This is a genomic window from Vibrio sp. IB15 (genome assembly GCF_016406055.1).
GTDB lineage: Bacteria > Pseudomonadota > Gammaproteobacteria > Enterobacterales > Vibrionaceae > Vibrio > Vibrio chagasii.
The window spans coordinates 1-57671 of sequence record NZ_JAEFCE010000015.1 but is presented as its reverse complement, the minus strand read 5'-3'; the positions used below and the strand labels follow the sequence as shown (position 1 = coordinate 57671).

Here is a 57671-nt window from a genome sequence, read left to right as displayed (position 1 = left end):
ATTATTAGCAGACGTCAATCGTTACCTGACGGGCTCTCCATTGAAGCTAACCGTCGATGCGATGTCAGGTGATTTGCAAACCCTGCACAACCAAAACCTAGATAAAGTGAAGCAGCTCAAAGCGCTGTGGTGTGAGTCTGAAGCGGACTTTTTGGCTTTGATCTCAGGTTCAGATGTGAACAAACGCAGTTACACCAAGAAGTCTTTGCCGACATGGCTAGAGGCTGTGACGGCATGGGCGCAAAGTGACACCCATGATTATCAATATCCAGACAAGTTAGAAAAGTTCTCTCAAGCCACTTTAATCGAGAAAACACCGAAAGGCGCCGCGCCTCAGCACGCTGTTTTCGAAGCGATTGAGGATTTCTTAAATAACCCTGCCGACTTGAAAGCCCCGTTATTGGCGCATGCGATTACTCACTGTCGAACTATGCTCGCTAAGGTAAAACAGCAGAAGCAGTGGCTGTCGTTTGATGACCTGTTGACTCAGTTATCTGCGTCGATTGATGTCGATGAGCAGTCACTGCTAGTGGAAAGAATTCGCACTTTATACCCGGTAGCGATGATCGATGAATTCCAAGATACCGATCCACTGCAATACAGTATTTTTAGCCGAATCTATCTCGATACCCCGCAGTGCGGCTTGTTTATGATCGGTGACCCGAAACAGGCGATTTATGGCTTCCGTGGCGCAGATATCTTTACCTATATCAAGGCGAGAAACCAAGTTAGTGCTCACTACACCTTAGGCACTAACTGGCGTTCGAGTGCTGATATGGTGAGTGCAGTAAACCAAGTGTTTATGAACTCGGATAGCCCGTTTATCTACGACCAAGACATTCCATTTTTGCCTGTTGCAGCCAGTCCATCTGCCGATAAGCGCCAATGGGTAATGAATGGTGAAACTCAGCACGCACTCACCTTTTGGTTACAAGAGGCTGAAGACAAGCCGCTACCAAAGGGTGAATATCACAAGACAATGGCTGAGGCGACGGCGAGTCAAATTCAAACCATTCTGACCGCTTCTCAAAACCAGCAAGCCTATTTTGATAACGGCAAAAAACAACATGCCGTGAATGCGGGTGATATTGCTGTCTTGGTTCGAACCGGCAGTGAAGGTCGTCTGATCAAGAACGCGCTGTCTGAGCAAGGTATTGCAAGTGTGTATTTGTCTAACCGAGACAGTGTATTCACCAGCTTGGTTGCGCAAGATATTCAACGCTTGCTACAAGCGGTGCTGACACCTGAAAACGACCGTGCATTGCGCGCGAGTCTAGCCTCCGAGTTGTTTGCTCTCGATGCCGCATCATTGGATGAACTCAATAACGATGAAGTGGTGTGGGAAAACGTGGTTAATGAGTTTCGAGAGTATCGTAAGTTGTGGCTACAGCGTGGCGTGTTACCAATGCTGCGCAGCGTGATTAGCAAGCGACATCTCGCGGAACGCTTGCTGGAAGAAGAAAATGGTGAGCGCTCACTCACTGATTTGATGCACATAGGTGAATTGCTGCAGCAGGCAAGACAAGAGCTCGACAGCGACTACGGCTTGTTACGTTGGTTGGCAGAAGCGATTTCCGATGCTCAAAATGGTTTAGGCGGCAGCGAAGACGACATTCAGCGTCTTGAATCAGAGAGAAACTTGGTTCAAATCGTTACCATTCACAAGTCGAAAGGTTTGGAATATGACTTAGTATTCTTGCCATTTGTTGCGAGTTACCGAGAGGCGAGCGAAGGCAAATTCTACGACCATGATTCAGACACCACAGTACTGGATATCACAGGTAGTGACACTGCCTTAGCTCAAGCCGATAAAGAGCGACTAGCGGAAGACTTGCGTTTGATTTATGTAGCGCTGACTCGTGCGGTTTATGGCTGTTTCATTGGTATGGCGCCACTGCGTAAAGGGCGTTCAACTAAAGAGCCGACCGGCGTGCATTTAAGTGCGATGGGTTATTTGGTTCAAAACGGTCAAGAGCAAGGTATTGCCGAATTGCATCAGGCTCTTGCAGCCATTGAGAGTAAGAACTCAAGTGTCCTGCTAGCCGAAACACCAACCGCGTATGAGCAAGTGTTTGTACAAACAGAGCAAGTGAGTGAAGACTTACATGCTAATGAACTCAAGGCTTCAATCGACAGGGCTTGGCGTATCACCAGTTATTCAGGGCTTGTAAAGCAAGGCAGTCACGGTGCAAGTCATGACGCGACCATTGAGGTGTCTGGCTTTGATATTGACTCGGCTGATGAGCAGGATGAGTCTGAGTTGATTGAACCTGAACGCTCTATTTTTACGTTCCCTCGTGGTGCTCGCCCGGGTACTTTCTTACACACCTTGTTTGAGGAGGTTGAATTTACCGGGCCAGCAACCAGCGAACACAACACGCAAGTAATCACTCACTTATTAGAATCAGAGCAATACGAATTAGAGTGGCTACCTGTGCTTCAACAACTGGTTGATACGGTGCTGAACACCGCATTGGATGGCAAGAACTTAAAACTAAGCGAGAAAGATTCGACACAACGCTTAGTTGAGATGGAGTTCTTATTACCTATCGAAGTGTTGGCTGCACCTGAACTGAATCAAACCATTCAATATCATGATCCGTTATCGGCTAAAGCGGGCGACTTAGGTTTTCAAACCGTGCAAGGTATGCTGAAAGGCTTCATCGATTTGGTGTTCGAGCATCAAGGTAAATACTATGTACTCGACTGGAAATCGAATCATTTAGGTGATGATGTTGCCGTCTACCATGGTGAAGCATTGAAATCGGCGATGGCCGACCATCGCTATGATTTGCAATATCAGATCTATGCATTGGCGTTGCACCGTTTCTTACGTAGTCGTGTTGCCAATTACAGCTACGAGCAACATTTTGGCGGCGTGTACTACTTGTTCCTACGTGGAATGGATGGCCAATCTCAACAAGGTATTTTCTCAGCGAAACCAACACTGGCTTTACTTGATGAAATGGATCAATTGATTGACGGTAAAGTGATAGACAGACGTTCAGCACAATTGAATGACGATGAAACTGGACAGATGGGGCTTTTATAATGACAACAACGACCACTAATACCAGCATAGATACTGCGAACACAGCAAAGCCAGTTTCACTTATTCCTGAGCAACTCATGGATGTACTCAAGTTTCTTGCGGATAAGGGTTCTATTCGTCAGTTGGACTATCAATTTGCTCGTTTTATTGCTCAGCAAGCTACGAGTTACTCTCAAGAGATCGGCTTTCTTGCTGGGGTAGTGAGCCATGAATTAGGCAAAGGACACATTTGTACTCAGCTGATACATCAGCATACGACAGGCCACGAACAAACGGCAGATCTAGCTCAGTTACTTGGGTTGTACGGTGAAACGGCTCTGCAATTGAATCAAAAGTTGTCAGGTATTGATTGGTTGGCGGTACTTCAATCGTCCAATTTAGTTGGATCAACCAATGACTGTGTTAAGCCGCTGATGTTTGACGGGCAGCGTGTCTACTTACAGCGTTACTGGAACTACGAGGTGGTGCTGGCAGACACGTTAAACCGTTTAAGTAAGCCAGTAGAGTTTAATATTGAACAGAAAAAGGCGCTGACGGAAACACTCAATCAGCTCTTCGTACGTAGTTATCATTTTCTGTTTAATGCCTTAGCCAAGGCTGAAGCAAATCAACAAACGTCTCAGGTATTACGTCAACAGCTGGTGTGTGATCATCTTGATATTGTCGATGAGCAATCTCTGAATTGGGGGGCAATCGACCAAGCGATCGTCCAAGTGAAGCAGGTAACGGACTTAGATGTTCTAGATGGTTTAGTACCGCTATCAGCATGTTTGAACTGGCAAAAAGTGGCGGCAGCGGTGGCACTGAGTCGTCGTTTTGCGGTGATTTCTGGCGGACCGGGTACCGGTAAAACGACCACGGTAACCAAGTTATTGTCGGCGATGGTCGAGCAATCACTAAGCCAAGGTAAAACACCAACGATTAAGCTCGTTGCACCAACGGGTAAAGCGGCGGCGCGTTTAACTGAATCAATTGGTAAAGCGATTGAGCAACTGCCTTTAGCGCCTGAAGTAAAAGCTAACATACCAACGGAATCGAGCACTTTGCACCGATTACTTGGCGCTATTCCCAACCGTGCTGAGTTTAGACACAATCGACGTAATCCACTTCACCTGGATATCTTGGTGGTGGATGAAGCGTCGATGGTTGATCTGTCGATGATGTATAAGCTGGTGGATGCACTTCCTGCACACGCAAGGCTTATCTTATTGGGAGATAAAGACCAACTGGCTTCAGTTGAAGCAGGCGCAGTGTTAGGTGATATCTGCTCATTTAATTCAGCAGGCTATAGCAGTGCTCAAGGCAACTTGATTGCGGAGATGACAGGCTTTGATGCGATAGCCAATTCACAGCAGGTAAAAGCGGGAGTCGTTAATCCTCCTGCCATTGCAGACAGCCTATGTATGCTACAGAAGAGTTACCGTTTCGATGCGCGCTCTGGTATTGGTCAGTTGGCAAAAGCAATCAATAACGGCTCAGCGAGTCAAGTAGACCAAGTGTTTGCCAAAGGTTTTGGCGATATCGAAAATCATCCTTTATCGAGCGACAGCTATAACTTGATGCTGCGTACCTTGGTTAATGAGTATGGTGCGTATCTCAATCGAATGAATGTGCCATTGGAAGAGCTAGAAACTCAAGAAGCGAGAGCCAAATCGGTACTCGATTTGTTCAGCCAATGCCGACTACTGTGCTCTATTCGTGAAGGTGATTTTGGTGTTAATGGCCTCAACCACAGAATTGAAAGAGCGCTTGCCGCAAGGCGTTTAGTGAATCCACATAATGATGAATTGTGGTATCACGGGCGACCAGTGATGGTAACGCGTAACGATCATGGCTTGGGTTTATATAATGGTGATATTGGTATCTGCATGCTTGAGTCGGATTCAAGCCAACCTGACTCAACCCCTCGTTTGAAGGTCTATTTTGAATTACCTGATGGCAGTGTGAAAGCTGTACTACCAAGTCGAGTGCCTGAGCATGAAACGGCTTATGCGATGACAATTCATAAATCTCAAGGTAGTGAATTTGATTTGACCTTAATGATTCTGCCACCAGATTTCAGCCCAATCTTGACTCGAGAGCTTATCTACACGGGGATTACGCGTGCGAAGAAACGACTGATGATGTTCAGTGATACGAATGTATTGAAGCGTGGGATTAAAGTGAAAACAGAGCGAGTGAGTGGTTTAGGAAGTCGCTTAACCAACTAGAGATAATTGAGGCATATGTACAAAGCAACCATCCCTGGTTACTTTGAGCGTACTAGGAATCAGTGCCTAAAAACGCTCGAGTAAACGATATGTGGTTTATCTTGTATTTTGCTTGGCAATTCAAAATAAACTCTTTTAGATTTTCGCTCACAGGGAACACGCAGTGAACGTCTAGCCCTTCTAAGAATTGGTTATCAGCCATATCCCAAAAACTTTGCAGCGAGTTACAAACAATGGTTCTCATATCAATGTTGCTCTTTTTGCTGTTTATATCAACGACCAGAGCATCAATCGCCTGCTGATCGTTAACGGGTATAGCAATCCGTGCAGTAACCACTTCGATTCGCTCAAATGATTTGTGTCATAGGGCGGTTGAGGTGGTCATTCCAATAAAAACATTTGTTATTTTGTTAAAGCGACCAAATTCTAAACAATTTTGTTTGTGACTTAAAGTGCATACCTAATAAATCCCATATAGAAAACGATTAAATTTGCAATTATTTTTCTTTTGAAGTGAGATTCTAGTCCAAAACTTTATTTACACATTTAACGCTAAGATTTTTGAGTTACGTTGATAGTTGTATAGGCCCTGTTTTTCCATCGGTAGCTCATCAACTCCAATCTCGTAAAACCCTTGTTCACGGAACCAATGCAGGCTGTGTGTGGTTAAAACGAAAATTTGGTCGATATCACGAGACTTCGATTGATGACGCATATAATCCAGTAATATTTGCCCGCGGTTGCCATCACGATAATCAGGATGGATAGCCACACAAGCCATCTCCGCCATATGATCTTCCGGGTATGCGTAGAGGGCTGCGCAACCGATAATCAGGCCATCTTTTTCAATAATGGTAAATCGGTGGATCTCTTGCTCTAGCTGTTCTCTAGAGCGGCGTACTAAGATGCCTTGCTCTTCAAGTGGGCGAATAAGGTCAAAGATGCCGCCAATGTCGTCAATCTGAGCTTGTCTTACTTGCTCGGCACTCGCCATCACCACTTGGGTTCCAATACCATCGAAAGAGAACAGCTCTTGGATCAGGGCGCCATCCACTTTGTAGCTGATTAAGTGGCAACGAGGTACGCCTGCACGACAAGCGGAAATTGATCCTTTTAGGAAGCGCAGTGTTCCTGTACTCATGTCTTCGGCTGGATTTTGAGATTGAGTTAAGCGTTCTAGAATATGTTTAGCATCTTTAGGAAAGAGCTCGGCGAGCACATTGCCGTTTTGATCTGTTACCCCTTGCTCAGAGCAAAAGCCAATGAGCTTGTCGGCTTTTAAACAAATCGCTACTTGAGTTGCGACTTCTTCAGAGAGTAGGTTAAAGCTTTCGCCTGTAACGGAGCTCGCAATAGGGCCAAGCAACACGATAGAACCTTGGTCGAGTGTGTGATTAATCCCTTCGATATCGATTCGACGAATACGTCCGCTATGGCAATAGTCGGTACCATCATCTACACCCAGTGGCTGGGCTGTAATGAAGTTGCCACTCATCACGTTAAGTTGAGTGCCCGCCATTGGCGTGTTGTTTAAGCTCATTGAAAGGCGAGCGGTGATGGCAAGTTGAAGCTGTCCAGCAGCTTGCATAGCCACACCCAGAGCGTATTCATCGGTGACTCTAATGTTCTTATGATAGGGTGTGTGGCAATCTTGTTTCGCCAGTAGCTGGTTGATCTGTGGTCTTGCACCGTGAACGAGAACAATCTTTACTCCAAGGCTATGGAGCAGAGCGATGTCACTAATTATGTTACCAAAGTTCTTATCGGCAACGGCTTCGCCTCCCAACATTATGACCATGGTTTTGCCACGGTGTGCATTAACATAGGGGGTTGATTGTCTAAAGCCTTTTACTAGCGCTGTACTTCTTAGTTTCACAGAACAAGTCCAATTTGTTTATTTATTCGATAATTTAGCATTTAAATTCAAATTTAAACAACATCTTTTTGGAATAAAGCGCAAACAATTCTCATCTAGGCTTCATTATCTAAAGCGTCTCAGTGTAGAATGCGCACAGCATCTTCATGAGTAGTAACCGAATGCCGCAAGCTTCAGCACAAAAGAATAAAATCGATGAGATTACTAAAGGCCTCTACACTGAGGCTGAACAGCGCAATCAATCTCCATTGAAGCGCAAGATCATAGAGCGTTGCCTGATGGTGCTAGCTCTTGTCGGTTCGTTTGCTGTCGTATCGCTTTATGGTGATGTCATCACTCGTTTGCAGCAGGCTGCAACGCCAAATCATTTGCTGTATGGCACTTGGATTGAGCAAGATGTGGCTCATTATGCGACGGATGAGTTTGTGTTGAATGCCAATGGAGTGTCTGTCGCTGGATCTATTATCGCGACCAGTTTTGAATTTGACGGCAACTACTTCGAGTATAAAGCGGGAGATAAGACGTACCGCTTCCGAATGACCAATTCTGACAACACAGAAATGACGCTGGATTCAGAGAGTCATTACAATCCCGTCTTTCGTTTAAAAGGCCACACCGATAACTCCGTCCGATAGGTTATCTTCTTGTAAACTCTTACAAACTAAGATTGTGTTATCTGATCGTTTTTGTCATCCTCGATACATAGAATTTTTAGGATGACTCTTGTGATTAAAAAATGGCTTCCCCTTGTCGCTGCCTCTGTCTTATTTGGCTGTGCTCAACCTACCGATCTCGCTCAACAACATCTTGATGATGAATTTCCTCGCACCTTAAACAAGGTCGATCAGGTTGAATCCAATAAACCAAGAGACTACACCGCATTTGCTGAGCAGGCTGAAATGGTGGTGTCTAAATCTCCTTCGATGGCGAAAATCTACGAGCCGCTATACAAGCAACTTAATGAGTGGGCGATGCTAAGTGGTGACCCAAGTGAACTCGCAAACTTTGGTGTTCAAACAGCTCAACTTGGTGGTGGTGATAAGCAGGGCAATGTGCTTTTCACCGGTTATTTCTCTCCAGTAATGGAACTGCGCCATGAAGCGAATGAAGAGTACCGTTACCCGGTTTATGGCCTTCCTGAATGCGATAAAGAGTGTCCAACCCGTGAAGAGATCTACAATGGCGCATTAGAAGGTCAAGGACTTGAGCTTGGCTACGCTGCTAATCGTATCGACCCGTTTATGATGGAAGTACAAGGCAGCGGTTTCGTGCATTTTGGTGATGACGATACCTTGCAGTATTTTGCTTACGCAGGAAAAAACAACAAAGCTTACGTGAGCATTGGCCGTGTGTTGATCGAGCGAGACTTGGTTCCCCGTGAAAAGATGTCGTTGAAGGCGATCAAAGAGTGGGTGTTGGCGAATGACCCCGAAGTCGTTAAAGAGCTGTTAGAACAAAACCCATCTTTCGTTTTCTTTGAAGCAAGAGATGACCTATCGGTAATGGGCAGCGCAGGAATCCCTCTACTACCAATGGCTGCAGTCGCAGGTGATCGCTCTATCTTACCAATGGGAACGCCGATTCTTGCAGAAGTACCGCTGCTAAATGCCGATGGTACTTGGAGCGGAGCACACCAATTAAGACTGTTATTGGTTTTAGATACGGGCGGCGCGGTTAAGCAAAATCATTTGGATCTTTACCATGGTATGGGGCCACGCGCTGGTACTGAAGCGGGTCACTACAAACATTTTGGCCGAGTGTGGAAATTGGGCTTAGATGGCAGTGCGACTGAAGCACCATGGGCTTTACCGCCGGAAAAGGTCGAGTAAACGACAATAAAATAGGGCATTGAAAGCGAATCGCTAATCCCCTAGACTTTTTATTCAAGAGTGCGTATAAAACGCACTCTTTTCTTTTTCTCAGAAATAAATTGGCGGCAACAATGCGTGAATTGACCACTCCAGCTTCAGAAAACTATGACCAACGATTCGGTGGCACTCGTCGCCTGTATGGTAATAGTGAAGTCGACATACTTAGAGCGGCACATGTGTGTGTGATCGGTATTGGTGGCGTTGGTTCATGGGCGGTTGAAGCGCTTGCGCGTACTGGCGTGGGTGAGCTGACATTGATCGATATGGATGATGTGTGTGTTACGAACATCAACCGTCAGATTCACGCAATGTCGGGCACGGTGGGCAAGAGTAAAATAGAAGTGATGGCCGAGCGCGTTAAGCTGATTAATCCTGAGTGTAAAGTTAACCTGATTGACGATTTCATCGGTCCTGACAATCAGGCTGAATACCTGTCGAAAGAGTTTGATTTTGTGCTGGATGCTATCGATAGTATGAAGGCTAAGGCTTCGCTATTGGCGTATTGCCGCAGTAACAAAATCAAAGTGATCACCACTGGTGGCGCGGGTGGTCAAATCGACCCAACGCAAATCAAAGTAGCGGATCTGACTAAAACGATTCAAGATCCATTAGCGAAGAAACTGAAAGATACGCTGCGTCGTCATCATAACTTCCCTAAGAATCCTGCGCGTAAGTTTGGCATCGATTGTGTATTCTCGACTGAGCAGCTTAAATACCCACAAGCGGATGGTAGCGTATGCGCGGCGAAAGCCACAGCAGAAGGACCCAAACGTATGGATTGCGCGACCGGTTTTGGTGCTGCAACTGTAGTAACGGCGACTTTTGGCTTTGTTGCTGTTTCGCGTATTGTAGAAAAGATCATTCAAAAGCACAGTGAGTAACTCGCTACTGTATGCCTAATAAGAATTTATTGGATATTAAAATGATGTCATTCCCGAGCTCTCCATTTGGCAAAGAAATTACTAGTGATGATATTGTCGCAAAGATGCAGGCTTTCAACGGTTGGGAAGACCGTTACCGTCAAGTAATTCAATGGGGAAAGAAACTGCCAGTAATGCCTGATGAACTGAAAAGTGAGCAGGTTGTGGTATCTGGTTGTGAGAGCCAAGTGTGGTTAGTTTCGCAGAACATCGACGGTGTTTGGTACTTTTGTGCCGATTCAGACGCACGTATTGTACGCGGACTTATTGCGTTAGTAATGGCGGCATATGACGGTAAAACATCAGAGCAAGTTCAAGCGTTTGATATCGATGGTTATTTCGCAGAGATTGGCTTGATTACGCATTTGAGCCCTTCAAGAGGAAATGGACTTAAAGCGATTGTTGAGCAAATTAAGAGCCTCGCTAGCTCGTAATTGTCTCACACCTTTTCATCGTAGTGCTTGAAAGAGATTCCAGATACTTCGTTCCTCAGTTCTGAAATGACGAATTCTAACGGTGTTTCGTCATTCCCTAAAGCGACGAAGGAGCGTAATAGGGAATCTCGCCATCCCCTAAAGCATATCAACGGCTTTTTCTATCGCCGCTACGAGCTTTTCAACATCATCCATGTTGTTGTAAATACCAAATGAAATTCGAACCGTTCCTTTCACTCCAAGTGCATCCATTAATGGGTGTGCACAGTGGTGACCAGCGCGAACGGCAATACCTTGTTGGTCAAGTAACGTCGCAATATCTTGATGGTGAACGCCATCCATCACAAAAGTAATAACGCTCGAATTGGGCTTATAACCGAGTATTTGGATGTCGTCCAATTGACTGAGTGCTTGATAAGTTTTGTGTTGTAGCTGGTGGATATGATCTTCCACGTCTTGTTGTTCAAACTGATGTAACCACTCGATTGCTGAACTTAAAGCGATAGCACCTGCTACGTTTGGTGTGCCTGCTTCGAACTTACCAGGTAATTCAGAAAACGTGGTGCCAGAAAAAGAGACCCGTTCGACCATTTTGCCACCGCCATGCCATGGCGGCATCGCTTCAAGTAATTCAAGTTTGCCGTAAAGTACGCCAATCCCAGCTGGAGCATAGAGTTTGTGCCCTGAGAATACGTAGAAGTCTGCGCCCAAAGTGGCAACATCCACAGGTTCATGAACGATACCTTGTGCGCCATCGACCACAACAATGGCATCCATCTTGTGGGCTTTTTCGATCACTTGCTCAATCGGTTGGCGAGAACCCGTCACATTGGTTATCTGAGCCAGAGCAACAATCTTGGTTCGCTTCGTTAACAGTGCATCAAAAGTGGTAAGATCAAACTCACAGTCAGATGTCATCGGGATTTTGATGACCTCAGCACCGGTTTGTTCTGCCACGATTTGCCAAGGGACGATGTTGGCGTGGTGCTCCATTTCGCTCACCAGAATTTCATCGCCTGGTTGAAGGGTGCTTCTAGCGTAAGTTTGAGCGATAAGGTTGAGTGCTTCGGTGGCACCGCGAGTCCAGATAATCTCTTTCGATGAGGCAGCGCCAATAAACTGAGCGACCTTGTCTCTAGCGGCTTCAAATTGGCTGGTGGCGTGCGCGGTTAAGCTGTGACTACCACGATGAACATTGGCATTCTGCTTGGAGTAATACTGGCTAATGGCATCAATAACTACCTGAGGTTTTTGTGTGGTTGCCGCGCTATCTAAGTAAATCAGTGGTTGCTGATTGATGGTTTGTGATAGCGCAGGGAACTGCTCTCGGATGTGATTGATATCAAGCATCTATTCTTACCTAAATCTTGGAAATTGGTGCCAGCGTTATGCTGAGCGTTATCATTATTTTATCGCGACTTATTGATTGGCGCAGGCTAATATTGTTTTTTCCAGCTACTTTCTTGTTCTTTGACTTGTGTGAAGAGTGTTTGGTTAACGGGAACGTCGATTTGATGCCTATGTGCTGTCTTCAATAGAAAGCCAGTAATGAAATCTATCTCGGTCTTTCTTTGATAGAACATATCTTGTTTCATAGAGGAGTTATTCTTTGCCGTCGCTTGAATAACTTTGTTGACGTTAGTTTCTAATTCGTCGAACGAGCAACTAATGCCCTCTGCCTGCATAACTTGCGTCAGCTCTTCAAGGATCGCGATTAGAGTATTACCAAAGTGTGGTTTGGATAGGTCTCCATTCTTGATTTGCTCAAGGCCAGTTAGCGGGTTGATTGCGCAATTGATCGCGAGTTTGGTCCACAAAGCGGTATTGATTTCTGGGTTCCAGCTGACGTTAGGCAGTGCGTGATTAAGGACCTCGGTTAAGAAGGCGCATTTTTCCCCAGCTTGATTAAAAGCCCCTAACTGAGTTTTACCAAAACCTGTGTGAACCACATGATTGCGATCGGGTTTGAATGCAGCTTGAGTGGTGGTCGCTAATATAACTGGATGAGTATTTATTTGATCAGTTATAGCATCGACAGCGCCCATGCCGTTGTGCATGAACATTAGGATCGTATCGGAGTCGATATATTGAAGCAGTGGTGTGATAGCATCTTCGACTTGCCAAGCTTTTACAGTGAAGAGCACCAAATCGCTTTCTGAAAGCTTGCCTTTGTCGTTATTGCTGAAGGAAATCGAAGCTTGCTCGTCAAGAGATAGAGCAACAGAGGGGTCAGAAGAGCGACTCCATAAAGACACATTATGACCAGCTTGAAGCAGTTTTATCGCCCATAAAGCGCCAATCGCTCCGGGACCAACAATAGTGATGTTCACAGCAATACCGAGATAAGAAAGTAGTGCTGCAAGGATAGCGAGGCATTAAATGAAAGCAATAAAAAATGGCACCCGAGGGTGCCATTTAGATAACTTTCTTAGAAGTTCGATTAGAACTTGTAAGTTACTGCAACGTAGTGACCGAAACCAGATGATTTCAGCGCATCGCTATCTTTGATACCGTAAACGTCTTTGTAGCCTTTAAGACCGTAACCAACTGCGAATTGGTCTGAGTGCCAGTAGATACCGTTGTACATTGCACCGCCGTTGCTAGCTGAAGCGTACTCATCTTTCATACCGAATTGGTAATCAATGTAACCTTGGTAAGAGATGAATGAACCGTTCTCGAAGAAGTAGAATGGCTTGAACCAGTTAGCAGAGATTTGGTAGCCGTTCCAATCTTTACGGTTACCATCGTAAGTTCCGTAAAGGTTAACGCCTACTTTACCAAACCAAGGAACCATTACGTCAGAACCTAGACCGATCTTCTGATTGTTTACTGAGAATGGGTTAGTTTTGTAATCTGTACCGTCCCACTCCATAAGAGTAGCAACGTATAGCTCTTGTACTGGACCGAAAGAAAGGTCTTTACCAGTTAGGCCATCAATAGACATACGAGGAGCAAACTTCATGAAGATTTTAGGATCCCCAACTTTGTCGCTGCCTTTGTCTGAAGTTAGGTTGAATACATCAACGTAACCGTATAGATCAAAGATTCCTGAACGACCGCCAAATTCCATCTCTAGGTAGTCATGAGATGATTCGCCAGGAAGCTCATCGAAAGCACCCATTAGGTTAAATTGAAGCCACTTGTAATCGTTTTTGTGGATGTCGCCGTCAGAATAATCTGCTGCCATTACTGGAGCAGAAGTCGCTGCAAGTAGGCCAAGAGTTAAAAGTGATTTACGCATAATGGAACTCTCTATGTTTGAAATAAGTAACCCGCTAATCCGTGCGTGTTTGTGTGTCCGAATGGCGAGCATCATAGCGATTTTGTTCTCAAATAAAAGTGAGACGGAGTGAAAATTGCAATTATTAAGGTGAGATCGATCACACAAATGATCTAAATGATGGAACTTTAAGGTTGTTGTGCGTCTTGATGCACTCCTAATTCTATTGATTTTGTGAAATATGATTATTTTTTGTATTAGTTGGTGAATTGATGCTCTAAGCAAACGATTATACTAAATTGAGTGATATGCATATCAAAATCAACAGTATTCCTTTCTATGTGATTCTCTCCCTAAAAGCGGATAAATATCTCCTCATGTAAACCCACTTCCTGATCTATTTTTAATCAACTTCGTAATGGTGGTGGAATCAATTGATGAGCAACCGGTGTGACGAGCGATAACCTTCGAGCTTTTGTGACTTGTTTCGATCACCGAGAATTTTAAGACGGTTCCCTACACGAAACACAGAGAGAGTGTGTTTTAAGATTTTTACTGAGCGTATCTTTTGTGTGACGAACCGGTCTAACTTTTTGGAGAGAAGACCGATGAAATATTCACCATTATTAGCTGTCGCTGTGTCAGCTCTGTTTATTGTTGGGTGTGATGATGACGATGAGCCTACAACGCAGCTTCAAGCCGTTCATGCATCTCCCGATGCCCCGTTGGCTAACGTACTAATAGACAATCAACCACTCTGGAGTAGCGTAGACTACGCGCAGGCCTCTGGTTACTCGGCGGTCAACCAAGGCCAGACATCTGTGCAAGTCGATGTTCAACTTCCTGGAGACGCAGTAGCAACTGTTATCCCGCAAAGCCAATTCGATTTGAGTGGGGAGCTAGACTACACCGTTATGGTAGTAGGGGATGCAGATGGTTCCAACAATCCTGTCGAGGCCTTAGTTGTGACTCGACCAGCTGAGGGCACAGCAACGAGCTCAACGTTAGATGTACAAGTCGTTCACGCTGCCACGGGTGTTGGCGATGTAAACCTGTATGTGACAGGGCCAAGCGATCCATTGGGTGCTCCACTCGGCACCTTAGGTTATAAAGACTTTACCGATGTTCTTAATATCCCCGCAGGGCAATATCGAGTGAGACTGGAAACGGTCAGCGGCAATGCTATCGCATTCGATTCAGGGGAGATCACTCTACCCGCTGGTAGCGAATTAACGATTGCCGCTGTGCCGAGAGCTGATTCTAATAGCGCCTCACCTGTGAAGTTAATAGTTATGGACGGTAGTGGCTCCTCGTTAATCTACGACATGGCAGAGACGGCGGAAGTAAGAGTAGGGCATTTAGTGGATGGAGCACCGAATGTAGATGTGTACGTAAACGCGGCTAAGTTTGCACCTCTTGATGGCTTAATGTTTAAAGAAATTCGTGGCTTCTTAGACTTAGCAGCTGACAGTTATGACATTGATATTTACGAAACGGGAACAACCTCTCCAACATTTATCGATGTTGATGGGTTAGCTGTATTCGCGGGGATGGATTACAGCATTTATGCAGTGGGGACAGTGAGTCCGCTAAACTTGGAGCCTTTAGTCGTTCCCGAAAACCGTCGTCCGGTGGCAACCAGCGCGGTGCTCAACATTACGCATGCTGCGGCTAATTCAATTGCGGCGTCTGTAGATATCTACTTAACAGAAAATGTAGGCATTGTTGGAAGTACACCAGCGCTGAGTGATGTGAAGTTTAAAGATTATGCGAATGGCATCTATGTTGCAGCAGGGTCTTACTTTGTGACCATTACTGTCGCGGGCCAACCGTCGGTTGTGGCAATTGACTCTGCTCCAGCAACCTTGGCTGATGGTGTAGTTTATCAAGTTGTGGCGATAGATGATTCAGCCGGTACTGGCTTCAACCTTATCGTGAGTGACACAACAGACTAGCGCTTACGAAACCAAAGTAACAAAGTAAAAGAGGGTAGCGTGATGCTACCCTCTTTTTACGCTGTTTTCTTTTTCTGTTATTCGTGGTTGTTTTTTGCTTTTTCTAATAAATCTGCGAAAAAGTGGCGCAGCGAATAGAGCATGATCAAACTTGGAATCACCATGAGTGCAGTCAATATAAAGAAGGTTGGCCAATCATTGAGGTAATCAACCAGCTCACCACTGAAGGAAGCTAAAGTGGTGCGGCCTAAATTCCCTAAAGAGGCAAGTAGAGCATATTGAGTCGCTGAAAACGCCTGTCCAGTTACTGCAGTCAAAAAAGAAACGAAGGCTACGGTTGAAAAAGCAGCTGTAAAGTTGTCAACCATAAGAGTGGCAACAAATAACTGTTCATTCGGTCCCACATGAGCGATCCAAGCAAACATTATATTACTTGATGCCATCGCGACTCCGCCAATCATCAGCCCACGAACAATACCAAACCTAACATTGACCATACTGCCAATTAGCGTAAACAACATGGTCAGTCCCCAACCCACTAACTTTGAGTAGTAGCCAATCTGTTCATTGGAAAAGCCCACCTCTTTGTAAAACGTAATCGACATTCTCCCTAAGAAAGCTTCACCTATTTTAAAGAGAAAAACAAAGAGTATTAAAGTGAGAGCGACTCTCACTCCATTACGTTTAAAGAAATCCAAGAAAGGTTCTACGGTCGTAACCGTTAGCCAGGCCAAAATGGGATTTCCTAAAAGTCGGTTGTGACGGATCTCCGCTTCTGCTTGTAGGTTACTACGTTTGGTCTTAGGCTCCCCGACTAATAATGTGAACATCATGAGAACGACTACGATCCCAGCCATGCCGTAGTAAACACCATTCCAACCGATTGAATCTGCATTAATAAAGGCAAGGTAACCAGGTAGAGAGTAGCCAGTCCACCAACCAACGACAGCCATTGCAGAGGCTTGTGGTAGTTTTGAAGCTTCTGATTTTGGGAAGGTATCGATACGAAATGCATCAATCGCGATGTCTTGAGTGGCTGAGGCAATGGCAATAGTGAGCGCTAACATTGAGGTAAACGCCAAATTCTCAGCAGGATTGACGCCAGCAATGAATAAGGTGCTAACTAAGACAATAGATTGGCAGAAAAATATCCAGCTACGTCGTTGCCCTAAAATCGCGTGTAGCACCGGTAATTTGACTCGGTCTACCAGAGGTGCCCACAAAAAGTTAATGGCGTATACGGCAAATACACTACCAAAGTAGCCAATAGCTGCACGGGTTAAACCTGCGTCTTTAAGCCAGCCAGACATGTTGGATCCAATAAGAACCCATGGGAAACCGCTTGAGCAGCCGAGCATGAACACCCACAGTAAGCGCTTATCGAGATAGCTTCGGAAAGTTTGCATCCAAGAAAGAGAGGGTGTGCCTGATGACATAAGTCGTCCTTGTATAGAAAAACGCCCTTAAGAAATAAGGGCGTTGCTTTAGATTACTTAAGAAGGGTTACTTTCGTGATGACAATTGGATCAACAGGGATATCTGCCATACGACCCATTCGCTTAGTTGGAATGGTCGCCATCTTTTGAATTACGTCAAAGCCTTCGGTTACTTTACCAAACACAGCGTAACCTGGGTTGCCGCCTTTCGCGTTTAGGAAATCGTTGTCTGCATAGTTAATGTAGAACTGACGAGTCGCAGAGTTTGGTGCGTTAGTACGAGCCATTGCGATGGTCGCTGTGTCATTTTTCAGACCATTGCTACCTTCATTTTTGATCGGAGCATACGTTGCTTGTTGCTGCATGTCTTTATTGAAGCCGCCACCTTGCGCCATAAAACCAGGAATAACACGGTGGAAGATAGTGCCTTCGTAACTACCGTCTGCTACGTATTTAAGAAAGTTCTCAGAACTAATTGGTGCTTGCTCTTGGTTTAGCTCGATTGTGAAGTTACCTAGCGTAGTTTCCACATTCACTTTAGGGCCAGCCCACACGCTCACGCTCACTAACATGAGTGCGATAGAAGATAGAATACGACCCATTAGAAACGTTCCTTCATGTAAGTTTGCAGTTCTTGGTCATTGGCGATCTCTTTCAGCACTAAGTCGATAACGTCGTTAAGTACCATTGCGATATCGTCGTTTGATGCGCTTAATGCACCAGTGCGAGTTGCCGTACCATTGAATGTCTTGACCAGTTTGCCTTCTGGTGTTTCAGCCGTAACTTCAAGTGTTACTTTACCGTCCATTTGGTTTTCCATAATGGTGTGTTCTACGGTAACTAAAGCTTCTTGAATTTCTAAAACAACAGAGTTTTCGCTGTTTACGCTGGCACGAAAGCCTTGAGACTCAAATTGTTGTGCGATAGCGTTTTCTAGAGAAATGCGCATATTTTGTTTAGCGTGAATTGGCTGAATGTTAGCGCGGCCGCTATCAACAAGTGCAACATACTGAGCAGCGCGAACATCTTTACTGGTTAGTGTGTAGGTTTTGCCTTGTACTAGGTTGCTTGAGCTTAGTGAAGCTTCTGGCATTACATTGATCTGTTCTTGCTGAGGGGCTGAACATGCTGTCAAAGCCATGATAGAAGCAGCCAAAATCAGTTTTTTCATTCCTTTATCCTTTCTAAATTCACACCAGAAGCTCGGTATTTTAAATTCTTATAAAGCAGTCTACTGCCTATTTGTTAAAATTAGCAGGTTCTCTTGTTGCTTGTAATATCTCAAATTTTTGGTTTAGTTCAAGCGTTTCAACGTTCGCTTCACCAAATAATCTTGCTAGTTTGACATCGTATCCGAGGTGTCGGTTGCCAATAACAATTAATTTGCCTCCATTGCTAAGAACATGCTTTGCATCACAGAACATTTGCCATGCAATGTGATCGGTAATCGCTTGTTGTTGATGGAATGGAGGGTTACACAACACTAGGTACGTGCTGTTTTTCTTAAAACCGTCCAAACAGTTGTTAGCAATGAACTGGAAGTTGCCTTCTTCCCCCAGGTTATCTTTTACGTTTTGGCGCGCTGATTCTACTGCCATAAAGCTTTCATCGACACACGTAATACGAGCTTGCGGATTCAGTTGACCAGTTTTAACACTCAGTACACCGTTACCACAACCAAGATCGATGATATGACGTAACTCTGGATCTTGAGGGATATGCTCTAGCATATAGCGAGCGCCCTGATCGAGTGCTTCCCCTGAGTAAACATTTGGTAAATTTTTCAGACGGATATCTTCACCATCAACGTCCCACTCAACGAATGGTTCAACTTTGTGAATAGGCTGACAGTTTGGAGAGGAGAACACCAAACGGTGCTTTTTCTTCGCCAGTGATGTTTTGGTTTCACCTAAGTACTTTTCAAACAGATTCAGCGTTGACGTGTGAATCTCTTTTACCTTGTTGACACCAATCACTTGGCAACCTTCAGGCAAAGCTTGGCGCAATTGACTCAGTTGCCACACCAAATGGCGGTTGGTTTTTGGTAGCTGCATCAGTACCAGATCAATACCGTGAGGGATATCATCCATGGTGTTTAAAAAGTTGACGCGATTGCACTGATTACGCTGTAAGTTTTTCAGGCCGCCTCGATGAGAGATAAACGAGTCGCTCATCATGGTCACATCGTGATCTTTTGAGAACCAAGCGGATAGGGCACCAAAGCTGTCGTTTAAGATCAGAATATGTTTGCCAGGTTCAAGGTTCATCTCTTCAACATGGTTAATAATGTATTCGTCGCCCGCATCCCAAGCTTGAAGCGTTTCATTTGAACGTTTAGGGAAACGATGTAAGGTCAAAGTTCTATCGTGAAGGGTAAGTTCAGTTTTCATTACTTGGGATACTTATGTGAGAAATAACAAAGATATTGTCTCAAATGCGGGCTGAACAAGATAGGGAAAACTCGATTAAACCTATGCTGTTCGTTATTAAATACTCAGACAGTAGCCTTGTTAGGGTTTATACTCACCCCACAGATAATGCCAACCCGTTATTAAGGAATCACAATGATCCAAGAAGTTATCGAAACAAAATTGCACAATGAGTTTTCACCAAGTCACTTGAATGTGGTTAATGAGAGCTATATGCACAATGTTCCGGCTGGTTCTGAGAGTCATTTTAAGGTGATTGTTGTGAGCGATGCGTTTGAAGGCTTGCGTCTTATTGCTCGTCACCGAGCGGTAAATAAAGCACTTTCAGAAGAGCTAGCGAACAATATTCACGCTTTATCTATTCACACTTATACAAAAGATGAATGGTTGAAGCAGCTAGATAACGTGCCAGACAGCCCGATGTGCATGGGCAAGTAATAGATTTAATACATATAAAAAGAGGTGGCTATGCCGCCTTTTTTATCGCCTAAATTGTCTGTTTTTTGCCGTTATATCACTCAAACTGATGGCAGATTAAGCGCCTAAAAATACCTACAATGAGTGGTGTTTTTATTAACAGTGTTTCAACATAACTCATAAGATATTAGTTTGTGACAGAGTGTTAATCTCTTGTTTAAAACACTTTTCAAAAGCCAATTTATCTGTGCGGCTCGTCAAATTTATGCATATTTAAGAGTCCATATGCTTCAATTCTCACCAAATAAACGTGCTATTCAAGTTATTGGTCATGGCATCAAGATACCAAAAAATGCTAGAATACGGCACCTGATAAATCTCACATGATTTTTGTGAGAATTTTATTAAGATAATGTTGCGATTTTGGTATCTCAAATTTACCAAAACCGGACACTGTAATGTCGTGTCTAAGGGCGATTTTAAAACGTCCTGAATTTACGCAATTAAAAGAATCTTTTTCCCGATAAAGTAGTGCAAGTGCGTATGATTACAATAAAGAAGGGTTTGGATCTTCCTATCGCAGGAACTCCATCCCAGGTGATTAATGATGGTAAGTCCATCACTAAAGTCGCCTTGCTTGGCGAAGAGTACGTTGGTATGCGTCCTACGATGCATGCTCGCGTTGGTGATGAAGTGAAGAAAGGCCAAGTTCTTTTTGCAGATAAAAAGAACCCAGGTGTTGTATTTACTTCTCCAGCAAGCGGTAAAGTTATTGAAGTGAACCGTGGTGCTAAGCGTGTTCTTCAATCTGTAGTGATTGAAGTAGCAGGCAATGAGCAAATCACGTTCAATAGCTATGAAGCTAACCAACTAGCAGGTCTAGACCGTGATACGGTTAAAGCTCAGTTAGTTGAGTCTGGTTCATGGACTGCTTTGCGAACTCGTCCGTTCAGCAAGGTTCCAGCAATTGATTCTGAAACTCAGGCTATTTTCGTAACTGCTATGGATACAAATCCGCTAGCAGCTGAGCCAGAATTAATCATTAACGAGCAGTCTGATGCTTTCGTTGCTGGTTTAGATATTCTTTCAACTCTGACTAACGGTAAAGTGTACGTTTGTAAAAAAGGTACTAGCTTACCTCGTTCAGCTCAGTCTAACGTTGAAGAACATGTTTTTGATGGCCCACACCCTGCAGGTCTTGCAGGGACGCATATGCATTACCTATACCCGGTAAATGCAGAAAACGTAGCGTGGAGCATTAACTACCAAGATGTTATCGCATTCGGTAAGCTTTTCCTTACTGGTGAGCTTTACACTGATCGTGTTGTTTCTCTGGCTGGTCCAGTAGTTAACAACCCGCGTCTAGTTCGTACTCAAATTGGTGCTAGCCTTGAAGAGTTGACAGACAGCGAGCTAATGCCAGGCGAAGTTCGTGTGATTTCTGGTTCTGTACTAACTGGTACACAAGCAACTGGTCCACATGCTTACCTTGGTCGTTACCATCAGCAAGTTTCTGTTCTACGTGAAGGTCGTGATAAAGAGCTATTCGGCTGGGCTATGCCTGGTAAGAATAAGTTCTCTGTTACTCGTTCATTCCTTGGTCACCTGTTTAAAGGTCAGTTGTTCAACATGACAACGACTACAAACGGTAGTGATCGCTCAATGGTTCCAATCGGTAACTACGAGCGCGTAATGCCTCTAGATATGGAACCTACATTGCTGCTTCGTGATCTATGTGCAGGCGACGTTGATAGTGCACAAGCACTAGGTGCGCTAGAGCTAGATGAAGAAGATTTGGCATTGTGTACCTTTGTATGTCCAGGTAAGTACGAGTACGGTCAACTACTTCGTGAATGCCTAGATACGATTGAGAAGGAAGGGTAATTTTCATGGGCCTTAAAAAGTTTCTTGAAGACATCGAGCATCATTTTGAGCCAGGTGGTAAACACGAGAAGTGGTTCGCGCTTTACGAAGCAGCGGCTACAGTGTTCTACACGCCAGGTCTAATCACAAAGAAAAGCTCACACGTTCGTGATAGCGTTGACTTAAAACGTATCATGATCATGGTTTGGTTCGCGGTATTCCCAGCTATGTTCTGGGGTATGTACAACGCGGGTGGCCAAGCTATCGCTGCACTTAACCACATGTACGCAGGCGCTGAACTAGCATCTGTAATTGATGGTAACTGGCACTACTGGCTAACTCAAATGCTTGGCGCCTCCTTAGGAGCCGATGCAGGTGTTGGCAGTAAGATGCTACTTGGTGCGACTTACTTCCTACCTATCTACGCAACGGTATTTATCGTTGGTGGTTTCTGGGAAGTTCTGTTCTGTATGGTGCGTAAGCACGAAGTTAACGAAGGTTTCTTTGTAACTTCTATTCTTTTCGCGCTTATCGTTCCGCCAACACTTCCTCTATGGCAAGCAGCTCTAGGTATTACCTTCGGTGTTGTTGTTGCTAAAGAGATCTTTGGTGGTACAGGTCGTAACTTCCTAAACCCTGCGCTTGCTGGCCGTGCGTTCCTATTCTTTGCATACCCTGCACAGATTTCAGGTGACGTAGTTTGGACTGCAGCAGATGGTTTCTCTGGTGCAACTGCGCTTAGCCAATGGGCTCAAGGCGGCGGTAGCGCGCTAGTGAACACAGTATCTGGTGAAGCAATCACGTGGATGGATGCGTTCATTGGTAACATCCCAGGTTCTATCGGTGAAGTATCGACTCTAGCACTTATGATTGGTGCAGCGATGATCGTTTACATGCGTATCGCTTCATGGCGCATCATTGCTGGTGTAATGATCGGTATGATCGCTGTGTCTACGCTATTCAATGTGATCGGTTCTGATACTAACGCAATGTTCAGCATGCCTTGGCACTGGCACCTAGTTCTAGGTGGCTTCGCATTCGGTATGTTCTTCATGGCGACAGACCCTGTATCAGCTTCATTTACCAACAAAGGTAAGTGGTGGTACGGCATCCTAATCGGCGCAATGTGTGTAATGATCCGTGTAGTTAACCCTGCATACCCAGAAGGCATGATGCTTGCGATTCTATTCGCAAACCTATTTGCTCCTCTGTTTGACCACGTTGTAATCGAGAAGAACATTAAGCGGAGACTAGCTCGCTATGGCAAGTAATAACGATAGCATTAAAAAGACGCTGTTTGTTGTTATCGCATTGAGCCTAGTGTGCTCAATCATCGTTTCAACAGCTGCAGTTGTTCTTAAACCTAAGCAACAAGCTAACGCGGTTCTGGATCAGCAAACTAAGATCCTAGAAGTTGCAGGTGTTGACCTTGAAGGTGACATCCCAGCGCTGTACGCAGAGAACATCGAACCTCGTCTAGTTGATTTCGCTACTGGTGATTTCGTTGACGGTGATGCTTCTGCATACGACCAACGTAAAGCGGCAAAAGATCCAGCTCAGTCAATCAAGCTTTCAGCTGAAGATGACATCGCTAAGATCCTTCGTCGTGCTAACACAGGTACTGTATACCTAGTGAAAGACGGTGCTGAAACTACTAAAGTTATCATCCCTGTTCACGGTAACGGCCTATGGTCAATGATGTACGCATTCGTTGCGGTAGAAACTGATGGCAACACAGTTTCTGGTATCACTTACTACGAGCAAGGTGAAACTCCTGGACTTGGTGGTGAAGTTGAGAACCCAACTTGGCGTGCTCAATTCGTTGGTAAGAAATTATTCGACGAAAACCACAAGCCAGCTATCAAGGTAGTTAAAGGTGGTGCTCCTGAAGGTACTGAGCACGGTGTTGATGGCCTTTCTGGTGCAACACTGACCAGTGTTGGCGTTCAACATACATTTGACTTCTGGTTAGGTGATATGGGCTTTGGTCCGTTCCTAGCAAAAGTTCGTGACGGAGGTCTGAACTAATGTCTAGTGCAAAAGAAATTAAAAAGAGCATTTTAGCGCCAGTATTGGATAACAACCCAATCGCGCTACAGGTTCTTGGTGTGTGTTCTGCTCTTGCGGTAACCACTAAGCTAGAAACAGCATTTGTTATGACTATCGCGGTAATGTTTGTTACTGCTCTGTCTAACTTCTTCGTTTCTCTAATCCGTAACCACATTCCTAACAGTGTGCGTATCATCGTTCAGATGGCAATTATCGCATCATTAGTAATCGTGGTAGACCAAGTGCTAAAAGCATACCTATACGATATCTCTAAGCAGCTATCTGTATTCGTAGGCCTAATCATTACTAACTGTATTGTAATGGGTCGTGCTGAAGCATTCGCAATGAAGTCTGCGCCAATCCCATCTCTAATCGATGGTCTTGGTAACGGTCTTGGTTACGGTTTCGTTCTTATCACTGTTGGTTTCTTCCGTGAGCTTCTAGGCTCTGGCAAACTATTTGGTATGGAAGTACTACCTCTAGTGAGCAACGGTGGTTGGTATCAGCCAAACGGCTTGATGCTTCTAGCACCTTCTGCATTCTTCCTAATTGGTTTCTTGATTTGGGCGATTCGTACGTTCAAACCAGAGCAAGTAGAAGCGAAGGGGTAAGGTAGTCATGGAACATTATATTAGTCTGCTAGTTAAATCGATTTTTATCGAAAACATGGCGCTTTCTTTCTTCCTAGGTATGTGTACATTCCTAGCGGTATCTAAGAAAGTTAAAACTTCTTTTGGTCTTGGTGTTGCGGTAGTTGTAGTACTTACAATCGCTGTTCCTGTGAACAACCTTGTTTACACAAACATTCTGAAAGAAAACGCGCTTGTTGAAGGTGTCGATTTAAGTTTCCTTAACTTCATCGCATTCATCGGTGTTATCGCGGCACTTGTACAAATCCTAGAGATGGTTCTAGACCGTTTCTTCCCACCTTTGTACAACGCACTAGGTATCTTCCTTCCACTGATCACAGTTAACTGTGCAATCTTTGGTGGTGTATCTTTCATGGTAACTCGTGACTACAACTTTGCTGAATCTGTTGTTTACGGCTTCGGTTCTGGTGTGGGTTGGATGTTAGCTATCGTTGCTCTTGCGGGTATCCGTGAGAAGATGAAGTACTCTGACGTACCTCCAGGTCTACGTGGCCTTGGTATCACGTTCATTACTGTTGGTCTGATGGCGTTAGGCTTTATGTCTTTCTCTGGTGTTCAACTGTAGGGTAAGCACCCAGTAATAAGGAATAACAAATGCAAAGCATTATTCTTGGCGTAGCGATGTTTACCATTATTGTATTGGCTTTAGTGCTAGTGATTCTATTCGCTAAATCTAAGCTAGTACCATCAGGTGACATCACTATTTCAGTAAATGGCGACCCTGAAAAGGCGATCGTTACTCAACCTGGTAGCAAGCTACTTGGTGCCCTAGCGGGTGCTGGTATCTTCGTATCTTCTGCTTGTGGTGGCGGTGGCTCTTGTGGTCAGTGTCGTGTAAAAGTTAAGTCTGGCGGTGGCGACATCCTACCAACTGAACTTGATCACATCACAAAAGGCGAAGCTCGCGAAGGCGAACGTCTTGCATGTCAAGTTGCTATGAAAACTGACATGGAGATTGAACTAGACGAAGATATCTTTGGTGTTAAAAAGTGGGAATGTACTGTTATCTCGAATAACAACGAAGCTACTTTCATCAAAGAACTTGCGCTAGCAATCCCTGAAGGTGAAGAAGTACCGTTCCGCGCGGGTGGTTACATTCAGATTGAAGCTGAACCACATCACGTGAAATACGCAGATTACGATATTCCTGAGGAATACCGTGGTGACTGGGATAAGTTCAACCTATTCCGTTACGAGTCTATCGTTAAAGAACATTCAATCCGTGCTTACTCAATGGCTTCATACCCAGAAGAGAAAGGCATCATTAAGTTGAACGTTCGTATCGCGACTCCGCCGCCAAACAACCCAGACGTAGCTCCAGGTGTGATGTCTTCATACATCTGGTCTCTTAAGCCTGGTGACAAGTGTACGATTTCTGGTCCATTTGGTGAGTTCTTCGCTAAAGACACAGACAACGAAATGGTATTCATCGGTGGTGGTGCAGGTATGGCGCCTATGCGTTCTCATATCTTCGACCAACTTAAGCGTCTTAAGTCTACTCGTAAGATGTCTTACTGGTACGGCGCACGTTCTAAGCGTGAGATGTTCTACATTGAAGATTTCGATGGCCTAGCGGCTGCAAACGAAAACTTCGTGTGGCACTGTGCACTGTCTGATCCTCAACCAGAGGACAACTGGGACGGTTACACTGGTTTCATCCACAACGTATTGTACGAAAACTACCTGAAGGACCACGAAGCTCCTGAAGATTGTGAGTACTACATGTGTGGTCCACCGATGATGAACGCTGCTGTTATCGGCATGCTGAAAGATCTTGGTGTAGAAGATGAAAACATCCTACTAGATGACTTCGGTGGTTAATCCACTTAAGTGATTGTTATTATGGCTGACTCCTACGAGTCAGCCATTTGTTTTTCTAAGACAGCTTTTGACAACATACTGGCTTATATAAGAAAGAGTAAGGCATTCAAAATACCTATTTTTTACTCTTATTTTTCCTTATATAAATCCTCAACATTAGACAGGAGTAAGCAAGTGAGAATTTGGCTTGTTGCATTAACTTCTTTGATTTTTCTTGCGGGCTGTGAGCAGTCAAGAGAGCAAGTGCATTTGAGTGGCCCAACGATGGGCACGAGTTACAATATTAAATACATCAACAGTGATGAATTTCCTGAGTCTAATGAAGTTCATACTGAAATCGATCGTCTACTTGAAGAAGTAAACGACCAGATGTCGACGTACCGTGAAGATTCAGAGTTGAGCCGCTTTAACCAATACAAAGGTGCTGACGCATTCGAAGTGTCTGAGCAAACAGCGACGGTTGTGAAAGAAGCGATTCGTTTGAACGGTCTTACTGAAGGAGCACTGGATGTAACGGTTGGTCCATTAGTTAACTTATGGGGCTTTGGTCCTGAAGCTCGCCCTGAAGTTGTGCCATCAGATGAAGAGCTGGCGGCTCGTAAGGCTAAGATTGGTATTCATCACCTTAGCGTTGAAGGTAATATGTTGAAGAAAGACCTACCTAACCTGTATGTCGATCTATCCACGATTGCAAAAGGTTGGGGCGTTGATGTCGTCGCTGACTACCTTGATTCTATCGGTATTCACAACTATATGGTTGAAGTCGGTGGCGAAATTCGTCTGAAAGGTTTAAACCGTGAGAACGTGGGCTGGCGTATCGCGATTGAGAAACCAAGCGTTGACGAGCGTAATATCCAAGAGATCATCGAGCCGGGTGATATGGCTATCGCAACCTCTGGTGATTACCGTAACTATTTTGAACGTGATGGTGTTCGTTACTCACACATCATCAACCCTGAAACAGGAAAGCCTCTTCACCATAAAGTGGTTTCTGTAACAGTTTTAAACTCGTCTTCAATGACTGCAGACGGTTTATCTACAGGCCTTATGGTCTTAGGTGAAGAGAAAGGAATGGAAGTCGCAAACCAACATAACATCCCAGTGTTCATGGTGGTAAAAACAGCAGATGGCTTTAAAGAAGTTGCTTCTGAAGCATTTAAGCCATACTTAGGTAAATAAGGTAAGCGAGAAAATTATGAATACATTTCTGATTACATTTGGTGTTTTTCTAGCTGTGATTACAGCAATGTCTATTGGCTACATCATTCAAAAGAAAGTAGTTAAAGGTAGCTGTGGTGGCTTAGGTGCAGTTGGTATTGATAAAGTATGTAACTGCCCAGAACCTTGTGATGCGCGTAAAAAGCGTGAAGCTCGTGAAGCTTACCGCGAAGAGAAACTGGCCGAGCGTCAGCAAAAAGAAGCTGCTTGGAATAAAGATCGTATTGCTTAATCAGCGATATTGATTGGGAGCGAATTAAGCTTTCCAAGAACAGAAGCCCAAGGTATGTGCCTTGGGCTTTTTTTGTTTTTCGCTAATTGGATTCATGCTTAGAAAGGTTCAGCTACTCGTTAACTAACTGAAGATTATTGCGAGCGCACACTAGCTGGTTTCGACCTTGTTCTTTAGCGGTATAAAGCAGTTCGTCGGCGGCTTTAATCTGTTCATCTAAAGAGCCCATTTGATCGGTTACCCCAATGCTCATGGTCACTTTAATGATTTGTGAATCATGCATCACTTGGTGACTTTCAATTGCATCTCTCATGGATTCCAACTCTTCCACAAACTGTTCAAATGGGCCGCAAGATTGAATGCAAAATTCTTCTCCGCCAAAACGAACGGGTAAGTCATCTTTAAAGTGTTGCTTGATAATTTTTCCAACTTCAATCAACACCGCATCACCACCATCGTGACCATAGGTATCATTCACTTTCTTAAAGAAGTCGATATCCATCATGGCAATATTGCGCTCTTCACAACCTTTACACGTCTGATTAAATAAATAACGACGGTTCCATAGGCCAGTAAGGGCATCCTCGTTAGCGTGACGAAACAGCTCACTCGTCGCTTCTTTCATATCGAGGAGTTGATGAATTCGACAGAAGAATTCTTCTTGATTAAAGGGCTTATAGAGGAAATCATTGGCGCCAGCTTTAAGGAAACGAGCGGTCATGGTGCGGTCATCACTGCCTGATAAGCCAAGGATAGCGAGTTGGTTACGGTCGTGCTGCACTCGAATGTCACGAGTCATCGAAATACCGTCTTTATTTGGCATATCGTGGTCAGTGACCACAACGGTGATATCAGGATCGTTTTGCAGCAGTGCGAGCGCTTGCTCTCCATCTTCTGCCTGAACGGTTTGAATATATTGGTGTTCAAGAAGTTGAACGACATATCGGCGAACCACAGCAGAATCATCAACAACCAGAGCTTTATGGTGTCGATTATTCGAGATTCGTTTTACAAGCGGTAGCAAGTAACTGACCGATGACATGCTGTCTTTGAGGATGTAATCCAACACACCTTTAGCCAGAACTTGTTCTCGTAGGGTGTTGTTGAACATGCCGGTAAGCACGATGATTTTTTGCTGATAGCCGAGCACTAAATCAATGATCTCACCATCTTGGCCGTCAGGTAGGCAGTAGTCGAGCACGGCGCACAAGAAATCCGTCTCTTGCTCTAAGATAGCTTTGGCTTCAGCCACAGATTCTGCGAGCGCAACTTCATAACCATCGTTTTTAAATTGCTGGTAAAGGTAGTTTCTGAATGCGCGACTGTCCTCTACTACTAGTATTTTTTCACTCAAAAGCTATCCCTACTTATAGACTAAATACTCCTAACAATACTATCAGAAGAGTAGGTGGCGATTGAAGCTAAACCTGTTGAGCTGGACTCTAGATCATTTTAAAACCAACAATTATCCATTATACTGTTCATAGATACAGTTGTAAGGTTGAGTTACTGGTTAATGTGTAGTGCGGACCAAGAGAAAGTGAGAAAAATAATCCATGTCGATATGGACTGTTTTTACGCGGCTGTAGAAATGCGAGATAACCCGGCATATCGTAACCGACCATTGGCTGTAGGCGGGCACGAAAAGCAGCGTGGTGTGCTCAGCACATGCAATTATGAAGCACGTAAGTTTGGTGTTCGTTCGGCCATGCCGACAGCTAAAGCGCTACAACTTTGTCCTAACTTGTTAGTAGTGCCGGGAAGAATGTCTGTCTATGTCGAGATATCTAAAAAGATCCGTGAGATTTTCTCTCGGTATACTTCGGTGATTGAGCCGTTGTCGTTGGATGAAGCATTTCTTGATGTAACCGATTCAAAGCAGTGCCATGGCTCTGCAACACTTATCGCTGAATCGATTCGTCGTGATATCTGGAATGAACTTAATCTAACGGCGTCTGCTGGTATTGCTCCGATAAAGTTTTTGGCGAAAGTGGCTTCGGATATGAATAAGCCTAACGGGCAATTCGTTATCCCTCCACAAGACGTGCAAACGGTAATCGATGAACTACCACTTGAAAAGATCCCCGGCGTCGGCAAGGTGAGTATTGAAAAGCTTCACCAAGCGGGCTTTTTTACCTGCAAGGATATAAAAGAGTCTGACTATCGCGATCTACTACTTAAATTTGGTCGCCAGGGCGCCTCATTGTGGAAGCGCAGCCATGGTATCGATGAGCGAGAAGTCATTGTCGAGCGTGAGCGCAAGTCTGTCGGGGTTGAAAGAACCTTTACCCAAAATATATCGACTTACGCCGAGTGTTGGCAGGTGATAGAAGACAAGCTGTTTCCTGAACTTGAAACGCGATTGGAAAAAGCGAGTCCAAGTAAAGCGATCATCAAGCAGGGTATTAAGCTCAAATTCGCCGATTTCCAACAAACCACTATTGAGCACATTCATGCATCTCTAGATCGTGAACACTTCAAAGAGCTGTTAAGTGAAATACTCAAAAGGCAGCAAGGGCGAGAGATACGCTTACTGGGCTTGAGTGTGATGTTGCAGCCCAAAGACCAAATGCGTCAGCTGAGTTTTTTCTAAAGGCAGAGATTGGAGAGTGCGTCCCATAAGTACCGACTAAGCTTCGTTGCTTAGTCGGTTTTTTTATCGTTTAGAGTTACCTAGGAAGCTGTTTAACTCGCGCTAAAGTATCACTGAATGGTTGCTGCTCTAGCTTTCCGTAGCCGACCATTTTGCTTGCTTTAAGTTTGGTTGAAAGTGGGGTGGCGATTCCACAGAGAAAGCGAGTGATGGCTTCATCGGTAATCAGTTGTTGGCTTGCAGAAATAAACTCATGAATCCATGTCATGACTGTCTCATCATCGACCGATTCAACATCAACGCTTGGTAAGGTTGCTACTTGACCGCGGCATACAGAGCAGTGACCGCAGGCTTTTGGCGCTTCGTTGTCTGCAAAGTAGCTTGCTAGGCGAGAGCTTAGGCACGTGTCAGCCTCAAAGAAGCTCAGCATTTGATTGAGACGATTTATCTCGCTGTTCTCTTTTGCTTTAAACAACTCTGTAAGTCGCTCAGATAACTGCATTATCTCTTCAGAAGTATTGTGGTTCGCATAAACATCGGTGATCTGTTTACTTTCCAACTCAATCCAGCCTTGCTCGTTAAAGTAATCGATAGCGGCAATCACGCGTTGACGATCAGCTTGGAAGTGAGTCCAAAGAGCTTCGAAGTCGACCTGGCACCAAACTCTCGCTTGCGGAGAACACTGGAAGATCGCTTCCACGAAGCTACGACGCTCACCTTGGAACTGTTCGGTTATCTGCTGTTTAGGGCGAATGAACTTAAATTTATAGTCAGCGAAGTAGCTGTATTTAGGCTCAATGACGCCTTCAATTTCAAGGTAAACCAGTAACGTTTTGAGTGGCAGCTGACGAATGTTCGATTCACGCGAAAGCTGGTTAAGCATGATTTCCCATTGATTAGCGCCAGACGGCCCAATATTTTGGTTTTCGTAGATCTCTCTCAATACTGCTTGGATGGATATGTTGTCCGGCGTATCGCCAAACACGAAGTTCTCAAGCGTGCTCAAGCCGTGTTTATTGGCCAGTAAGATACACTCAGAAGTTTGTCCATCACGGCCAGCTCTTCCTATCTCTTGGGAGTAGTTCTCTATCGATTTAGGTAAGTCAAAATGAATCACTCGGCGGATATTTGATTTGTCCACGCCCATGCCAAATGCAATCGTTGCCACAATACAGTGCACGTCATCATTCATGAATTGCTGTTGAATAGCATCTCTGTTTTCTGGTTTAAGACCGGCGTGATAAGCCACAGAGTTAACCCCGGCATTACGGAGTTGTTGAGCAACCATCTCTGCCGTTTGCTGCAGAGTAACATAGACAATGGTGGGTGCTTGCGCTGCTTGGTTGACCACATTACACAAGCTTTCTAACTTGTTAGCTTGTTCACATGGCTGAATAGATAAGTCGAGGTTTTTACGATAGAAGCCTGTCACCACAACACGATCTTCATCGATATCGAACTTAGACTTCATATCTTGAATAACAGATGTTGTGGCTGTCGCTGTGAGCAGCAGTACCTGAGGAATGTTAAGCTGCTTTTGATATTGAGGCAGCTTGAGGTAGTCTGGTCTGAAGTTGTGGCCCCATTCAGAAATACAGTGTGCTTCATCGACCACAAGCAACGAGATAGGCACTTGTGAAATAAACTGGCGAAAGCGTTCGTTTTTCAGTCGCTCGACTGAGATCATCAGGATCTTTGTGTCTCCGCTGCGTACGGATTGCATTACTTGCTGGGTGGTTTGCCTGTCTTGGCTTGATTCGATTGCAGCCGCGCTGATGCCTTTGCTGTGTAGGAAAGCGAGTTGGTCTTTCATCAAGGCGAGCAGTGGTGATATCACCAAGGTAAGGTGGGGCAACTCTAAAGCGGGTAGCTGATAACAGAGTGATTTCCCCGAACCTGTCGGGAATATTGCCGCTGTCGAGTGACCAGATAGAACATTATCAATGACTTGCTTCTGTCCGTTTCTCAGTGAATCGAATCCGAATACTTGTTTTAGCTTCTGCTCAATCATTTGTGTTCTACCTGAATTAATAAGTGTTGTCTTGATGCTAAAGCGAGCGCTGATTGACGATAGCGTCGCTTGAGGTATCAAATCTCTTGCACCTGATTGTACCTAATTCTATTCTGTAGCTCCTATAGAAAAGCACCCCAATAGTATGAATAAGTCTGAGCTCCGCCAAATAATCTTAGAGCAACTTGAATCTCGATTACGTATCGCGCAGTCCGCTACACAGCGTGCCATTGATGCTGCGACTGATGAAGAGACAGTTCCTGAACATAAGTACGACACGTTGGCGCTGGAAGCCTCGTACCTTGCTCACGGACAAGCGGTTAGGGTACAAGAGTGCGAAGAGGATATTCAGTGTTACCGAAACCTAGTTTTACGTGACAGTGAGAAGGTAACAGTGAGTAGCTACGTTGTGGTGATTGACGATCATGATCAATATAAGCATTTTTTCATGGGGCCAAGAGTCGGTGGGCTGTCTGTTACCTGGAATGGTAATGAGGTATCTATTGTGACTGCGAATGCGCCTTTTGGTCGGGCGCTTATGGGGAAAGAAGTCGGCGACGAGATTGAGTTTAGCGTCGCTGATAAACCGTTTTTTTACGAAGTGGTTTCTATTGATTGAGCCCCGGGTAAATTGATATAAAACCTTGCCCTGACAAAGAAGCATAAACTCGGGGTATAGTAATCTGGCAGATTGATGAGAGGATGTTATGAAAAGCAATGTATTTATGAAAAACAGTGTATTAATTGCATCGTTAACAGCGGCGATCTCTGTTGTGAGCCTGCCAACATTTGCGGCTCAATGTCGAGTTGATTTGAAGAATGAGTTGCGAATCGATGACCAAAAAGTCGAAATTCATCAGGTAAATGGTGATACCGCCGTGTTCGATGATAATAATAATCTCTATATTCATGGCGAGAAAGTTGAGCTTGATGCTGACCAACAAGCGGCGATGGAAAAATATCGTGAGAGTATGAGTGAGTACATACCACGAGCTAAGCAGATGGCAAGCGAAAGTCTCGCATTAGCCAATGATGTAATTGATGATATTGCTGTTAGTTTAGACTCTCCAGAATCGTTTGATAACGTAAAAGAGTCGATGAAAACGTTTTTCGCAGACCTAGAGGCCCGCTACTACAAAGACGGTGAATTGGTTTTGCCTGCAGACAGCTTTGAGTCGATGGCCAATGGTTGGTCTGAAGACTTCGAAAAAGCTAAAGAGATTTTTAACCAAGAGTTTATCTCTAGTGCTTTTAATGCCATGTCAGAGAAGATGAAGCAAGAAGGCGGACTCAACCTGACGGAATTGACAGACAGCATGGCTGAACTCAAGCTGAAAGTTGAAGAGCGAATGAAGCAGCACGCCAAGCAGATGGAAGAAGAAAGCGCAGAGTTCTGTGACTCTCTTGATGAGATGGCAGAACAAGAGCAAGAACTGCATGAAATCATTCCGAACCTAAAAGATTATCAAGTATTCACGATTTAATTCGAGTCTAGTGATGAATAGCAAGAGCACCAGTTGGTGCTCTTTTTGTTTGTATTGTTCCCCCAATGATAAGTGTCAATTTTGTGGCCTGACTCTGTTGATGATCCTTTGGTGTCTATATTTGTAGAATTATTGAACTGGAATTTTGTTAATTTTGTGGTTCTAAATAGCGCATTGATTGTAAAAATTAGAGAATTGTTCATTTATTGGTTGTGTCTATCATTGCTTTTTATTACTGTACTCCTAAACTAGTTCACTGATTCTTTGTGCGAGCAATATGGACCAACAATCTTCCTCTTCAAGAGAGCTGTTTAGTTCTCGTTTAGGCTTTATTTTAGCTGCGGCTGGTGCTGCTGTTGGCTTGGGTAACATTTGGGGTTTTCCAACTCAGGTAGCGAGTAATGGCGGTGGTGCCTTTCTACTTGTTTACCTCATAATGATTTTCGTGGTTGCGTTCCCTATGCTGGTGGTTGAAATGGCGATTGGTCGTCATGGTCAAGCCAACCCAGTTGATAGTATGCGTTCACTAACGGCTAATCCGCTAGGCAAAAAAGTCGGTGAATTTGTTGGTTGGATTGGATTAAGTGTCCCAAGTGCCGTACTGGCGTTTTACAGCATTGTTGGTGGTTGGTTAATCTGCTTCCTAATTGGTGCTGTCGCTGATCTTATTGGGCTAGAGGCTGCTGCTGATTGGTTTAAAGGCTTCAGCGTTGAGCGTAATGTATTTGGTACTGTAGCGTTCTACGTACTGACCATTCTTATTGTACAGGGCGGTGTTAAACAAGGTATCGAGAAGTGGTCGACGCGTTTAATGCCAGCACTGTTTGTTTTGTTCGGTTTATTGTTCGTGTACATCATGACTCAAGCTGGCGCAATGGAAGGCTTAAAGCATTACCTAGTTCCTGATTTTGAAAAGGTGTGGGACAGAAAACTGATTTTAGCGGCGATGGGGCAAGGCTTCTTCTCGCTAACGATTGGTGGCTGTTCAATGTTGGTTTATGGATCTTACTTAAGTAAGAAAGAAAACCTGCCAAAAATGGCGATGAACGTGACGCTGGTTGATACCGCAGTGGCTTTTATTGCCGGTTTAGTGGTAATGCCTGCAATGTTTGTTGCGATGCAAAAAGGCGTTCAAATCTATGCAGAAGATGGCTCGCTGTTAAGCTCTGACACGCTAGTATTCACGGTTCTACCTTTGATGTTTGATAGCTTAGGTGTGCTCGGCCAGATCTTCGCAATTGTTTTCTTCTTGTTGCTAACCATTGCCGCGCTGACTTCTTCTATCTCAATGTTAGAAGGCCCAGTAGCGTTAGTGAGTGAGCGCTTCAATACCAGAAGAACGCCAACAAGTTGGGTGATTGGTGGTGCAATCGCATTGTTCAGTGTGGTAATTGTTTACAACTTTGCTGCGATGTTTGGCATGGTTGCGATGATAGCGACACAGTACCTGCAACCAGTTGCTGCATTGATGTTCTGCCTGTTTGGTGGGTGGGTGTGGAGCCGAGCGTCAAAAGTGAAAGAGCTTGAGCAAGGCTGTCCTGATTTTCAGCTTGGTTGGTTTGGTAAGGTTTGGCCGATGTATGTGAAGTTCGTGTGCCCAATCTTAGTGGCAACGGTAATCTGGGCTTCTTTCGGTTAATTAGCCATTATTATTTGCTTGTCTATCGTCTAGACCTGAATTTAACAAAGCCGCTCTCATAGAGCGGCTTTGTTGTATCTGAATGGGAACATTACGGTTTGTTGATAAGAAAAAGGCGCATCCACGAGGGGATGCGCCTTTGAAACTGAGGAGATAAGTAATCGCTTACTTAATTTCCATACCTTGTGCTTGCAAGTCTGCATGGTAAGAAGAACGTACAAACGGACCACATGCTGCGTGAGTGAAGCCTAGCTCTAGAGCAATCTCTTTTAGCTCGTCGAACTCTGACGGCGGCACGTAGCGCTCTACTGGTAAGTGGTGACGGCTTGGTGCTAGGTATTGACCAAGAGTCAGCATAGTTACGTCGTGCTCACGAAGGTCTTTCAATACTTGAATGATCTCTTCTTTGGTTTCACCAAGGCCCATCATTACGCCAGATTTTGTTGGGATGTCTGGGTGCTGCTCTTTAAACTTCTTCAGGAGATCAAGAGACCACTTGTAGTTCGCTCCTGGACGCGCTTTACGGTACAGGCGTGGCGCTGTCTCTAGGTTGTGGTTGAAAACATCTGGTGGATTGTCTTTCAGTAGATCAAGTGCAACGTCCATACGACCACGGAAGTCTGGAACCAGCGTTTCGATACGAATGTTTGGGTTTAGCTCGCGGATCTCACGGTTACAGTCTGCAAAGTGCTTAGCACCACCGTCACGCAAGTCATCACGGTCAACTGAAGTGATTACTACATACTTCAGTTTCATGTCTTGAATTGTCTTCGCCAGTTTCTTCGGCTCTTCTGCTTCAGGAGCAACAGGACGACCATGGGCAACATCACAGAACGGGCAGCGACGAGTACAGATAGCGCCAAGAATCATAAACGTTGCCGTACCGTGGTTGAAACACTCGGCTAGGTTAGGGCAAGACGCTTCTTCACAAACTGAGTGCAGGTTATTTTTGCGCATTGCTGATTTGATTTCTTGGATACGATGGCTGTCTGAAGGAAGTTTAATCTTCATCCATTCTGGCTTACGTAGTACTTCTTTCTGTTCAGCAGGCATATTCTTTACGGGAATTAATGCCATTTTGTCAGCGTCACGATATTTAACGCCTTTTTCCATTTGGATTGGTTTGCTCATGATTTTATGCTTCTGCTGTAATGTTACTGGTGGCTTGAATGTCTACTTGGTCATAGCCGAGCAGCTCTACGAGCTCTTGTATTAACTGTTGCTCAACGTTCTCTAATTCACTTGGTCCGCCTAGCTGGCTTACTTGTGCCATTTCCATACCTTGGTAGCCGCATGGGTTAATGCGTTGGAATGGGGACAGGTCCATATCAACGTTTAGTGCTAGCCCATGGAATGAGCAGCCACGTCGAATTCGTAATCCGAGTGAACAGATTTTCTTGCCATCGACATAAACACCAGGAGCGTCAGGTCGGGCAGCTGAATCTATATTGTAAGCTTTCAGAGTGTTGATTACGAGGTTCTCGATATGAGTAACCAAATCGCGCACTCCGAACTTCTTGCGGCGGATGTTAATCAGAAAGTAAGCAACTAACTGACCTGGGCCATGATAAGTCACTTGGCCACCGCGATCGCTTTGTATCACAGGGATATCGCCAGCATTTAATACATGCTCAGCTTTGCCTGCTTGTCCTTGAGTGAAGACAGGGTTGTGTTCAACCAACCACACTTGGTCTACGTCTTCTTCTGTGCGTTCGTCTGTGAACTTATGCATGGCTTTCCATACAGGTTCGTAATCCTGACGGCCTAATTTTTTTACGATTAGCTTATTTTGCAAAGCGGCACTCCCTCAAGGATTAATAAAGTGAACGCATTATAAACGCGAAACATGATTCTAACTACAGATGGACTGCAAGGTTTTTCAACTTTCTTCGTATTTATTGAAAATTAAGTTGAATGAATTTGACCGCAATAGGGTGCTATAAACAAAAACAGCGGCATTAAGCCGCTGTTTTTCATGCGTAATCGAGGTTACAGAACCATACGAACGATTTCGATCTCGCCTAGTTCTTTGTATAGCGTTTCCACCTGCTCAATTGAAGTCGCAGTGATGTTGATAGAAACAGAGTGGTAGTTACCCTTTGCACTTGGTTTTAGTGTTGGGCTGTAGTCACCAGGAGCATGACGCTGGATCACTTCTAGCACTAGTTCAGTCAGTTCTGGCTTAGCGTGGCCCATTACTTTGTAAGTGAATGAACAAGGGAACTCTAAGAGGTCTTTTAGTTTTGCATCAGAATTGATGTTCATGATTAGCTCCAAAAGGCTAGACTCTCGCAAATTGGCGGAAGTTGATAAAAAGCGTGTTCGGTCAGTAGACTCGAGTAATAAGGCGGAATATTACGTGTAAATATCACTGAACTCAAGATCAACAAAAGCCGCACATGGAGGCTTTTGTTTCGCTAAAGAGTAAATAATGAACTTACTCATTAGGTTAGCTTTCTAGCAAGCTTAGGTTTTGTTTAGAACAAAACTTTTGGACTTACTTAAAACACACCCTTGGACTTACTTAGAATAAGCCTTTGAATAGCAGTACTAGATAATCCCATAGGCGGCTAAATAGGCTGCCTTGCTCTACGTCTTCAAGTGCTAGTAGTGGGTATTCCGCAACGTCTTCACCATCAACTTGGTAGAAAAGTTTACCAACAACATCACCCTTGTTGATTGGCGCTTCTAGCTCTTTCTCAAGTACAAAGCTTGCTTTAAGGTCTTTAGCTTGGCCGCGAGGCAGAGTTACGAAGGTATCTTCGTCAACACCTAGCGCTACCGTGTCTTTACTACCCATCCAGATTTTCTCTTCTACGAAAGTTTCACCAGCAGTGTGTGGTGCCACTGTTTCGAAGAAGCGGAAGCCGTAGCTAAGTAGCTTTTTGCTTTCTGTTTTACGAGCGTTTGCATTCTTAGTACCCATCACAACCGCAACTAGGCGCATTTTGCCTTCTGTTGCTGAGCTTACTAGGCTGTAACCTGCATTGCTTGTGTGGCCTGTTTTAATGCCATCAACGTTCATGCTCTTATCCCACAACAGACCATTACGGTTGTATTGGGTGATGCCGTTGTATGTGAATTTTTTCTGTGAGTAGATACGGTACTCATCAGGAACGTCACGAATTAGCGCCTGACCAAGCAGTGCCATATCGTAAGGCGTTGAGTATAGGTTTGGGTTGTCTAGACCGTGCACGTTAGCAAAGTGCGTGTCTTTCATGCCGATAGAGCTTGCCCATGCGTTCATTAGGTCAACGAATGCGTCTTCTGAGCCAGCAATGTGCTCAGCCATTGCAACACAAGCATCGTTACCTGATTGAATGATGATACCGCGGTTCAGTTCTTCAACTTTAACCGTTGTGCCAACTTCAACGAACATTTTAGATGAGTCTGGGAAGTTTTTAGCCCAAGCATTTTCACTGATTACAACATCGTCGTTTAGGTTGATGTTACCACGCTCAAGTTCTTGACCGATTACGTAGCTCGTCATCATCTTGGTTAAACTTGCTGGAGAAAGTTGAGTATTCATCTCTTTCTCTGCTAGTACTTTGCCTGAATGGTAATCCATCAGAACAAAACCTTTAGCGGCGATTTGTGGTGCATCAGGAACAACAATTGGAGCAGCGAATGACGATGTAGCTATTGTTGCTGAAAGCGCAACAGAAGTAGCAAAAATCGTTTTAACAAGTTTATTAGATTTAATCATTTTGAATGCAATTATTTGGTGAACTATTCATATCTTACCAGAATCACTCTGTCACACCAGAGCGCTGATTACCAGAGGTTACTGTCAGATTAATTAGCGAGTTAGCGTGTGTTTCTTGATATAAGCAGAAGGGTAACCCATCAGCTTAACCTGTTCTAATTTCTCTTGAGTCAGAGCATAGTCATGAAATGGCCCAAGCATTAGTCGGTATTGACCATCATTTGGCTGCAAGAAGCTTGCTACTGCTAGCTTTTCGCTGAGATCTTTGGCTAACTTCTCCGTTCTGTCTTCATGTTGCGATGTCGCAACTTGAATAATAAATTGTGGCAAAGCCGCTTTCTTTTTAGCGTCAGTTGGCATTGCAACTTTGATCACTTCAATCTCAACATTTGCGGTGCCTGTCCTTAAGACATCAAGCTTGTAAGCCGCAGCATAACTGAGGTCAATGATTCGCCCTTCATGGAATGGGCCGCGATCATTAATACGCACAATCGTTGTTTTGTTGTTGTCGGTATTAGTGACTTTTACATAGCTTGGAATAGGCAATATTTTGTGTGCCGCCGACATCGAATACATGTCGTAAATCTCGCCGTTAGACGTCAAATGGCCATGAAATTTTTTGCCATACCAAGACGCTTTGCCTTTCTCGGTGAAACCCTCGGTTTCTTTGACGATTTTGTAGTCTTCACCGCGCAGAGTGTAGTCACTGTTACCACCTAGGCTGTATGGTTCGTATTGAGGATGTGCGTCCTCTAAATGCTCGACCGAAATAGGGGCATCTGGCGCGATATCTGAATCGATATCGTAGCGGCCACTTGGCTTCTGCGAGGAACAGCCATTGATAAAAATCGCTAAGCCCAGAATTGAGACTATTTTTTTGATTGGCAGCTCATCAACCAAAGATGCTTTTTTTGAAAACGTTGTAATAGACATCGATTAGGTCGCCTTTGAGAATGCTTTTCTGTGTGTGTGGATTGACATTAAAATACCAAAACCAGCCATTAGGGTAACCATAGAGGTACCGCCATAGCTCACTAAAGGAAGAGGTACACCTACAACCGGTAGAATGCCACTTACCATGCCAATATTTACAAAAATATAAACGAAGAAGCTCAGTACAATACTTCCGCCCATCATTCGACCAAAGGCCGTTTGCGCTTGGCTTGCTAGGTACAACCCACGTCCAATAATGAATAGGTAGATAGCCAGTAAGAACAAGATACCTATCATGCCCCATTCTTCAGCGATAACCGCAAAAATGAAGTCAGTATGGCGCTCTGGAATGAACTCTAGTTGAGACTGAGTCCCTTGTAGCCAGCCTTTCCCTGATATACCACCTGAACCTATCGCAATTTTACTTTGAATGATGTGGTAACCCGCACCTAATGGATCTGATTCAGGATCAAAAAGGGTTCTAACACGCACTTTTTGGTATTCACGCATTAAGAAGAACCACAAAATAGGGATAAATGCACCTAAGGCGACAGCTGCACTGGCAATGATCTTCCAGCTAATACCCGCTAGGAATATCACGAAGATACCCGATGCTGCGATGAGGATAGAGGTACCTAAATCGGGCTGCTTAGCGATAAGAATCGTCGGTACGAACACCATAACCAGCGAGATTGCCAAGGTTTGGAATGTCGGAGGTAATGAGCGCTTACCAATAAATCTCGCTAGCATTAAAGGCACGGCTAGCTTTAAGAGCTCTGAGGGCTGGAAGCGAACAAAGCCGAAATTAAGCCAACGCTGTGCACCTTTAGAGGCTTCGCCAAAGAAGAGTACGCCTAATAGCAAAACAACGCCGCCAGCGAATAGCACTGGGGCTAAAGTCTCGTAGGTACGTGGTGATATCTGAGCTAAGAAGATCATTACGCCCAAAGAGAGTGCCATACGCATTGCCTGGCGATCCATCATCGCTAAGCTCTGTCCACTCGCGCTGTACATGATTAATAAGGCAAAGCCCATTAAAACTAGAATGCCGAGTAATAGTGGCAGATCGATATGGAGCCTTTCAAATAAGGCTCTGTTTCGTCCTGTTGAAGGATCAAGTTTCATTATTTTATTGGCTCGCTTTGATAATCTTCTGCAAGGATAATGTGGTCTAGAATTCGTCTTACTACTGGGCCGCCATTCGATGAACCACCGCCAGCATTTTCGAGAACGATAGTGACAACGGCCTCTGGATCTTCAAGCGGTGCATAGCCAGTAAACAATGCGTGGTCACGTAGGTGCTCAGCGATTTCATCGGCGTTGTACTCTTCATCTTCTTTCAGACCAAAGACTTGTGCTGTACCTGACTTACCTGCGGTAACGTAAGACATATTTTGAAATGAGCGTCTTGCTGTCCCTTTTTTACCGTGGTTAGCCAGCTTCATACCTTCTTGAGCGATATCCCAGTACTTCTTCTTAACGCCTGTTAGTGGCGGGTAAGTTTCAATGTCCGACATAACTTGCTCGTCGAATGGGTGACCGTTTTCAATGGTGGCACGCAATAGGTGAGGTGCTGTTACCTCGCCCTTATTGACCAGCACAGAGGTCGCTTTTGCAATCTGCATTGGTGTAGCCGTCCAGTAGCCTTGACCGATACCTACAGGGATTGTGTCACCTTGGTACCATGGCACACGGTGTCTGGCCATTTTCCAGTCTCGTGTTGGCATGTTGGCTTTACTTTCTTCGTAAATATCGATGCCCGTGTAATCGCCAAATCCAAACATCATCATCCATTTGGATATGCGGTCTATACCTAGGTCATAAGCGATCTGGTAGAAGAACGTGTCCACCGATTCTTCAATCGCTTTGACGATGTCGACTTTACCATGGCCCCAACGTAACCAATCTCGGAATGGTCGAGTTTTAGAGTTAGGGATCTTCCAGTAGCCAGGGTCGTTACGTGTGGTATTCGGTGTGATGACACCTTCTTGTAAAGCTGCAACGGCCATAAACGGTTTGATCGTTGATGCTGGTGGATAGATACCAAGTGTGGTTCGGTTTACCAGAGGACGATTTTTGTCCTGAAGCAGCGCGTTATATCCTTTAGAGGAAATACCGTGTACGAAGGCATTCGGGTCATAGCTTGGGCTTGAAACCATCGCTAATACGCCGTTGTCTTTTGGATCCAATACAACTGCTGAGCCACGGCGCCCATCGAGTAGCTTATGAACGTAAAGCTGAAGATTGATATCCAGGTTCAGTACAATATCTTTACCCGGAACAGAAGGAACAAATTTGAGCGTGCGAATAACACGTCCACGGCTGTTTACTTCAACTTCTTGATAGCCGGCTGTGCCGTGTAGCAAATCTTCGTAATAGCGTTCGATACCTAGCTTACCGATATCACGGGTTGCTTGGTAATTGGCGTCTTTTTCTTCTCGCACCAATCGCTGCATGTCACGGTCGTTGATACGAGAGACATAACCGATAACGTGGGTAAGCACATCACCGTACGGGTAGAAGCGCTTTAAAGTACCTGTCACTTCAACGCCTGGGAATTTGTGTTGATTCACCGAGAAGACAGCAACCTGTTCTTCTGTCAGCTGGTTAAGAATGGGGACTGATTTAAAGCGTCGTGAATTACGGCGCTCACGGTTAAACCGCTCAATACGCTCTGGTGGGATCTCAATTAACTCTTGTAGACGGACAAGCGTGTCGTCCATGTCTTTAATTTTTTCTGGTGTGATTTCTAGGTTGAAAACTGGACGGTTCTCGGCAAGAAGTACACCGTTTCGATCGTAAATCAAACCGCGGTTTGGTGCGATTGGCACTACCTTAATACGATTGTCGTTAGAACGAGTTTTATAGTCTTGATATTGGTTGACCTGAATGTTGTACAGGTTAACAACCAACAAGGACATCATGACTATGATGCCTGCAAACGCAACAAAAGCACGGCTAGTAAATAGTCGTGCTTCTGCTTTGTAATCACGGATTTGGCTACGTTTACGTAACATTAACGCTTATTCTCGATGATAAGGGTGGTTAGCAGTGATGCTCCAAGCTCGATACAAGCTTTCAGCCATGATAACGCGTACTAATGGGTGAGGGAGAGTAAGCGCAGACAGAGACCAACTTTGGTCCGCGGCCGCTTTACATGCCGGCGCTAATCCTTCAGGCCCGCCAATCAGGATCGAAACATCACGTCCATCCAACTTCCAGCTTTCCAATTGCTCAGCAAGTTGTGGAGTGTCCCACTTTCTTCCTGGGATATCTAGAGTCACAATTCGGTTACCTTTTGGCACCGCAGCCAACATGGCTTCGCCTTCTTTTTGAAGAATACGAGCGATATCGGCGTTCTTACCGCGCTTACCTGCCGTGATTTCAACGAGCTCTAACGGCATGTCGTGAGGGAAGCGGCGTTTATATTCGTTAAACCCTTCTTCAACCCACTTCGGCATTTTGGTGCCAACCGCGATTAACTGGATCTTCAACGTCTAGCCCCAAAGCTTTTCTAGTTGGTACAGTTCACGATGCTCTTCTTGCATAACGTGAAGCATGCTTGTACCCATATCTAGTACAACCCATTCGCCTTCTTGCTGGCCGTCCATACCAAGTGGTTCAAGACCGGCTTTCTTTACTTCGTCAGCAACATGCTGAGCAATTGAAGCTACGTGGCGCTTAGAAGTACCAGTACAAACGATCATGTAATCCGTCACACTTGATTTGCCTTCTACATCGATGGTCACAATAGATTCTGCTTTCATATCGTCAGCTTTGTCTGCAAGAAAGTCTTTTAGTTCTTCACGTAACACTGGGTGTTCCTTAAATCTGAATTTGGTTCTACTAAGATCATAACACGCTTTTAGGCGTGAGATGGTATTGAAGCCGAAGGGATACAAAACTCAACGCTCAACTGATGGATTAGTGGCCAAGGCGACTGCTCATACTGCGTTTTTGTTATCAATTCTGCTTGGGTAAGTAGCGCAAACAGTGAGTGTAATTGAGAAATTGAAACTCTTGTTAGCGCGGCGTTATAAAGCGGCTTTTTCGATTGCCAGATACGATGTTTTTCGAAAACCTGACCGATCGGCATGAGTTTCATTTGTTGCTGCATTTGTAGTAGCAACGCAAGCTCTCTTTGCACGCTTCTCAGCAGAATAACCGGTTCGACACCTTCAGCTTCGAGTTGTCTTAGGATTCTCTGTGCTCGATTCCCTTTCCCTGCTAATAGGGCATCACTCCAATGGAATGGAGTAAAGTGGTTGTGGCGGCTCAGAGACTCTTCTAAGCGTACTAAGGTTAGCTTTCCATCTGGATACTGAAGTGCCAGCTTTTCGAGGCTTTGTGTAAGTGCAAACAGGTTGCCTTCATGCCACTGCGCCAGCATCTGAATAGCTTCAGGATCTGGCGACAACCCGACTTGACGGCAGCGTGCTTGAACAAATTGAGGTAGCCTGCTGACATCAGGCGTCAGGCAACTTACCCAATGCCCGTGGCTAGAGAGTGCCTTGAACCATTTAGCGTTTTCTTGAGCTTTTGTCAGTTTGGTGCCAACAAGAATTAGCAAGATATCGCTGTGGATATGCTCAGATATAGCCAACAGTTCTTTAGCTATTGTGGCATTCACGCCTGACTCTGGTAACTCAAGCTCAATGATTTGACGGCTAGAAAACAGGCTTAGCGCTTGAGTACAGTCATAGACTTGGTTCCAGTCCATACTGTTATCAATCGCAAAGCGGTGACGTTCCTCGAAACCTTGTTGTTTAGCCGATTTTTGAATCGCTTCTCGGCTTTCTTGCAATAGCAGTGGCTCATTACCAAAGATCAGGTAAACGTTGCTCAGTTGTTTAGCAAGTTGTTCTGGTAAGCGGTCAGCAAAAATACGCATCAAATCGACCTATTATTGAGCAGATTCGCTGAGCTCTGGTTGCTGTTCTGTGCTTGGTTCGATTTCAACGTCGTCAATCTCAACATTCTTGATGTTGTATTGCTTTTCAAGCTCTTTAACTTGAACGTGTTCTAGTGCTTCTAGGTCCATACTGTCTGCAGCGATGTTGGCTTTTAGGCGCGCCATCTGACGAAGGATTTGGCTAGTTGCTAGTTTGCGCATTTCATCTTCGATCATGTCACGCTCAACCGATTTAGCGAGGGCAGTTAGCGGGTTATCTAGATAGCTGCGGGTAACACTTGTTGAGAACGTTTTTGAGCCAAGATCTGGAATCGTTACACGGTATGAAGCGTAGAACGTAAGCTCAATTTCAGCGGCACGAGTATTTTGGTATAGAGAGAGTGTTCTTTCACCAACACTCTCACTAATGATGTGCAGGTTAGGGGTATTTTCAGATGGTGGCACAATTTCTACATCATTCATGCGCAGTTGGCCTTTCATCATACGTGTAAACGTACTGTATTGGTCGTAACTGGTTACCGAAATCTTGTTGAGTTCCTCCGGTACAGAGTAGTCACCACGCAGGTGAAAACCACAGGCACTAAGTAGGCTAACGGTTAGAACAACAATAGTAACTTTCAATGAAGATAGTGAAATCAGGCGCATTATTTGATGGCTCTCATGAAGGTAGAATACTTATTTAAAGGCTTTAGCTTGTTGAGGTGAGGTTAGTCACTGAAAGTAAAGCGTTTAAATAAGTAGACAGGGTAATTTAATTACCCTGTCTAAAGACTGCCAAAAACGAATTAAGTTCGTTTTAGTCTACAACGATTAGTTAGCAACGATGTTTAGAAGCTTGCCAGGAACGAAGATAACTTTACGAATCGTTAAGCCATCTAGGAACTTCTTCGCGTTCTCATCGTTCAGACCAAGCTCACGAACCTGCTCTTCTGTTGCATCAGCTGCCACAGTTAGCTTCGCGCGCAGCTTACCGTTGATCATAACAACGATAGTCTTCTCGTCTTCAACTAGTGCTTTCTCGTCAAATGTTGGCCATGTTGCTGAGTCAACATCTGTTTCACCAAGAGCAATCCACATTTCGTAAGAGATGTGAGGAGTCATTGGGTAAAGCATGCGAACTACTGCTTTCAGTGCTTCGTCAAGGATTGCACGATCTTGTGCTGATTCTTGAGGCGCTTTCGCCAGTTTGTTCATCAGCTCCATGATCGCAGCGATCGCTGTATTGAACGTTTGACGACGACCGATATCGTCCGTTACTTTCGAGATAGTCTTGTGAACATCACGACGAAGTGCTTTTTGGTCACCAGAAAGTGCTGCAACGTCAACAGATTCAGCTGCACCCTTAGAAGAGTGAGCGTGAACCAGTTTCCAAACACGCTTAAGGAAACGGTTTGCACCTTCAACACCAGACTCTTGCCATTCAAGTGTCATGTCTGCAGGAGATGCAAACATCATGAATAGACGTACTGTATCAGCACCGTACTTGTCTACCATCTCTTGTGGGTCGATACCGTTGTTTTTCGACTTAGACATCTTGATCATGCCTGAGTGAGCAACGTCACGGCCTTGGTTGTCTTTCGCAGACGTAATACGGCCTTTACCGTCACGCTCTACAGCAACATCAGTAGGAGCAACCCACTCTTTAGTGCCTTTCTCGTTTTCGTGGTAGAACGCATCTGCTAGTACCATACCTTGACATAGTAGTTGCTTGAATGGTTCGTCAGACATTACGTAACCAGCATCACGCAGCAGTTTATGGAAGAAACGAGAGTACAATAGGTGCATACAAGCGTGCTCGATACCACCGATGTACTGGTCTACAGGTAGCCAGTAGTTCGCTTTTTCTGGATCTAGGATGTCGTCAGCTTGTGGTGAACAGTAACGAGCGTAGTACCAAGAAGACTCCATGAACGTATCGAACGTGTCTGTTTCACGTAGAGCAGGTTCGCCGTTGAATGTTGTTTCTGCCCAAGACTTGTCAGCCTTGATTGGGCTAGTCACACCATCCATTACCACATCTTCAGGAAGAATTACTGGTAGTTGGTCTGCTGGTACTGGGTGAACTTCACCATCTTCAGTCGTCACCATTGGGATTGGCGCACCCCAGTAACGTTGACGAGATACACCCCAGTCACGCAGACGGAAGTTTACCGTTTTCTTACCTTTGCCTTCAGATTCTAGCTTCGCAGCAATTGCGTCGAATGCTTCTTGGAAAGCAAGACCATCGAACTCACCCGAGTCGAACAGCACGCCTTTCTCAGTGTAAGCTGCTTCAGATACATCTAGCTCAGAACCATCTTCTGGCTTGATTACTGGAATGATATCGATGCCGTACTTAGTTGCGAACTCGTAGTCACGTTGATCGTGAGCTGGAACCGCCATTACCGCACCTGTGCCGTAATCCATCAGTACGAAGTTTGCTACGTATACAGGAACAACACGACCGTTAAGAGGGTGGATAGCCGTTAGGCCTGTATCCATACCTTTCTTTTCCATCGTTGCTAGTTCAGCTTCAGCAACTTTGGTGTTGCGACACTCTTCAACGAATGCAGCAAGCTCAGGGTTGTTCTTAGACGCTTTCTCTGCAAGAGGGTGACCTGCAGCGATACCAACGTAAGACACACCCATTAGCGTATCAGGACGAGTTGTGTAAACTTCTAGCGGCGCTTCTTCACCGTTAACAGCGAAAGATAGCTCAACACCTTCAGAGCGACCGATCCAGTTGCGCTGCATGGTTTTAACCATTTCAGGCCAACCGTCAAGGTTGTCTAGGTCATCTAGTAGCTCTTGAGCGTACTCAGTGATTTTAATGAACCACTGTGGAATTTTCTTTTGCTCTACTGGAGTATCACAACGCCAGCAGCAACCATCTTCTACTTGCTCGTTTGCTAGTACAGTTTGGTCGTTTGGACACCAGTTAACAGAAGAGGTCTTCTTGTACACTAGGCCTTTTTCGTAAAGCTTAGTGAAGAACTCTTGTTCCCAGCGGTAGTATTCAGGTGTACATGTTGCGAATTCACGATTCCAGTCGTAACCAAAGCCAAGAAGCTTAAGCTGGTTTTTCATGTATTCGATGTTTTCGTAAGTCCATGGTGCAGGTGCTGTATTGTTTTTTACAGCTGCGTTTTCTGCAGGTAGGCCGAATGCATCCCAACCGATTGGTTGCATTACGTTTTTGCCTTGTAGACGTTGGAAACGAGATACCACATCACCGATGGTGTAGTTACGCACGTGACCCATGTGCAGTCGGCCACTTGGGTACGGGAACATAGAAAGACAGTAGAATTTTTCTTTGTTTGGGTCTTCACTTACAACGAAAGTTTCGCTGTTATCCCAGTGTTGTTGAACCTTTTGTTCAATCTCTTGCGGGTTATATTGTTCTTGCATCGATGGTATCCGGTTATCTTGGAATTTGTGAGTTCGGTTAGAACAGAATCTTACAGATCGTCATAGAATACCTAAAGGAGCTTAGTACAACAATAGTTATACCCTTCATACTTGCAGTTGCTGACTTGTAGATGGCGTAATTTTCACTGAATTTCGCAGGGCAACTATACTTAAGAGTATGAATTGCATTTGTTTGTGAGCGAGGGAGCGTTGTAGCACTTCGTTTACTCACTATAACGTTGGTTATCTTAAGGAGGTAGTTATGCCGAAGAAAAAAGCACTCTATGAAGAAGTGGTTGAAGAGGTTATCGAAACGCTGAAGCATAGTCCTGAAGAGCTCAACAACAAAATCGAAACGTCAGGTAAATATGCAAAAGCTGCCAATGACATGACCAAAGATGAGCTATCGCTGATCTCGGCCTACGTGAAGTCAGACTTGAAAGAGTTTTCTGAGAGCTACGAAGAGAGCAAAAGCGGTCCATTTTATCTGATGATTGCAGACTCTATTTGGCAGGGGCTTCTCGATATTACCGATCGCACTAAAGTCGAGTGGGTCGAGCTATTCCAAGATTTAGAACACCAAGGCTTGTATCAAGCTGGTGAAGTGATTGGCTTGGGTACGCTTGTCTGTGATGAGTGTGGTCATCAAACCGAATATAATCATCCAACGACCATCATCCCGTGCATTAAGTGTGGCTCGAAAGGATTTAGTCGCAAAGCACTGAAACCGTAAACCTCCCCAAATACGACATAAACAAAAAGGGTTGACCAAACGGCCAACCCTGCAAATTACTTTACGTTCAATCTTGAACTTAGCTCTTTGGTTTTCTCACAACCCAGCCAATTACCAAGCTTAGTAGCACCCAAATATACAATGGCCAAGTACCGACCACGCGGTAAGGGGTTTGGCCATCTGTTGAAACAAGCTCGGCTTTCAGAACTGCCGTTTCAAACTGAGGTATTTGCTTGATGATATTGCCTTTGTAGTCCGTCACCGCTGTCACACCGTTGTTGGTTGAGCGAATTAGCGGCTTACCAAGCTCTAAGGCACGCATTTGTGCGATTTCCATATGTTGTAATGGACCAATTGAACGGCCAAACCACGCATCGTTAGAGAGCGTTAGAATAAAGTCCGTATCGTCTGTCACATTCTGTCTTACTTGATCATTAAAGATGATCTCATAACACAGAGCTGGCGCTAGATGACGACCGTTAGCAACAATGTTTGGCTGGATGAAATCGCCACGACTGAACGATGACATTGGCAAGTTAAAGAACGGTGCTAATGGACGCAATATATCTTCAAAGGGTACAAACTCACCAAATGGTAATAGGTGATGTTTGTGGTAGCGCTCGTCTGGGTCATAGCTGTATTCACCATATGGGTTAACACCAAGAGAAAGAATACTGTTGTAGTATTTCTTATCTTCAGACTGGTTCAGTACACCTGTGATGATGGAACTGTTGTTTATCTTAGCTGCGCTATCTAAGTTACGTAGGAAAGACGGTATCTCGACTTCAAAAGCAGGGATCGCGGCCTCTGGCCAGATGATGATATCTGCATCCCAGTTTTCCCTGCTTAGGTCAGTGTATTTCATCATAGTCGGCCAGCGGTGACTTGGCAGCCATTTGCTGTCCTGGTCGACATTACCTTGAATCAACACCACTGAGGTGGTTTTTTCAGGATTCGGTGTTACCCAATCGATGTTGCGAATACCAAAGCCAGTACTAAATACGACTGCAGGAATAACAACGATGCTCCAGGCTCTGTTTATAACCGCATAAGCAAACGCTGATGCTGAAACGATAATGGCAAGAGTCACTAGCTCGACACCACCAATTGGTGCGAAAGAGCCTAACGGAGAGTCGATTTGGCTATAGCCCAACCACAACCATGGGAAGCCTGTCATTACCCAGCCGCGTAGCCAATCACTGATCAACCATAGTGCCGGAGCGGCTAGGAAGAATCGGCTTAAATTATTAGTGGGGAAGAACTTATTTAAGCTCCAAGTAAAGAGCCCTGAGTATACGGCTAAATAGCCAACGAGGAGTGCCATCAAAAATAGATTGGCCGCTAGTGGCATACCGCCAAAGCCGTCAATACTGACATATACCCAGCTGATTCCTGTGGTGAACTGACCTAGGCCCCATGCATAACCAATCCAAAGTGCACTCTTAGGTGAACGATTGTGGATCAGTAGCAGTAATAAAGCTGGGCTGAGAATGGCAAGAGGCCATATTGAGTATGGAGCGAATGAGAGGGTGGTTATAGCGCCAACAAAAACGGCCGCAAGCGGCCGTAATAGGCGATGAATAAAAGTCTTAGTCATCTAATTTCTGTCATCTCTTTAGAGAGAAGTGGTTATTCTTCGATAGTCGGAAGAGGCTGCTCGTCAGGAATGGTTACCTGTAGCTGAATCACGCGACGATTATCTGCTGATGTTATTTTGAAATGGTAGTTTTCGATTTCTACAATTTCGCCACGAACTGGCAGGTGACCGAGTGCTGTCATAACCATGCCGCCTACTGTATCCACTTCATCATCACTGAAAGCAGTGTCAAACGTGTTGTTGAACTCTTCAATGGTGGTTAAAGCTTTAACAGAGAAAGTATGCTTACTCAGCTTACGGATATCCAACTCTTCTTCATCGTCGAACTCGTCTTCAATTTCACCAACGATTTCTTCGAGGATATCTTCAATGGTTACTAGGCCAGAGACACCACCAAACTCATCAACAACGATAGACATGTGGTAACGCTCTTCACGGAACTCCTTAAGTAGGCGATCAACTCGCTTACTTTCAGGAACAACAACCGCAGGGCGAATCACTTGTTCGATATCAAATGGGGCACTGTCTGAACCCAGGTATTTAAGTAGGTCCTTCGCTAATAGAATGCCTTCAACATGGTCTTTATCTTCACTGATCACTGGGTAGCGAGAGTGTTGAGCATCAGTAATCAACGCAATCAATGTATCTAAATCATCGGTACGCTCTACTGTAACCATTTGAGAACGAGGCAGCATGATATCGCGTACTCGCATCTCTGAAATTTCCATAACACCTTCGAGCATGTCGCGAGTGTCGTGGTCAATCAGGTCATTAATTTCTGAGTCGCGGATTACATCTACGAGCTCTTGGCGGTCTTTTACCTCGCCTTGAAATAGTTGGCCTAGGCGTTCAAAGAAGGACTTTCTACTCGGACCTTCAGATTTTTTACTTCCCTCAGAAGTGGGGGGGTTACCTTCGTTCATGATTTCTCAAAAAATAACGCTATCAGAAGTGTGATAGCACACATCACAACTCAGATTCCTGAAAAATACAGGTTCGATGAGTTATTGTTTCTCTGCAATCTACGTAACTAGAATCGATTCACTTTTCTAGAATATATGGGTCTTCAAACCCCATAGCTTGCATGATTTCTGTCTCGAGTGACTCCATCTCTTCAGCTTCATCATCTTCGGTATGATCATAACCTAGCAGATGCAGACTGCCATGTACAACCATATGAGCCCAGTGCGCTAGCAGAGGCTTATTTTGCTCTTCTGCTTCTTTTTCGACAACTTGGCGACAGATAATGAGGTCACCTAGAAGATCTAACTCAATCCCAGGAGGAGCCTCGAATGGAAAAGATAGCACGTTAGTTGGTTTGTCTTTACCACGATATTCATGATTTAGCTGGTGGCTTTCTTCGGTATCTACGATACGGATAGTAAGCTCAGCGCTCTTTTGAAACTGAGGTATAGTCTTATCCAACCAAAACTGAATGTCCTGCTCTGTTGGAAGACCTTGCTCTTTTTCGACCGCTAATTGTAGGTCTAGTTCAATAGACATCTATTTATCACCTTGTTCTGCAATCACAGAACTATTTTGTGTTGCTAATTGTGTCGTAACCGCTTGCTGAGTCTCAAGAAGTTTCGCTTCGCGCTCTTCACGTTTACGTTTCTCAAACTCTTTACGCTCTTTCTGGTCTTTCGCTTCCCATTTCTCGTAAGCGTTGACAATACGAGCAACCACTGGGTGACGAACCACGTCTTCAGACATAAAGAAGTTAAAGCTGATGTCATCGACTTCACTTAGAACTTCGGTCGCATGACGCAAGCCAGATTTTGCACCTCGAGGTAAATCGATTTGAGTGATATCTCCTGTGATTACCGCACGAGAGTTGAAGCCAATACGAGTCAGGAACATTTTCATTTGTTCAACAGTCGTGTTTTGGCTTTCGTCAAGAATGATGAAGGCATCGTTCAGTGTACGACCACGCATGTACGCAAGAGGTGCAACCTCAATCACGTTACGCTCAATCAGTTTCTCTACGCGTTCAAAGCCCAGCATCTCAAAAAGTGCATCGTAAAGTGGACGCAAGTATGGGTCTACTTTTTGGCTTAAATCACCAGGCAGGAAACCTAACTTCTCACCAGCTTCAACTGCAGGGCGCGTCAATAGAATACGACGGATCTCTTGGCGCTCTAATGCGTCTACGGCGGCAGCGACAGCCAAATATGTTTTACCCGTACCAGCAGGACCAATACCAAAGGTGATGTCATGAGTCACCATGTTCATTAGGTACTGTGCTTGGTTTGGGGTGCGCGGCTTAATCACGCCTTTTTTGGTCTTAATGAACACTTCTTTGCCGTGTTCAATATCAGACTCTACATTCTGTTCTAAAACACCAGACTCTTTGATAGCCAAGTGAATTTGTTCTGGCTCGATGTCTGGAATCGTGCCTTTGACCGGAGCAGATTCAACATACAGGCGCTTAACAATATCGAGTGCAGCAGCAGCCGTATGGGGCTTACCAACAATAGTGAAGAAGTTGCTGCGGTAGTTAATCTCGACACCTAAACGGCGCTCAAGGTGTTTGATGTTGTCATCGAATGGGCCACAAAGGCTTGCAAGGCGATGGTTATCTGCGGGTTCTAGATTGATTTCTAGGGTAACGATTTTATTGCTCAAATTAGCCTCTCATTTTGTGCCACCCACTCTTTTCGACGAACAAAGAGCAAGAAGCCCGATTGGGACCGGGCTTCTAGTGGCGATTTCCCTATTTCTAAGATGGTCACTTAGTTAGGTAATTTCAAGCTTTGTTGGTCAGCTTTTTGCTGAACCTAGATGTTTTGCTTATGGCGTAAATGTTGCCACACCCAGCTCATCTTCACGTTTTGTGTTAGCCATCATCTGCGTTGGAGAGATGATGCTACGTAGGTCCATATCTTTCTCTGTACGAACCAACTCACCACGTAGAGAGTTTGCGAATACGTCAGTGATCTTCACATCAACAAATTGACCGATTAGATCCGCGTTACCTTCGAAGTTAACAACACGGTTGTTTTCTGTACGTGCGCGAAGTTCCATTAGGTTCTTCTTCGACGGGCCTTCAACCAGTACACGTTGCTCAGTACCAAGCATTAAGCGAGAGTAGCGCATTGCTTGTGAGTTTACGGTTTGTTGTAGTTCGTATAGGCGATCTTTCTTCTCTTGCTCTGGCACGTCACATGGGTAGTCTGCAGCTGGTGTACCCGGACGAGGAGAGAAGATAAAGCTGAAGCTCATATCGAAATCAACGTCTTTGATCAGTTTCATTGTGTCTTGGAAATCTTGGTTAGATTCACCAGGGAAACCAACGATAAAGTCAGAACTGATTTGAATGTCAGGACGTGCTTTACGAAGCTTACGAATAATCGACTTGTACTCGATAGCCGTATGAGGACGCTTCATCATTGTAAGAATACGGTCACTACCACTTTGTACTGGTAAGTGAAGGAAGCTCACAAGTTCAGGTGTATCTTCGTATACTGCGATGATGTCATCACCAAACTCAAGCGGGTGGCTTGTTGTGAAACGAATACGGTCGATACCATCGATAGAAGCCACAAGACGAAGCAGCTCTGCAAATGTGCAGATATCACCTTCGTGAGTTGGACCACGGTATGCGTTTACGTTTTGACCTAGCAGGTTAACTTCACGTACACCTTGTTCTGCAAGTTGAGCAACTTCGAACAGTACATCATCCATTGGACGGCTAACTTCTTCACCACGAGTGTAAGGTACCACGCAGTAAGTACAGTACTTAGAACAGCCTTCCATGATCGAAACGAATGCAGTTGCACCTTCAGCACGAGGCTCAGGTAGGCTATCGAACTTTTCGATCTCAGGGAAAGAGATGTCCATCACTGGCGCTTCGTTTGATAGAGAAGATTTGATCATCTCTGGAAGACGGTGCAGTGTTTGAGGGCCAAAGATAACGTCTACGTATGGTGCACGTTGACGGATGTGGTCGCCTTCTTGAGTCGCTACACAGCCACCCACACCGATTACCACACCTTCTTTTTTATCTTTTAGCGTTTTCCAACGACCAAGCTGGTGGAATACTTTTTCTTGCGCTTTTTCACGGATAGAACAAGTATTCAGTAGTAGTACATCTGCTTCCTCAGGTACTTCAGTTAGCTCATAGCCATTTGCGGCATTTAGCAGGTCAGCCATTTTTGATGAATCGTATTCGTTCATCTGACAGCCCCAAGTTTTAATTAGCAGTTTCTTACTCATTTTTTGTTCGCTCGATCGTTAGTTTAATTTAAGGGAGCAAATCGCCCGGTATCTATCCGCGAGAGTCGATGGCCATAATTAGGTATTCATTTTATGGCTCACCCTAGCGGCAAGCGGCGTATTGTACTGGTTTCAAAACCGACTGACTAGTAGTCTGATAAAATCTCTTCGGAAGTGGTTTTTATTCTCGTTAACACTAGATGTAGCAAGGGGTAACCCATTTTTCAAATAAGGTTTTTGGTTACAAGTTCGTTGTGAAAACGTACAATTAAAAACAGTCAAAGAATCAAACTGATAAGTACAAAATATGAACAGTTACGATATTGTGGTCGTCGGCGGCGGCATGGTTGGTGCGGCAACAGCGATTGGTTTTGCTAAGCAAGGAATGCAGGTTGCTGTGATCGAAGGTTTTGCGCCCCAAGCATTTGATGAGTCGCAAGCGATGGACATTCGAGTATCAGCGATTTCTCAAGCGTCAGTCGATTTACTTGACGATCTTGGCGCATGGCAGAACATTGCTGCAATGCGAGTTTGCTCATACAAGCGCCTAGAAACGTGGGAACACCCAGAATGTCGTACTCGATTTGATGCAGCGTCACTTGATTTGCCTCGTTTAGGCTACATTGTTGAAAACCGACTTATCCAATTGGGCTTATGGTCTCAGTTCGATGCTTATGACAACTTAGACCTGCTGTGTCCTGAAAAGTTGGACTCTATCGAATTTGGCGAAACTAATACTGTTAAGCTTCAATCTGGTATCGAGTTGTCAGCGAAGTGGGTGGTTGGTGCCGATGGTGCGAATTCTGCAGTTAGACAGCAAGCGGGCATTGGTATCACTGCTTGGGACTACCGTCAGCACTGCATGCTGATCAATGTAGAAACCGAGCTCCCTCAGCAAGACATTACTTGGCAACAGTTTTTACCTAGCGGCCCGCGTTCATTTCTCCCTTTGTGCTCTTTTAATTCAGGAGACCAGGAAGTTGGGCAGGGCTCGTTAGTTTGGTACGACTCGCCATCTCGCATTAAGCAACTGTCGGCAATGAGCCCAGACAAGCTACGCAATGAAGTACTTGCTAACTTCCCTGCGGAGTTAGGGGACATTAAAGTACTTAACTCTGGTTCTTTCCCTCTTACTCGACGTCATGCGCAATCTTATTTTAAGAACAACTGCATTCTGGTTGGGGACTCAGCACACACGATTAATCCATTAGCAGGGCAGGGTGTGAATTTAGGCTTCAAAGATGTTGCAGCGCTATTAGATGTAACCAAAGAAAAAGGCGAGCTGAATCATTCTGTAGTAAGACGCTACGAGGTGATGAGAAGAGGTGACAACCTAGTGATGCAAAGCGGTATGGATTTCTTCTATAAGACGTTCAGTAATGATATTGGTCCACTTAAGTTTGTGCGTAATGCTGCACTCAAGCTAGCAGAGAACTCAGGGCCGATTAAAACTCAAGTTTTGAAGTATGCTCTGGGCCTTTAATTGAGTATTACAGACACTTTATAAAGAGAAGGAGAGCGAATGCTCTCCTTTTTTGTATTCTATGATGTCTATCGCTGCTGTGTCACACAAACTGGCGCATCTAGCTCTAATGAGTAGCCCGTGTAAACCAGAGAGCCGTCTTCTGTATTTCGCTTGAATGACTTGATGTTGTTAGTGTGCTGGTTTGCGGCGATAAGCCATTCACCGTCATGAGTAATATGAAAATCACGAGGGAAGTTGCCTTCAGAACTATAGCTATCAATAAAAATAGGCACTTTCGTTGTGGATTCGATTCTGAAGCAACTGATCATCGATTGATGTCGACAAGAGACATAGAGAAATTGCTCATCCGGCGATAGTTTTATTGCAGCCGTTGCTTCTCCTTTTTCCATATTTGGAAGTGCGTCGATCTCTTCGACAATACTCCATTTCCCAAGAGTTTTCTCCATCATCAGTATCGTTTCAGAGAGTTCACAGATTACATAGGCTTTATTTTCGTCTTTGTTGAAGACGAGATGACGAGGTCCATTGCCCGCAGGGACTTTAATGGATTGCATTGGTTCGTCTAGAAACTCTTCCTGTTCTTCATCAAAGCAATAGAAATTGATTCGATCAGCGCCAAGGTCGACGGTGACAAATTGTGGTGAGTTTTGTAAGAACAGACATTGATGAGCATGTGGAGCGGTCTGACGCTCTTTGTTTGGTCCTGACCCCACCATAGCTATTGTTTTAAGTCGTTTATCGATATTGCCATTGATACTTAAACTAAAAATATCGAATGAACCTGATGAGTATTGAGAAGTAATTGCAAACTTATGGCTAGGATCTATGGTGATATGACAAGGATGATCGCCGGAGATAGCACCTGAGTTACTAGCGGTCTTTGAGCTAGCATTAGCGATATGAATCAACTGTGGCTGTTTGGGGTGCTCAACTTCAGACGCGGTATAGATACCAAGCTCGGTCGCTACGACAAAAGATGGGTTAGTACACTCTGTAATGAGTTCCAAAGGTAATAGTTGACCGTTTTCCAAGTCTAACTGAGCCTGATACACGCCTTGGCTTTTACTGGGAGTGCCTGTGTAGCAACCGATCGTTAAAGTGAGATTTTTCATAAGGCGTCATACTCAATTAGAAAGTGGAGTAGGCATTGTCTTATAAAAAAGTCATGAAGTGATTAAATGGGGAGAAATACTTGGTGACGGAGTTATCAGATTTACATATTCCAGATAAAACAAAACCCAGCTAAAAAGCTGGGTTCTATTTAATGATGGTGCGGTCGGAGAGACTTGAACTCTCACACCTCTCGGCGCCAGAACCTAAAT

51 protein-coding genes (1 of these 51 running past the window's edge) are annotated in these 57671 nt (G+C 44.7%); 22 read left to right on the top strand and 29 right to left on the bottom strand.

The genetic code is table 11. The annotated features are described in order from the left end of the window. Nucleotides 1–3052, top strand: partial view of an exodeoxyribonuclease V subunit beta gene (recB, locus tag JC606_RS07815; protein WP_198778367.1) — the 3' portion only. It extends 623 nt beyond the left edge of the window; 3052 of the gene's 3675 nt are visible here — the last part of the coding sequence; its start codon lies beyond the left edge, outside the window; the stop codon is at nucleotides 3050–3052. Further along, entirely contained in the window at nucleotides 3052–5262 is a 2211-nt protein-coding gene (gene recD / locus JC606_RS07810) for an exodeoxyribonuclease V subunit alpha (protein WP_198778366.1), read from the top strand. Before recB ends, recD begins: the two co-directional genes overlap by 1 nt. Before the next feature lie 52 nt (nucleotides 5263–5314). Here the strand turns inward: recD and JC606_RS07805 are convergent, their stop codons facing one another. Then, the gene (locus JC606_RS07805) at nucleotides 5315–5506 is read right to left on the bottom strand and encodes a hypothetical protein (protein WP_008223046.1); all 192 of its coding nucleotides are present in this window, start codon (nucleotides 5504–5506) and stop codon (nucleotides 5315–5317) included. A gap of 294 nt (nucleotides 5507–5800) precedes the next feature. Next, nucleotides 5801–7138, bottom strand: coding sequence for an amino-acid N-acetyltransferase (gene argA / locus JC606_RS07800; protein ID WP_198778365.1), 1338 nt, complete (start codon nucleotides 7136–7138; stop codon nucleotides 5801–5803). 161 nt (nucleotides 7139–7299) lie between these two features. Between argA and JC606_RS07795 the strand changes: the two genes are divergently transcribed. The 4 genes from JC606_RS07795 to csdE all read left to right on the top strand — a co-directional run bounded on the left by JC606_RS07795 (nucleotide 7300) and on the right by csdE (nucleotide 10363). After that, nucleotides 7300–7773, top strand: a complete 474-nt coding sequence (locus tag JC606_RS07795) for a DUF2850 domain-containing protein (RefSeq protein ID WP_198778374.1) — start codon at nucleotides 7300–7302, stop codon at nucleotides 7771–7773. Nucleotides 7774–7854: 81 nt separating this feature from the next. Continuing rightward, nucleotides 7855–8967, top strand: a complete 1113-nt coding sequence (gene mltA / locus JC606_RS07790; RefSeq protein WP_061033239.1) for a murein transglycosylase A — start codon at nucleotides 7855–7857, stop codon at nucleotides 8965–8967. 113 nt (nucleotides 8968–9080) lie between these two features. Continuing rightward, nucleotides 9081–9890, top strand: coding sequence for a tRNA cyclic N6-threonylcarbamoyladenosine(37) synthase TcdA (gene tcdA / locus JC606_RS07785; protein WP_198778364.1), 810 nt, complete (start codon nucleotides 9081–9083; stop codon nucleotides 9888–9890). 41 nt (nucleotides 9891–9931) lie between these two features. After that, a complete protein-coding gene (csdE, locus tag JC606_RS07780; protein WP_198778363.1) occupies nucleotides 9932–10363 on the top strand; it encodes a cysteine desulfurase sulfur acceptor subunit CsdE in 432 nt (143 codons plus the stop codon). Nucleotides 10364–10501: 138 nt separating this feature from the next. On the opposite strand, the gene csdA is transcribed toward csdE, so the two are convergent. From csdA to JC606_RS07765, 3 genes are all read right to left on the bottom strand, one after another. Next, on the bottom strand, nucleotides 10502–11713 hold the full coding sequence (csdA, locus tag JC606_RS07775) for a cysteine desulfurase CsdA (protein ID WP_198778362.1): 1212 nt from the start codon (nucleotides 11711–11713) through the stop codon (nucleotides 10502–10504). An 86-nt stretch (nucleotides 11714–11799) separates the two neighbouring features. Further along, nucleotides 11800–12693, bottom strand: a complete 894-nt coding sequence (panE, locus tag JC606_RS07770) for a 2-dehydropantoate 2-reductase (RefSeq protein WP_198778361.1) — start codon at nucleotides 12691–12693, stop codon at nucleotides 11800–11802. A gap of 110 nt (nucleotides 12694–12803) precedes the next feature. Continuing rightward, nucleotides 12804–13604, bottom strand: a complete 801-nt coding sequence (locus JC606_RS07765) for a nucleoside-specific channel-forming Tsx family protein (protein ID WP_004737610.1) — start codon at nucleotides 13602–13604, stop codon at nucleotides 12804–12806. Between the two features lie 587 nt (nucleotides 13605–14191). Here JC606_RS07765 and JC606_RS07760 point away from each other — a divergent pair. Continuing rightward, nucleotides 14192–15538, top strand: coding sequence for a DUF4397 domain-containing protein (locus tag JC606_RS07760; protein WP_198778360.1), 1347 nt, complete (start codon nucleotides 14192–14194; stop codon nucleotides 15536–15538). A gap of 77 nt (nucleotides 15539–15615) precedes the next feature. Here JC606_RS07760 and JC606_RS07755 read toward each other — a convergent pair whose 3' ends face one another. From JC606_RS07755 to JC606_RS07740, 4 genes are all read right to left on the bottom strand, one after another. After that, nucleotides 15616–16974, bottom strand: a complete 1359-nt coding sequence (locus JC606_RS07755) for an AmpG family muropeptide MFS transporter (protein WP_198778359.1) — start codon at nucleotides 16972–16974, stop codon at nucleotides 15616–15618. 53 nt (nucleotides 16975–17027) lie between these two features. Continuing rightward, the gene (locus JC606_RS07750) at nucleotides 17028–17576 is read right to left on the bottom strand and encodes a peptidylprolyl isomerase (protein ID WP_198778358.1); all 549 of its coding nucleotides are present in this window, start codon (nucleotides 17574–17576) and stop codon (nucleotides 17028–17030) included. Then, nucleotides 17576–18145, bottom strand: coding sequence for a YajG family lipoprotein (locus JC606_RS07745; protein WP_004737614.1), 570 nt, complete (start codon nucleotides 18143–18145; stop codon nucleotides 17576–17578). The genes JC606_RS07750 and JC606_RS07745 overlap by 1 nt, the downstream gene beginning before the upstream one ends. Nucleotides 18146–18212: 67 nt before the next feature. After that, nucleotides 18213–19364 carry a methyltransferase gene (locus JC606_RS07740; protein WP_198778357.1) on the bottom strand — a complete coding sequence of 384 codons (1152 nt, stop codon included), beginning with the start codon at nucleotides 19362–19364 and terminating at the stop codon, nucleotides 18213–18215. Nucleotides 19365–19538: 174 nt separating this feature from the next. On the opposite strand from JC606_RS07740, the gene bolA reads away from it, so the two are divergent. The 9 genes from bolA to nqrM all read left to right on the top strand — a co-directional run bounded on the left by bolA (nucleotide 19539) and on the right by nqrM (nucleotide 27653). Then, on the top strand, nucleotides 19539–19841 hold the full coding sequence (gene bolA, locus JC606_RS07735) for a transcriptional regulator BolA (RefSeq protein WP_198778356.1): 303 nt from the start codon (nucleotides 19539–19541) through the stop codon (nucleotides 19839–19841). 522 nt (nucleotides 19842–20363) lie between these two features. Further along, nucleotides 20364–21704, top strand: coding sequence for a Na(+)-translocating NADH-quinone reductase subunit A (locus JC606_RS07730; protein WP_198778355.1), 1341 nt, complete (start codon nucleotides 20364–20366; stop codon nucleotides 21702–21704). Nucleotides 21705–21709: 5 nt separating this feature from the next. Continuing rightward, entirely contained in the window at nucleotides 21710–22954 is a 1245-nt protein-coding gene (locus tag JC606_RS07725) for an NADH:ubiquinone reductase (Na(+)-transporting) subunit B (RefSeq protein ID WP_032551421.1), read from the top strand. After that, on the top strand, nucleotides 22944–23711 hold the full coding sequence (locus tag JC606_RS07720) for a Na(+)-translocating NADH-quinone reductase subunit C (protein ID WP_102423848.1): 768 nt from the start codon (nucleotides 22944–22946) through the stop codon (nucleotides 23709–23711). Before JC606_RS07725 ends, JC606_RS07720 begins: the two co-directional genes overlap by 11 nt. Continuing rightward, nucleotides 23711–24343, top strand: coding sequence for an NADH:ubiquinone reductase (Na(+)-transporting) subunit D (locus JC606_RS07715; protein WP_102423849.1), 633 nt, complete (start codon nucleotides 23711–23713; stop codon nucleotides 24341–24343). The genes JC606_RS07720 and JC606_RS07715 overlap by 1 nt, the downstream gene beginning before the upstream one ends. A gap of 7 nt (nucleotides 24344–24350) precedes the next feature. Further along, complete coding sequence (nqrE, locus tag JC606_RS07710; RefSeq protein WP_004737621.1) at nucleotides 24351–24947, top strand: NADH:ubiquinone reductase (Na(+)-transporting) subunit E; 597 nt, start codon at nucleotides 24351–24353, stop codon at nucleotides 24945–24947. A 29-nt stretch (nucleotides 24948–24976) separates the two neighbouring features. Next, nucleotides 24977–26203 carry an NADH:ubiquinone reductase (Na(+)-transporting) subunit F gene (gene nqrF, locus JC606_RS07705; protein WP_063522726.1) on the top strand — a complete coding sequence of 409 codons (1227 nt, stop codon included), beginning with the start codon at nucleotides 24977–24979 and terminating at the stop codon, nucleotides 26201–26203. A gap of 174 nt (nucleotides 26204–26377) precedes the next feature. Further along, nucleotides 26378–27382: an FAD:protein FMN transferase gene (locus tag JC606_RS07700; RefSeq protein ID WP_102424961.1), complete on the top strand. Its 1005-nt coding sequence runs from the start codon at nucleotides 26378–26380 to the stop codon at nucleotides 27380–27382. A 16-nt stretch (nucleotides 27383–27398) separates the two neighbouring features. Beyond that, the gene (nqrM, locus tag JC606_RS07695) at nucleotides 27399–27653 is read left to right on the top strand and encodes a (Na+)-NQR maturation NqrM (RefSeq protein ID WP_004737624.1); all 255 of its coding nucleotides are present in this window, start codon (nucleotides 27399–27401) and stop codon (nucleotides 27651–27653) included. A gap of 112 nt (nucleotides 27654–27765) precedes the next feature. On the opposite strand, the gene JC606_RS07690 is transcribed toward nqrM, so the two are convergent. Continuing rightward, entirely contained in the window at nucleotides 27766–29007 is a 1242-nt protein-coding gene (locus JC606_RS07690) for a diguanylate cyclase (RefSeq protein ID WP_198778354.1), read from the bottom strand. 162 nt (nucleotides 29008–29169) lie between these two features. Between JC606_RS07690 and dinB the strand changes: the two genes are divergently transcribed. Then, complete coding sequence (dinB, locus tag JC606_RS07685) at nucleotides 29170–30246, top strand: DNA polymerase IV (protein WP_198778373.1); 1077 nt, start codon at nucleotides 29170–29172, stop codon at nucleotides 30244–30246. Nucleotides 30247–30322: 76 nt separating this feature from the next. On the opposite strand, the gene JC606_RS07680 is transcribed toward dinB, so the two are convergent. Then, nucleotides 30323–32257, bottom strand: coding sequence for a RecQ family ATP-dependent DNA helicase (locus JC606_RS07680; RefSeq protein ID WP_198778353.1), 1935 nt, complete (start codon nucleotides 32255–32257; stop codon nucleotides 30323–30325). 145 nt (nucleotides 32258–32402) lie between these two features. Between JC606_RS07680 and JC606_RS07675 the strand changes: the two genes are divergently transcribed. From JC606_RS07675 to JC606_RS07665, 3 genes are all read left to right on the top strand, one after another. Beyond that, nucleotides 32403–32876, top strand: coding sequence for a GreA/GreB family elongation factor (locus JC606_RS07675; protein WP_198778352.1), 474 nt, complete (start codon nucleotides 32403–32405; stop codon nucleotides 32874–32876). Between the two features lie 88 nt (nucleotides 32877–32964). Continuing rightward, the gene (locus JC606_RS07670) at nucleotides 32965–33741 is read left to right on the top strand and encodes a YggN family protein (RefSeq protein WP_198778351.1); all 777 of its coding nucleotides are present in this window, start codon (nucleotides 32965–32967) and stop codon (nucleotides 33739–33741) included. A gap of 277 nt (nucleotides 33742–34018) precedes the next feature. Continuing rightward, nucleotides 34019–35380 carry a sodium-dependent transporter gene (locus JC606_RS07665; RefSeq protein WP_198778350.1) on the top strand — a complete coding sequence of 454 codons (1362 nt, stop codon included), beginning with the start codon at nucleotides 34019–34021 and terminating at the stop codon, nucleotides 35378–35380. 165 nt (nucleotides 35381–35545) lie between these two features. Here the strand turns inward: JC606_RS07665 and lipA are convergent, their stop codons facing one another. The 12 genes from lipA to leuS all read right to left on the bottom strand — a co-directional run bounded on the left by lipA (nucleotide 35546) and on the right by leuS (nucleotide 48318). Continuing rightward, complete coding sequence (gene lipA / locus JC606_RS07660; protein WP_198778349.1) at nucleotides 35546–36511, bottom strand: lipoyl synthase; 966 nt, start codon at nucleotides 36509–36511, stop codon at nucleotides 35546–35548. A gap of 4 nt (nucleotides 36512–36515) precedes the next feature. After that, nucleotides 36516–37175 carry a lipoyl(octanoyl) transferase LipB gene (lipB, locus tag JC606_RS07655; RefSeq protein ID WP_137407352.1) on the bottom strand — a complete coding sequence of 220 codons (660 nt, stop codon included), beginning with the start codon at nucleotides 37173–37175 and terminating at the stop codon, nucleotides 36516–36518. A 194-nt stretch (nucleotides 37176–37369) separates the two neighbouring features. Next, nucleotides 37370–37648 carry a DUF493 family protein YbeD gene (ybeD, locus tag JC606_RS07650; protein ID WP_026084358.1) on the bottom strand — a complete coding sequence of 93 codons (279 nt, stop codon included), beginning with the start codon at nucleotides 37646–37648 and terminating at the stop codon, nucleotides 37370–37372. 256 nt (nucleotides 37649–37904) lie between these two features. Then, nucleotides 37905–39086, bottom strand: coding sequence for a serine hydrolase (locus tag JC606_RS07645; RefSeq protein WP_198778348.1), 1182 nt, complete (start codon nucleotides 39084–39086; stop codon nucleotides 37905–37907). A gap of 93 nt (nucleotides 39087–39179) precedes the next feature. Continuing rightward, a complete protein-coding gene (locus tag JC606_RS07640) occupies nucleotides 39180–40019 on the bottom strand; it encodes a septal ring lytic transglycosylase RlpA family protein (RefSeq protein WP_198778347.1) in 840 nt (279 codons plus the stop codon). Between the two features lie 3 nt (nucleotides 40020–40022). Then, complete coding sequence (rodA, locus tag JC606_RS07635; protein WP_061033222.1) at nucleotides 40023–41144, bottom strand: rod shape-determining protein RodA; 1122 nt, start codon at nucleotides 41142–41144, stop codon at nucleotides 40023–40025. Further along, on the bottom strand, nucleotides 41144–43036 hold the full coding sequence (gene mrdA, locus JC606_RS07630; RefSeq protein WP_116870155.1) for a penicillin-binding protein 2: 1893 nt from the start codon (nucleotides 43034–43036) through the stop codon (nucleotides 41144–41146). Before mrdA ends, rodA begins: the two co-directional genes overlap by 1 nt. 6 nt (nucleotides 43037–43042) lie before the next feature. Next, entirely contained in the window at nucleotides 43043–43513 is a 471-nt protein-coding gene (gene rlmH, locus JC606_RS07625) for a 23S rRNA (pseudouridine(1915)-N(3))-methyltransferase RlmH (RefSeq protein WP_004737638.1), read from the bottom strand. Nucleotides 43514–43516: 3 nt separating this feature from the next. Continuing rightward, entirely contained in the window at nucleotides 43517–43834 is a 318-nt protein-coding gene (gene rsfS / locus JC606_RS07620) for a ribosome silencing factor (protein ID WP_008224165.1), read from the bottom strand. Between the two features lie 50 nt (nucleotides 43835–43884). Further along, nucleotides 43885–44910 carry a DNA polymerase III subunit delta gene (gene holA, locus JC606_RS07615; RefSeq protein WP_198778346.1) on the bottom strand — a complete coding sequence of 342 codons (1026 nt, stop codon included), beginning with the start codon at nucleotides 44908–44910 and terminating at the stop codon, nucleotides 43885–43887. A 12-nt stretch (nucleotides 44911–44922) separates the two neighbouring features. Further along, the gene (locus JC606_RS07610) at nucleotides 44923–45576 is read right to left on the bottom strand and encodes an LPS-assembly lipoprotein LptE (RefSeq protein ID WP_198778345.1); all 654 of its coding nucleotides are present in this window, start codon (nucleotides 45574–45576) and stop codon (nucleotides 44923–44925) included. A 165-nt stretch (nucleotides 45577–45741) separates the two neighbouring features. Next, nucleotides 45742–48318 (bottom strand): leucine--tRNA ligase, encoded by a 2577-nt coding sequence (gene leuS, locus JC606_RS07605; RefSeq protein WP_198778344.1) that lies wholly within the window; start codon nucleotides 48316–48318, stop codon nucleotides 45742–45744. A gap of 262 nt (nucleotides 48319–48580) precedes the next feature. On the opposite strand from leuS, the gene JC606_RS07600 reads away from it, so the two are divergent. Next, nucleotides 48581–49051 carry a zinc ribbon-containing protein gene (locus JC606_RS07600; protein ID WP_061033217.1) on the top strand — a complete coding sequence of 157 codons (471 nt, stop codon included), beginning with the start codon at nucleotides 48581–48583 and terminating at the stop codon, nucleotides 49049–49051. Between the two features lie 79 nt (nucleotides 49052–49130). Here the strand turns inward: JC606_RS07600 and lnt are convergent, their stop codons facing one another. The 5 genes from lnt to miaB form a co-directional block, all read right to left on the bottom strand. After that, entirely contained in the window at nucleotides 49131–50648 is a 1518-nt protein-coding gene (gene lnt, locus JC606_RS07595; RefSeq protein WP_198778343.1) for an apolipoprotein N-acyltransferase, read from the bottom strand. A gap of 32 nt (nucleotides 50649–50680) precedes the next feature. Continuing rightward, entirely contained in the window at nucleotides 50681–51571 is an 891-nt protein-coding gene (corC, locus tag JC606_RS07590; protein ID WP_004737645.1) for a CNNM family magnesium/cobalt transport protein CorC, read from the bottom strand. Between the two features lie 118 nt (nucleotides 51572–51689). Continuing rightward, complete coding sequence (gene ybeY / locus JC606_RS07585) at nucleotides 51690–52151, bottom strand: rRNA maturation RNase YbeY (protein WP_198778342.1); 462 nt, start codon at nucleotides 52149–52151, stop codon at nucleotides 51690–51692. Continuing rightward, nucleotides 52152–53273, bottom strand: a complete 1122-nt coding sequence (locus tag JC606_RS07580) for a PhoH family protein (protein ID WP_004737647.1) — start codon at nucleotides 53271–53273, stop codon at nucleotides 52152–52154. Between the two features lie 165 nt (nucleotides 53274–53438). After that, the gene (gene miaB / locus JC606_RS07575) at nucleotides 53439–54863 is read right to left on the bottom strand and encodes a tRNA (N6-isopentenyl adenosine(37)-C2)-methylthiotransferase MiaB (protein ID WP_004737649.1); all 1425 of its coding nucleotides are present in this window, start codon (nucleotides 54861–54863) and stop codon (nucleotides 53439–53441) included. Between the two features lie 307 nt (nucleotides 54864–55170). On the opposite strand from miaB, the gene JC606_RS07570 reads away from it, so the two are divergent. After that, nucleotides 55171–56346, top strand: a complete 1176-nt coding sequence (locus tag JC606_RS07570; RefSeq protein ID WP_198778341.1) for a 2-octaprenyl-3-methyl-6-methoxy-1,4-benzoquinol hydroxylase — start codon at nucleotides 55171–55173, stop codon at nucleotides 56344–56346. A gap of 68 nt (nucleotides 56347–56414) precedes the next feature. Here the strand turns inward: JC606_RS07570 and JC606_RS07565 are convergent, their stop codons facing one another. Next, nucleotides 56415–57461 (bottom strand): lactonase family protein, encoded by a 1047-nt coding sequence (locus JC606_RS07565; protein ID WP_198778340.1) that lies wholly within the window; start codon nucleotides 57459–57461, stop codon nucleotides 56415–56417. Nucleotides 57462–57671: the final 210 nt, after the last annotated feature.

Excerpts from the sequence above, each read along its gene's own strand:
- recD (WP_198778366.1), top strand. The coding sequence starts at position 3,052 with ATGACAACAACGACCACTAATACCAGCATAGATACTGCGAACACAGCA.
- JC606_RS07805 (WP_008223046.1), bottom strand. The coding sequence starts at position 5,506 with ATGAGAACCATTGTTTGTAACTCGCTGCAAAGTTTTTGGGATATGGCT.
- JC606_RS07795 (WP_198778374.1), top strand. The coding sequence starts at position 7,300 with ATGCCGCAAGCTTCAGCACAAAAGAATAAAATCGATGAGATTACTAAA.
- mltA (WP_061033239.1), top strand. The coding sequence starts at position 7,855 with ATGACTCTTGTGATTAAAAAATGGCTTCCCCTTGTCGCTGCCTCTGTC.
- tcdA (WP_198778364.1), top strand. The coding sequence starts at position 9,081 with ATGCGTGAATTGACCACTCCAGCTTCAGAAAACTATGACCAACGATTC.
- csdE (WP_198778363.1), top strand. The coding sequence starts at position 9,932 with ATGATGTCATTCCCGAGCTCTCCATTTGGCAAAGAAATTACTAGTGAT.
- csdA (WP_198778362.1), bottom strand. The coding sequence starts at position 11,713 with ATGCTTGATATCAATCACATCCGAGAGCAGTTCCCTGCGCTATCACAA.
- JC606_RS07765 (WP_004737610.1), bottom strand. The coding sequence starts at position 13,604 with ATGCGTAAATCACTTTTAACTCTTGGCCTACTTGCAGCGACTTCTGCT.
- JC606_RS07760 (WP_198778360.1), top strand. The coding sequence starts at position 14,192 with ATGAAATATTCACCATTATTAGCTGTCGCTGTGTCAGCTCTGTTTATT.
- JC606_RS07755 (WP_198778359.1), bottom strand. The coding sequence starts at position 16,974 with ATGTCATCAGGCACACCCTCTCTTTCTTGGATGCAAACTTTCCGAAGC.
- JC606_RS07750 (WP_198778358.1), bottom strand. The coding sequence starts at position 17,576 with ATGGGTCGTATTCTATCTTCTATCGCACTCATGTTAGTGAGCGTGAGC.
- JC606_RS07745 (WP_004737614.1), bottom strand. The coding sequence starts at position 18,145 with ATGAAAAAACTGATTTTGGCTGCTTCTATCATGGCTTTGACAGCATGT.
- JC606_RS07740 (WP_198778357.1), bottom strand. The coding sequence starts at position 19,364 with ATGAAAACTGAACTTACCCTTCACGATAGAACTTTGACCTTACATCGT.
- bolA (WP_198778356.1), top strand. The coding sequence starts at position 19,539 with ATGATCCAAGAAGTTATCGAAACAAAATTGCACAATGAGTTTTCACCA.
- JC606_RS07730 (WP_198778355.1), top strand. The coding sequence starts at position 20,364 with ATGATTACAATAAAGAAGGGTTTGGATCTTCCTATCGCAGGAACTCCA.
- JC606_RS07725 (WP_032551421.1), top strand. The coding sequence starts at position 21,710 with ATGGGCCTTAAAAAGTTTCTTGAAGACATCGAGCATCATTTTGAGCCA.
- JC606_RS07720 (WP_102423848.1), top strand. The coding sequence starts at position 22,944 with ATGGCAAGTAATAACGATAGCATTAAAAAGACGCTGTTTGTTGTTATC.
- JC606_RS07715 (WP_102423849.1), top strand. The coding sequence starts at position 23,711 with ATGTCTAGTGCAAAAGAAATTAAAAAGAGCATTTTAGCGCCAGTATTG.
- nqrE (WP_004737621.1), top strand. The coding sequence starts at position 24,351 with ATGGAACATTATATTAGTCTGCTAGTTAAATCGATTTTTATCGAAAAC.
- nqrF (WP_063522726.1), top strand. The coding sequence starts at position 24,977 with ATGCAAAGCATTATTCTTGGCGTAGCGATGTTTACCATTATTGTATTG.
- nqrM (WP_004737624.1), top strand. The coding sequence starts at position 27,399 with ATGAATACATTTCTGATTACATTTGGTGTTTTTCTAGCTGTGATTACA.
- dinB (WP_198778373.1), top strand. The coding sequence starts at position 29,170 with ATGTGTAGTGCGGACCAAGAGAAAGTGAGAAAAATAATCCATGTCGAT.
- JC606_RS07680 (WP_198778353.1), bottom strand. The coding sequence starts at position 32,257 with ATGATTGAGCAGAAGCTAAAACAAGTATTCGGATTCGATTCACTGAGA.
- JC606_RS07675 (WP_198778352.1), top strand. The coding sequence starts at position 32,403 with ATGAATAAGTCTGAGCTCCGCCAAATAATCTTAGAGCAACTTGAATCT.
- JC606_RS07670 (WP_198778351.1), top strand. The coding sequence starts at position 32,965 with ATGAAAAGCAATGTATTTATGAAAAACAGTGTATTAATTGCATCGTTA.
- JC606_RS07665 (WP_198778350.1), top strand. The coding sequence starts at position 34,019 with ATGGACCAACAATCTTCCTCTTCAAGAGAGCTGTTTAGTTCTCGTTTA.
- lipA (WP_198778349.1), bottom strand. The coding sequence starts at position 36,511 with ATGAGCAAACCAATCCAAATGGAAAAAGGCGTTAAATATCGTGACGCT.
- JC606_RS07645 (WP_198778348.1), bottom strand. The coding sequence starts at position 39,086 with ATGATTAAATCTAATAAACTTGTTAAAACGATTTTTGCTACTTCTGTT.
- JC606_RS07640 (WP_198778347.1), bottom strand. The coding sequence starts at position 40,019 with ATGTCTATTACAACGTTTTCAAAAAAAGCATCTTTGGTTGATGAGCTG.
- rodA (WP_061033222.1), bottom strand. The coding sequence starts at position 41,144 with ATGAAACTTGATCCTTCAACAGGACGAAACAGAGCCTTATTTGAAAGG.
- mrdA (WP_116870155.1), bottom strand. The coding sequence starts at position 43,036 with ATGTTACGTAAACGTAGCCAAATCCGTGATTACAAAGCAGAAGCACGA.
- holA (WP_198778346.1), bottom strand. The coding sequence starts at position 44,910 with ATGCGTATTTTTGCTGACCGCTTACCAGAACAACTTGCTAAACAACTG.
- JC606_RS07610 (WP_198778345.1), bottom strand. The coding sequence starts at position 45,576 with ATGCGCCTGATTTCACTATCTTCATTGAAAGTTACTATTGTTGTTCTA.
- leuS (WP_198778344.1), bottom strand. The coding sequence starts at position 48,318 with ATGCAAGAACAATATAACCCGCAAGAGATTGAACAAAAGGTTCAACAA.
- JC606_RS07600 (WP_061033217.1), top strand. The coding sequence starts at position 48,581 with ATGCCGAAGAAAAAAGCACTCTATGAAGAAGTGGTTGAAGAGGTTATC.
- lnt (WP_198778343.1), bottom strand. The coding sequence starts at position 50,648 with ATGACTAAGACTTTTATTCATCGCCTATTACGGCCGCTTGCGGCCGTT.
- corC (WP_004737645.1), bottom strand. The coding sequence starts at position 51,571 with ATGAACGAAGGTAACCCCCCCACTTCTGAGGGAAGTAAAAAATCTGAA.
- ybeY (WP_198778342.1), bottom strand. The coding sequence starts at position 52,151 with ATGTCTATTGAACTAGACCTACAATTAGCGGTCGAAAAAGAGCAAGGT.
- miaB (WP_004737649.1), bottom strand. The coding sequence starts at position 54,863 with ATGAGTAAGAAACTGCTAATTAAAACTTGGGGCTGTCAGATGAACGAA.
- JC606_RS07570 (WP_198778341.1), top strand. The coding sequence starts at position 55,171 with ATGAACAGTTACGATATTGTGGTCGTCGGCGGCGGCATGGTTGGTGCG.
- JC606_RS07565 (WP_198778340.1), bottom strand. The coding sequence starts at position 57,461 with ATGAAAAATCTCACTTTAACGATCGGTTGCTACACAGGCACTCCCAGT.